Raw genomic sequence first — 48,288 nt, 5'->3', positions numbered from 1 at the left:
CGATTGGGACAGGCAGGCCTTCGAGGCCGAGCGCAAAATGGATTCTAAAAAACACCTTGCCAAATAGGAGCGTCAGGTGACGATGGCGGTGCCGACGAGCACTTTGCGCTCGGGGGCGCGGCGCAGCAGGGCGGCGTTGGCAAACGGCACGATCACGACCGTCAGGCTCTGCAAAAAGCCGGCAGTGGAGGCAGAGGTGAGGCTGGAGCCCAGGCACATGCAGGTGAGTTCGGTTGCCATAATGGCGCCGATGATGGCGGCGCGGACCATAAGGTCGCGGTTGATGCGGAACGCGCGCTTGTGGAAGAGTAACAGACAGGCCACAAAGGCGATGATACAGCGCAGCGCAACGATGCTCGTGGCGTTCATGCTGTCCATGCCGATCTTCATGAGAGGGTACGAAAAGCCCCATGCGACGGGAACGGAAAATGAGAGCGCGATTGCTTTTTTGCGATCCATGGGACTCCTTTTGTTACAGAACGGTTTCGTACAAAGGATTCTGCTCCCAGATGTGGATGTAGTAAAGCGAATGTATCTTCAGTATGATTAAGAAATGCTAAAGTAGGCGCGAAAAGCGCTGACAAAACGTTTTACGGCTGCATTGATGTGGAGGCACGATGACATCGCGGTATCAGATTGTTTGTATGGTGGTCGACCGCGGCAGTCTTAAGGGCGCGGCGGACGAGCTGGGCTATACGCAAAGTGCGGTGAGCCAGGCCGTCAAAGCGCTCGAGCGCGAGCTGGGTACCACGCTTATCGAGCGCGGAAAGCAGGGCGTTACGCTTACGCGCGATGGCAAGCAGTATCTGCCGTATCTGCGACAGATCGTAACTGCCGAGGCTGAGCTTGAGGGCAAGCGCCAGGAGCTGCTGGGGCTTTCGTCGACCGATATTCGCATTGCGACGTTTACCAACGTGAGCCGTACCGTGTTGCCGCGCGTGATTCGCGACTTTGGAGCCCTGCACCCGGGCGTGCACTTTACCCTCAAGCAGGGCGATTACACGCGCAACGCCCAGTGGGTGCACGATGGCGTGGTCGATTTTTGCTTTACGGCACGCGGGTTTACCGCGGGGCTCGAGAAGCGCGTGGTCTATCACGACGAGTTGGTGGCATTGCTGCCGGCCGCGCATCCACTGACGGCAAAGGAAAAGGTGACACTCGCCGACCTGGCGTCCGAGCCGTTTGTGCTGCTGGATGAGGGCGAACAGAGCCTGGTGCTCGATGCATTTGCTGCGCATGGCCTGTCGCCGCATGTGACGAGTGAGGTGACCGACGACTACACCATCATGGCGATGGTGGAGGAGGGCCTAGGCGTGAGCATGCTATATCGCCGTACCGTTGAGGGCATGCGAGCCGATATTCGCGTGCGGCCCATCGTGCACGCCCCCTCGCGCGACGTAGTGGCAGCCTGGCGCAGTTGGGACACCATGCCTATCGCCACGAGGCGCTTTATCGACTACATGAGCTCACATATTGTCAATTAATGACTGGCGTGGCGTTGAGTGCGGTGTTTAGCGGGCTGTCGCTTTGGCTTGGGTGGCGCGATAGGTGCGTGCCGGGTGGCAGAGCAATACCGCTACGACCATAAAGAACGCCGTGGTGCCCAGGCTGATGGGGTAGACCATCATGATGTTCGCAAAGGTGCGGAAGTGCGGGAACACGCAGAACACCCAGTAGAAGCGGATGCCGCAGACGCAGATCATGGTGATGAGGGCGGGCGTGAGCGAGATACCAAAGCCGCGCAGGTAGCCCGACATGTTTTCGTAGAACATGCTAAAGGCGTACGCCGGGAAGATCGAACATACGCGGATATAGCCGATCGAGACGATGTTGGGATCGCTGTTGAACAGCGACAAGATCTCGCGCCCCAGGCCAACAATAACGATAATCGTGGTGAGCGCGACGATACCGCCTTCGACTAGGCAGACCTTGAGCGTCTTGGTGCAACGGTCGATCTGGCGGGCACCGTGGTTTTGTCCCACAAAGGTGGTGCAAGCCTGACTAAAGCTGTTGAGCAGGTTGTAGCACACGTACTCCAGGCTCATGGCGGCGCTCGATGCCGCCATGACCTCGGTGCCCAGGCTGTTGATGGCGGACTGGATGATGATGTTGGCGACGGCAAAGACAGCGCTTTGGATGCCGGCGGGCAGGCCGATCTTAACGATGCGCTTGAGGGCGACGGGGTCGATAGCCAGGTCGCGCGGGGTGACGCGGACGACGGAGTCGGTCTTGAGCAGGCGAATAAAGAGCGTAGCGGCGCTGACGGTGTAGGCGATGGCGGTGGCGATGGCGACGCCCGCGACGCCCCAGTGGAGTACGGGGACAAAGATGAGGTCCAGGCCAATGTTGAGGACGGTGGACACGGCAAGCGCCTGCAGCGGCATGCGGGTGATGCCGACGGAGCGGAAAATCGCGGCCTCAAAGTTGTAGAGCAAAATCGAGGGCATGCTGAGCAAAAAGACACGTAGGTAGAGTGAAGCGAGCGGCATGGTCTCGGCGGGAACGTTGAGCGCGGCGAGCATGGGCTCGGCAAAGACCTCGCCCAGGGCGATGACGACAAAGCCCACGAGCGCCATTAAAATCGAGGTATGGACGGCGCGTTTGACCATGTTCTGATCGTTGCGGCCGATGGCGTTGGCGATGACCACGTTGGAGCCAAGCGACATGCCAATAAACAGGTTGAGCATAAGACTGGTAAGCGGAACATTGGAGCCGACCGCTGCCATGGCGAGGGTTCCCTGGTCGCCCGAGAAGTTACCGATGATGACCGTGGCGATGAGGTTCGACAGCTGCTCCAAGATGCTCGTGGCGGCCACGGGGAAGGCGAACAGGGGGATATTGCGCCACAGCGAGCCGGTGGTCATGTCAATGTGCTTAGATACGGTGTCAGCCATATGCTCTCAATCTCTAATATGCTCTTTCGTGCTTATTTGCGCAGATGATGATACTCCTAATGCAACCAGTCGGCACGTAGGGACGTTCCTTTTCTGCCGGCAGCTGGGGACACTCCTTATCTCTTCTAACTAGTCATTCAAGAACGTCCCCAATGACTAGGTGGGGAAGGCGTGCGACAATGGTGGGCGTTGTGTTGTTCGCGCTAAGGAGTTGCCATGTTGTTGTGTCCCGTTTGCCATGAACCGTTGGTGGACGATGGGCGTGGGGCCGCATGCGCGGGCGGACACCGGTTTGACCGTGCGCGCGAGGGTTATCTATATCTACTGCGCTCGTCCAAGAGCGGCGACTCCATGGGCGATCCCAAGTCGCAGGCGCGCAGCCGTCGTGACTTTTTGAACCGTGGATACTACGCGCCGTTGCGCGATGCGATGGTCGAGCTGGTGCGCAAGCAGGTGTCTGGGCGCGCCACGTCTGCGAACGGCCCCATGACGCTGCTCGATATTTGCTGTGGCGAGGGCTATTACACCAGTGCCATGGGCGCGGTGCCGGGCGTAGATGCTTACGGTTTTGACCTGGGCAAGGAGATGGTGCGCCTGGCCGCCAAGCGCGGCGATGCGACCTACTTCGTGGCCAACATGAAGGACATCCCCGTGGCCGATGGCGCCTTCGATATGGTGACCGAGCTCTTTGCCCCCTTTAACGAGCGCGAGTTTGCCCGCGTGCTGGCGCCGGAGGGTTCGCTCTACACCGTGGTGCCGGGTGCTCGTCACCTCTTTGGGCTCAAGGAGGTACTCTACGACACGCCGTACCTTAACGATGAGAAGCTGCCACAAACAACGGAGCTCAAGCAGGTTGGAACGCAGCGGGTGTCCGCGAATATTACGCTTCAGACCCAGGCCGATATCGAGGCGGTGTTCCAGATGACGCCGTACTACTATCGCACGCGCCCTGCCGACAAAGAGCGCCTGGCAAACCTGGACACGCTCCAAACCGATATCGACTTCATCATCGCCGAGTACCGCCACAGCTAACAACCAGCCAAAAAAGGGACAGGTTTATTTTGGTGGGTTTTATCTAGGCAAACGTAAAGGGCCGACCGCGTTGCTACGCGATCGGCCCTTTTTATTGGCGTATATACCAGAGTCGCTGAGCGATTGACACGGATGCGGTTTAGCTCAAACGGTCCATGCCCTCTTTCTTGACGCGGTTGGCGAGTACAAAGTAGATAATGCTGACGATCAGGCCGGTAAAATCGGGGATGCTTGAGCCGGTCCCACCCAAGAGGGGCAGGGAGAGAAGCAGACTGATGACCGAACATGCTAGGCAGACGATGGACCAAATCCAGACAACGCCAGCCTTGGCGGGATTATTTGCCGCGCGGATGCCAAAGACGGCGGTCACAATTTCGACGACGCCCAATACGATGACGACGATGCAAGAAACGATCATGGCACCCGTGATATCGCCTGCCGCGCTGCCCGCAAAGAGCGCTGTAGCACCCATGCCTGCGCTTAGAATGCCGACGACAAAGAAGAAGAACGATAGGATTTTGAGTAATTTGCAGGCGTTGCTCATGGCTGGTCCTTTCGATACGAGTACGCCAACCTGGCGCACCCCATGTGCTGCACATATGGTGAAGCACATTGTAGTTCAACGCGGCGATGCATGTGCCTGAAAGCGCTTTGAGCCCGCGCAGCCCAACCCCAACCTTTCAAAAAAGAAAGCTGGGCGTAAGTCAAATCGATGGCAGCGTATGCGCGGCGCTGCGATGATGGGGCCATGGTAAGAGCTGGACCGAAGGAGAAGCCATGATGTACGGAGCAGGGCAAGTGTGTGAGCCGCGGTCGTTGGGAAGGCGCATGAGTGATTCCGTGATCGCTGCCGTGTGCACGGGATTGATGGCGGTGCTTTGCATTGGGATGCTGTGGGCCATGTCGCATGTGGGACAATAGCGGACGGTGGGGTGCCGACACAAACGGCGCTCACGTATTCGTTTTGCTTGCTAAGGAGTACCCATGGGCGTAGTCGATCCCTTTTCTGTTGCTCGGGCCGCGGGGCTTGAGCTGGCCGGGAAGTCCGAGGGACTCACGCTCACCGACGGCACGATGGAGCTGCGCGCCGATTTCACCCGCATGCATCCGCGGCTCAAGCAGGGCCGTTTGCAGCAAGAGCTGCTGGTAAAGGCTGCGCGCGCAAAAGGCGTCGAGTGCCCATGGGCGATTGATGCCACGGCAGGCTTTGGCGAGGATTCGCTGCTGTTGGCGGCCGCGGGCTTTACCGTCGATCTGTATGAGCAGGATTGCGTGATCGCGGCACTCCTCAAGGATGCTTTGGATCGCGCGGCAGATGATCCGGCGCTTGCGACAGCCGTGGCGCGCATGCGCTTACATGCGGGCGAGGACAGTATTACCGGCCTTCGCCATACAGCTGAGCTGATCGGGCAGGGTGAGCTCGCGGCTCCCGACGTGGTGTATCTGGACCCCATGTTTCCCGAGCGTACTAAAAGTGCGGCGGTCAAAAAGAAGTTCCAGCTCCTACATCATCTGGAACAGCCGTGCGCCGATGAGGAGACGCTGGTCGAAGCTGCGCTTGCGGTGCATCCGCGCAAGGTGGTTATCAAGCGACCGGTGAAGGGGCCGCTGCTTGCCGGCGTTAAGCCGAGCTATCAACTTGCGGGCAAGGCAGTTCGTTACGATGTTTTAGTGCCGTCGCGCCCGTAACTTGCGTGCGATTACCGGCGCTTCGCTAGCGCCGTGCCGATGCGGCGTCTATTTCCATGGGTGCGACGTCAGGTGCCATCCACCGCAGTATTCGCATTTGTAGCAGGCCAAACCACGCCGCCCGCGGTTTTCGCAGTCGGCCATAACTGCCTCGGCCTCGGCGCGCGTGTCGTAACGGTTTTTGCGCTCGCACGACTTGTAGCGCCAAGTCTCATCGCGCTCGGCGTCCAAGGCGTCGCGACGCTCGTCCTCGCGCGCAAACAGGTCGCTCATATCGCCGCCGGTGGCAGCGCCCAAAAACTCGCTTTTGGCCTTTGACCAGGCGGCTCGCTTTTTGCTTCCCATCTGCTTCGCGCCCCTCTTCAAACGCTGGTATCATTGCTCAATCAAAGTGATACCAATAAACGTGAGGCCGCCGCGTGATGATCAGAAAAACCCTCGATACCGACATTCCCGCCGTCATGGCTATCTACGACGCTGCCCGCGCCTTTATGCGCGCGCATGGCAACGCCACGCAATGGCCCGAGGGCACGCCTTCTGCCGAGCAACTGGCTGCCGATATCGCCGCCGGTGGTAGCTATGTGTGCGAAGTCGACGGCCGCGTGGTGGCGACGTTTGCCTTTTTACCGGGCCCGGACGAGTGCTATGACGTAATTGAGGATGGTCAATGGCGCAGCGACACTCCGTACGCCGTGCTGCACCGTGTGGCATCCGATGGCGCCGTACACGGTATCGCGGCCGCGATGTTTGCCTTTGCCAAAGAGCGTGCCGATCACCTGCGTATCGACACGCATCAGGACAACCTGCCCATGCAGGGTGCGAGCCTCAAGGCCGGGTTTGAGCGCGCCGGCGTCGTGTATGTGTCGGACGGTACGCCGCGTGTTGCGTTCGACTGGCTGCGCGAGGCATAAGAGCGAGGGTTCGTGTCAGCAATGCGCGCGAACGAAAATGGCCTCGGGTGGGGCCATTTTCGTTCGCTGTGCTGTTTTGCAAGCCGGCTTTCGCAAGGCGCGAACCTACGAAAATCGCCGCACGGCAACGCGGGGCGATGAGCTCGGTCGGGGGATAGGGCCCGCTTCGCCCGCCGGCCCGTAAATTGTATCATCCAGTGTGGAACGAGGACGCCCGTTGCCGCGTGCGATGGGCTTGCAATAAGAGGAGAGCCATGTCGAAGCAGGCAGTCGTTGGAATCTTGGCGCATGTCGATGCCGGCAAGACCACGTTGGCCGAGGCCATGCTATTCAACGCGGGTCGCATTCGCAAGCGCGGCCGCGTGGACGATGGCGATTCGCATCTGGATACGAACGAGATTGAGCGCGAGCGCGGCATTACGATTTTCTCGTCGCAGGCTGTGCTCGACCATGGCGATACCCACGTCATGCTCGTGGATGCACCAGGGCATGTCGATTTTTCTGCCGAGGCGGAGCGTACATTGCGCGCACTCGACTACGCGATTTTAGTTGTGGGCGCCAACGATGGCGTACAGGGGCACACCGAAACCCTGTGGCGCCTGCTCGCGCGCTATGAGATCCCGACGTTCATCTATATCAACAAAATCGATTTGGAGAATCCCGGCCGCGATATTTTGCTGGCACAGCTTGGGCAGCGTCTTTCCGAAGGCTGCCTGGATGCCAACGAACTGCTGGCGGGCGGCTCCGTTCAGGAGGACGCTGCTGCGTTGGACGAAGCGGCTCTCGAGGAGTTTCTTGAGGCGGGTGAGCTTTCCGCCGCGACGCTGTCGCGCATGGTTGCCGAGCGCAAGCTCTTTCCTCGCTTTGCCGGATCGGCGCTCAAGGACCAAGGCGTGGACGAACTGCTGGATGGCATATGCGTGCTGATGCGCGAACAGGCATGGCACCCGGAGTTTGCCGCGCGCGTCTATCGTGTCAGCCGCGGGAATCGCGGTGAGCGCTTGGCATGGGTTAAAGTGACCGGCGGCACGCTGCATGCCAAGCAGATGATTGGCGGACGTTCCGGTGCTGAGGCATGGGAGCAAAAGATCGACCAGGTGCGCATCTATAACGGCGAGAAGTATGAGCTTGCCCAAGAAGTTGCTGCTGGCGGTATTTGTGCCGTGACGGGCCTTGCGCACGTTCGCCCAGGGGATGCCTTGGGCGCGGAGCCCGTGGGCGATGCGCCTGTCATCGCTCCGGTCCTCACCTATACGGTGCTGCCGAACGAGCACGATGTCCATACGGTGTTCCAAGCGCTGGCTGAGCTTGCCGACGAGGACCCCATGCTCGGCGTAAGCTGGAACACGCATCTTGAACAAATACATCTGCAGCTCATGGGAGCGGTGCAGCTCGAGGTCGTACAGCGCGTGCTTGCCGATCGTTTTGGCTTTACGGTCGAGTTTGAGCCCGGCGGCATTCTCTATAAGGAGACTATTTCGCAGCCGGTCGAGGGCGTGGGCCACTTTGAGCCGCTGCGCCACTATGCCGAGGTGCATCTGCGCCTGGAGCCGCTGCCAGCGGGTTCGGGCGTGCAATTTGGTACCGTGACCTCGACCGATGAGCTCGATCTTAACTGGCAGCGTTTGGCACTCACCAATGCCATGGAGCGCGACCACCTGGGCGTGCTGACCGGCTCGCCCATCACCGATGTGCGCATTACGCTCACGGGCGGCCGTGCACATGCCAAACACACCGAGGGCGGCGACTTTCGCCAGGCCACGTACCGCGCGATTCGCCAGGGTTTGATGCAGGCGCGCGAGGCCGGCGCGGCGGTGCTGTTGGAGCCGTGGTATCGCTTTGAGCTCGAGGTGCCGGGGGAGTGCGTGGGTCGGGCGCTCTCGGATGCCACGCGCATGGGTGCCGAGTACGAGCCGCCGACGATGACGGGGGACCGGGCAAAGCTTGTGGGTCGCGTGCCGGCATCTGAGGTGCAGGATTACGCGCTGGAGGTGGCTGCCTACACGAGTGGTCGTGGGCATCTGTATCTAGAGTTCGCCGGCTATGCGGCTTGCCATGATGCCGAGCGCGTCATCGAGGCGGCCGCCTATGAGCCCGAGGCCGATCTGCCCAACACGCCCGACTCGGTCTTTTGCTCTCACGGCGCCGGCTACACCGTCAAGTGGTACGACGTCCCCGCCGCAGCGCACGTAAAGGTCGATCCCGCCACCTTCCGCTCCTGGCGAGCAGCAGGCGCCGAGTTTTTCGGCCACATGTGACAAAGGGACAGCTCCTTTGTCATATGCTATTGGTATAACTCGGTATAAGTTGGTATAACTATTACCAGGGTTTGCCAATCCGAGGAGGCCGACATGAATCCAAATCCCTTTAAGCCCACGGCTGGCAAGCGGCCTCCGATACTCATCGGCCGCGAGTCGGTCATCGAAGATTTCGAGGAAGGACTCGATAACGGCGCCGGAGCACCGGGTAGGCTCATGCTCATTACGGGAAACCGCGGCTGTGGCAAGACGGTTCTCCTACGGGAGCTGCAACGTCTAGCCAATGAGCGCGGATGGGCGGTTGTCTCCGATTCCGCTTCGCTTGGCTTATGCGACCGCTTGGCCGACGCGCTTCGCTCGAATAAGCCCGTTGTGACGTCAATGGAGTTCGGTCCGTCGTTTGGCCGGATGTCGGTCGAGGCGGCGCGGGCAAAGGGCGAAACGTTGCGAGGGCTGGTCAACGAGCGCCTCAAGAAGCTCGGTCCAGGCAAGGGCATACTGTTTGCGATTGACGAGGCACAATCGGCGTCTATCGAGGAACTGGCGGCTCTTGCCGTTCTCTATCAGCAGGTGCTCGGAGATCAGGATGCTACGGGCTTGCCCGATAGCGAGCAGCGCGGCCTTGCGCTGGTGTTCGCCGGCTTACCCAGTATGGTTGACGATCTGCTCGAAGAGCCGAGCGTAACGTTTTTACGGCGTGCCCAGCAGCGTACGCTGGGGGCGATATCCTTGCCCAAGGTGCGCGATTCGTATATCCAGACGGTCAAGGACGCTGGTCTTTACGTGGACGCGGGGACGGCGGACCTTGCGGCGCGGAAGAGCATGGGGCATCCCTATATGGTTCAGCTGGCGGGATATTACATGTGGCGCTCTGCCGTCCGGCGTGGCTCGCAGGTCATCGAAAGGTGCGATGTCGAGGCTGGCCATACGGATGCCGTCTCCGAGTTCTACGAAGCGGTCGACGCGCCCCTGTATTACGGGCTGCGCAGTCCACAGCGCCTCTTTATCGAGGCCATGGCGGTTGACGAGGGCAAACCGACGCGCATGGCGGATATCATTGAGCGCTGCGATCGCACCCAGAGCTGGGCGAGTAAATATCGCGCAAGCCTGATTCGCGAGCGCGTCATCGGGGCTGCCGGATACGGTCTCGTCCGGTTTACCGTGCCCATGCTGGGCGAGTACATCCGCGATCGAGTTTTATGGCATGAGTAGGGTGATAAAGGTGACGGAACAGAAGATGAGCCCGCAGGCTATCGAGGTGCGTGGCGCGCGCGTGCACAACCTCAAAGACATCGATATCGATATTCCACTGGGAAGGCTTGTGGGCATTGCCGGCGTGTCGGGCTCGGGCAAGAGTTCGCTGGCGCTGGGGGTTCTTTATGCCGAGGGCTCGCGTCGCTATCTTGAGGCGCTCAGCACCTATACCCGCCGTCGTCTGACGCAGGCCGAACACGCCCAGGTGGACGAGGTGCTGCACGTGCCGGCGGCGCTCGCATTGCATCAGCGCCCCAGCGTGCCGGGCGTGCGCTCGACCTTTGGTACCATGACCGAGCTCAACAACAGCCTGCGTCTGCTCTTTAGCCGTTGCGCCCATCACGTGTGCCCGCATTGCGGGGCGCGTGTGGAGCCGAGCCTTAACGTAGCTGCGGGCCTGTCGCTCACGTGTCCGACATGCGGCCGCGAGTTCTACGCGCCGAGTGCCGAGGATTTGGCTTTCAATAGCGGCGGCGCATGCCCCACCTGTGGCGGCACCGGTGTCATGCGCGAGGTGGACGAGGCGAGCCTGGTGCCAGATGAGTCAAAGACCATCAACGAGGGCGCAGTCCTTCCCTGGGGCACGCTCATGTGGGATCTGATGAAGCAGGTGGCAGGTGAGATGGGCGTACGCACCGACGTGCCGTTTAGCCAACTCACACCTCAAGAGCGCGATATCGTGTTCCACGGCCCGGCGGTTAAGAAGCACATTCTCTACGTCCCCAAAAACGGTGAGGGCGCCACGCCACTCGACTTTACCTATTACAACGCCGTCTATACCGTTGAGAATGCGCTCGCCAAGGTTAAGGACGACAAGGGCCTCAAACGCGTTGCGCGCTTTTTGCGCGAGGGACCATGCCGTGACTGCGCCGGCACGCGTCTCTCCGAGGCTGCGCGCCAGCCCCAGGTGCGCGGTATCAATCTGGCTCAGGCTGCGGCCATGACGCTTGGTGATGCGATCGAGTGGGTGCGCGGGGTGCCCGCATCCTTGCCGGCCGAGATGCGGCCCATGGCGACGGATATCTGCGATTCGTTTTTGAGCACGGCTCGTCGTCTGGTCGACCTGGGTCTCGATTACCTTTCGCTCGATCGCGCCGGTGCCACGCTCTCCACGGGTGAGCGCCAGCGCGTGCTACTCGCCCGCGTGGTGCGCAACCGATCGACAGGCGTGCTCTATGTGCTGGACGAGCCCTCAATTGGCTTGCATCCTGCCAATGTCGACGGCTTGGTGGGACCTGGTGGATGACGGCAATACCGTGGTTGTTGTCGACCACGATACACGTGTGCTGGCGGAGGCTGATTATCTGGTCGAGATGGGCCCCGTTGCCGGAGCAGGCGGCGGCAACGTAATCGCCGCTGGTACGGTAGACGAGGTCGAGCAATCGCAGGACAGCCGTATCGCGCCGTTTTTGCGCGCCGAGCCCAAGCGCTTGCGTCCGCAGGTGACTGACGACGAAATGTTCGACCAGGGCCATATCCGCATGGCGACCGATACCATCCATACCGTCAAGCCGCTCGAAGTCGATATTCCGCGCGGTCGCTTGGTCGCGGTTACGGGTGTTTCGGGTTCGGGCAAGACGACGTTGGTGCTCGAGACGCTCATCCCGGCGCTTAAGGCGCAGGCAGCTGGCGAGCGCTTGCCACGCCACGTGCGCTGGATCGATGCCGAGGGCATTGCGCGTGCCAACCTGATTGACGCCACGCCCATCGGTGCCAACGTGCGCTCGACGGTGGCAACCTATGCCGACATCCATGATGAGCTGCGCCGCGCCTTCGCCCGTACGCCCGAGGCCAAGGCAGCCGGCTACAAGGCGGGCGCCTTTAGCTACAATACCGGCGCCTTGCGCTGCCCTACGTGTGATGGCACGGGCTCGATATCGCTCGACGTGCAGTTTTTGCCCGATGTCGAAATCGTCTGCCCGGCATGTCACGGCTCACGTTATGCAGACGCGGCTTCGCATATCCATCGCGAGGGCAAGGACGGGAGTCTGCTTACGTTGCCGCAGCTCATGGACATGAGTGTGGACGAGGCCATCGACGCCACGGTGGGGCTCAAGAAAGTTCAGACGCGCTTGCATACCTTGCACGACCTTGGCTTGGGCTATCTCACGCTCGGTGAGCCCACGCCGGCGCTTTCGGGCGGCGAGGCTCAGCGTCTTAAGCTTGCGAGCGAGATGGGTCGCGTGCAGGATGATGCCGTGTTTGTGTTTGACGAGCCCACGATCGGACTACATCCGCTCGATGTCCAGGTGTTGCTGAGTGTGTTCGACGGCCTTGTTGCCAAGGGCGCCACGGTTATCGTGATCGAACACGACCTCGACCTTATCCGTAACGCCGATTACGTGATCGACATGGGCCCGGGCGGTGGCGATGCAGGCGGGCAAATCGTCTGCGCCGGCACGCCAGACGACATCGCAGCCTGCTCTGCAAGCATCACTGGCCGCTACCTATAACCGAATGTGACAAAGGGACAGTTCCTTTGTCACATTGACTTCTATTTCACGCATTGAGCGGCGAGATAGTCGCGGAAGAATGGCAATTCAAAAGCGACGATTCCGCGCCCGCGTTCTCCAATGATGCCGGCATCTATCATGCGGCGTCGGTAGCGGGAGACCTGCTGCGGCGAACGCTTAAGGCGTTCGACAAGGTCAGCGGTGGTGGACTCTTCCTCGTCATCGAGCATGGCGATGAGGAATCGCTTGTCCTCTGCAGTGAGTTCTCGATAGGTTGCCGCGAGGATTCGGTCGTCCATCTCGTCGCGCGCGATTTTGATTCCCAGGTCAAAGTCGCGTGACGAGATTTCCCTCGAATCGCTTGTGAGATCCCAGGCACGATAGCCTACGAGTTGCAATAGGAAGGGAAAACCAGAGATCGAGCGAACGGCTCTATCGATTCCCTCAGCATCTGCCAGGCGATCGTTTTCCTGAATTGTGCGAATCAAGGCCTCGCGCACGTCATAGTCGGCAATGCGACCCAGATGATATTGTTGGGCGCGGCGAAGGAACGAGACCGTCTTGTGGTTCAGTAGCGTCGATACGTTGTTGGGAAGTCCCGCCATGAGCAGCGCGACGCGTTTCCCATCGGTCACAAAGTGCTGATACGTCGCTGCGAGCTGAATCATCTCGTCGAGTGTCGGGTCTACCTCGTCAACCGTGACGAGCAGACCGGTGCCCGCCTCGTTGAGCTGGTCGATGATGTCGCTCATGCGATAACGCCAGGTTGAGGCATCGTGAACGCGATTGACCTCGATGCTGCCGATCGGTGCAATTCCGAGACCGGTGACTTCGAAGTTGTTAGACGGGCCGATAAGATGGCCGGCAGCACGTTTCGCCCCGAACTCGATTTCCTCAAGCATTCCCGGGAGCGCGGTTGTCTTTACGGCAATCCAGCCGTGGGATTCTGCCCTTGTCGCAAGCGACGACATGAGAGCGGTTTTACCGGTTCCACGTGCGCCCGAGAAGATCGATGTCAATTCTGGGCGCCTGCGCTGGCTCAAGAAGGCACGGTCCAAATCCCGAATAATCTGCTGTCTGCCAGCGAGATGGGCAGGAACCTCACCAAAACTGGGGGTAAACGGGTTCTCGAGATATTTCACAAGGCTCTCCTTTCACACCGCCGTTTAACTTCATTTTACTTTAGTTAATTCTGATTAAAAGTGAGGGCTCTTTATCTAGAGCATCAATTAGGCGCGTACGCCATCGGCGCGGCACTGGAATGTGACAAAGGAACAGTTCCTTTGTCACATTCCCGGAAAGCCTGTTTGGCGCAGGGCTTCGTAGAGGACGATGGCGGCGCTGTTGGAGAGGTTGAGTGCGCTGATGCGGTAGTCGTCCGGGTTGACGAAGTTGCCGCAGATGTCTTGTTGAAGGATGGCCTCGTGGCCGTCCTCGGTATGCCCCAGCGATTCCTCGTGAGCTTCCCAAGTCTCGGCGTTATCGAGCGAGTCGCAATCGCGCAGCATCGGGATGCGCTCGCAGCGCGCGGGCGCCGCGGCGAGCAGTGACTCGGGAATGCCCGAGCTCTCGCTGCCAAAGACCAAGTAGTCGCCATCGCGGTAGGTACTCTGCGCATAGGTGCGGCGTGCCTTTTTGGTCAGCAGATGCAGGCGACCATCGGCAGGGGAGAGGCCGTTGCGCGCAAGAAAATCCTCCCAGCCAGCATAGGTCGTCACGTCCAAGTTTTGCCAGTAGCCCAGGCCGGCGCGGCGTACCGTCTTGTCGTCGAGCGAAAAGCCCAACGGCTCCACCAGATGCAGGCGGGCGCCGGTGACAACGCAGGTACGGCCGATATTGCCCGTATTGGCCGGAATCTCGGGCGCATACAGCACGATGTTGAACATGAATCTCCTTGGCTCAAAACGAAAAACCACCACGAAGGGAACAGGCACCTTCGTGGTGGTTTGGCGGTTACGCAGGCGGAAAATCCGCTTCAATACACCTAGGCGCGGTGCCAGTCGGTCAGGCAGGCGTCGAGGGCGGCGATGAGCGCGTCCTTGTCCATGTGACGGCCGATGATGCACAGGATCGTCATGCGGTCGCCCGTCTCGTCGTCCCAAATCTGCATGATTTCGGGGTTCTCGTCGATGATCTTCTGCTTCTCGCCCTCGGGCGCCGAGTCAACGAACAGGCCGTTCTCCATCAGGCGCATCTGGTGGCCGGCCTGCTCAAACATGTAGCACATGTCCGGATCGCCGGTCTGCCACAGCGGACCCTTGACGCGGATGACCTCGTCGGGCCACTCCTGCTCAACAAAATTGGTGAACTTCTGCAGGTCAAACGGCTTGCGGCGCGAGTACACAAAGGTCTCGATGTCGTACTCGAGCACCTCGGGGTCGTCGTGCTCCTCGGGATGCTCCATGGCCTCGATCCAGGCGGCGGAGTTGTAGGCGCGCATAAAGTCGAAGCGGTCAGTATCGAGCAGCTCCTCCATGGGGACCTCGCCGTTTTGGGCCTCGACGATCACGGCGTCTTTCTGCAGGCTGCGCACGATGGCCTTGAGCTCGGCGATCTGCTCAGGGCTCACGGTATCGGTCTTGTTGAGGATCAGCGTGGAGCAAAACTCGATTTGCTGGATGAGCAGGCTCTCGATGTCGTCCTCGTCGATATCCTCAGCCAGCAGGTCGCGGCCGCCGTTGAACTCGTCGTACATGCGGGCGCAGTCGACCACGGCCACGATGTTGTCGAGCGCGAGCTTGGGCTCGCCGCCCACCTTGGCCTCGTCGCAGAAGCTCGAGATGGTGTAGGCGATGGGGATAGGCTCGCAAATGCCCGAAGCCTCGATGATGATGTAGTCGAAGTTGCCCGAATCGGCGATGCCCTGCAGCTGGTTAGCAAGGTCGTCCGAAAGCGTGCAGCAGATGCAGCCGTTGGTGAGCGGGATGAGGTCGTCGGTCTCGGAAAGGCCGCCGTCGGCGATAAGGCTGGCGTCGACGTTGATCTCGCCGATATCGTTGACGATCACGGCGGCGCGGATGCCGCCGTCGTTAGCGAGGATGTGGTTGAGCAGCGTGGTCTTGCCGGCACCGAGGTATCCGGTAAGCATGATGATCTTCACGGGTTTGTTGGGCATGTGCCCTCCTTTGTTAGACATGGCTTACAGTTGAATCATATGCCAAACGCCTGCTCTTATACCCACGCGCCGGCAAATAACACAGGCTACTCCCAGGCTCCCCATACATCGGGGCAATAACCGACGGTGGCCTTTTTGCCGTTGCGCACGATGGGCTCGGCCAAGACCTGCTGGTTCTCGAGCAGCTTGTCGAAGCGCTGGCTAGGGGTGAGGTGCTGGATGAGCGCGAGCGTCTCCTCGTCCTTAGCCTTGGGGTTGAGCAGCTTGTCGATGCCGCCGACCGCCTGCATCACGCTCGTGAGCTCGCCCTTGCTCATCTCCTTTTCCTTAAGGTCGATAAACTGCACCTTAATGCGGCGCTCCTTAAAATAACGCTGAGCCTTCTTGGTATCGAAAGACTTTTTGGTGCCAAAAATTTGCACGTTCATGTATTTGTTCCGCCGTTCTACCTGATGAAGTTGGTGCGCTCGCGATCGGCTTCGGGGGCTTCGATGCCGGCGGCCTGTCCTGCCTCGATACAATGCAGGAGCCAGGCCATGTTCTTGCCGATGTTGCGCATGGTGGCCAGGCCCTCGGCGTCTTGGGCGGCCTCGCCCGGCATGGCGCCAAACACGTTGTTCCAGTACGTGGAAGCAACCACGGGCATCTGGTTGATGGTGAAGTACTTATTGAGCACGTCGAAGGTGGTCGACGTGCCGCCGCGACGGGCAACGGCGACGGCAGCGCCCGGCTTGTGTGCAAAGGCTTTGCTGCCGGCATAGAAGGCGCGATCGAGGGCCGAAAGGATGCGTCCGCTGGGGTGCGCATAGTAGACGGGCGAGCCAAAGACAAAACCATCTGCCTGCTCGGCGGCAGCGATCAGCTCGTTCACCACGTCATCGTCAAAGGTGCAGCGGCAATCGAGCTTGCCGCACTGACCACAGCCAATGCAGTCGCGAATGGGCTTGGTGCCCAGCTGAAACACCTCGGTATCAATGCCTTCGGCATTGAGTTGCTCGGCGACCTCGGCGAGTGCGCGGGCGGTGTTGCCGTTTGCCTTGGGGCTGCCATTGACCAAAAGAACCTTCATCACAAACTCCCTCTGCTGTCGGTGACTTCTGCAGAGGATTATCGCACGATGGGGGAGGCGGTGTGGGCGCGGTGCTAATCCAGTTTGGTGCCTGGCACCTGCACGGCTTTCCCGAGCAACGCTTTGAGCTCGTTCAAAATGGAAACGGGCTGACGGTCGACGCCGTCCAGATGGAGCGTGGCCACGCGAATGGGTGGCTGATATTCAAATGGGCCAAAGAGCACGGGCGAACCCAGGAACCGCTCGATTTCCTCTGCAATCGCATCGGTTTCTTCGGGATCAAAGTCGTCGAAAAGAGCCACGAACATCGGCCCCGTCGAGCGGAACATACGACCCTTACCGCGCGAGCATTCCACCAGACAGGCGGCACATTCTGCCAAAACGCGGTCGCCCGCATCAAAGCCAAAGCGGGCATTGACCTGAGCGATATCGTCGATTTTGATGGCGATCAAACCAGCCTTGCGCGCCACGCGACGCATTTCGCCAATGGCGTTGACCAGGGCGTGAATATCGCCCAAGCCGGTCACGGAATCGGTCGTATCTGCCAAGCTTCGGTTGATGATAATGCCCACATACATGCCGGGCTCGGTATCGGTGCCGTCCAAGCGGTAGCCCGTGCAGTCGCAAAGCACGTATTTTCCGGTGGCATCCATTACGCGATACTGCATGTAGTGGAAGTGCCACGTGCCGTTTATCACCATGTCGAGCTCGGCACGTACGTTGTCGCGGTCCTCGGGATGAACGCGGGCGAGCCACATGTCGAGTGAGTTAAAAGGGTGCTGGGAGGGCAGGTCAAAATCGCGCACGGCGTTAACCGACCATTGCGATTCTCCCGTATCGAGATTGAGGATAAACGGATAGCGCGTCTCGGAGCTCATGGAGATCGCTTGGAACACCCGGTCGTTGCAGGGAAGCTGATCGACGATTGGGCGTTGCGGCGCGTCATCGTCTTTCGGTTGCTGCACACGATGCATAAGCTTATAGCGATACATTTTGCGATCGGCATCCATCGTCATCTGGCGACGCGTGTCGCCAGCAAGTGGATCGACGCGCGAGCAGCCAAAGCTAAAGCTGCCGATCATGGGCGCCTTGCCACCTGAGCTCGCCTCGATCAGCCCGGCACGTACCTGCTCCAAGCGCTGCTCGAGTTCGGTCTCGTTTGCGGAGAGCGAGATAAGCACAAACTCGTCTCCACCGATACGGAACAGCATCTCATCGTGCTCCATGGTTTCGGAGAGCGTGCGGCAGATGCCCAGAATATAGCGATTGCCTTCGGCGTGGCCAAACCTATCATTGCAATGCTTGAGATGGTCGATGTCAATATAGGCGCAGGTGAAGGGATCGCCTTTGCGCCAGAGTTGCTCGACGTGACGGTCGAATCCGTTGCGGTTGCCCAAGTTGGTGAGCGGATCGATATGGGCGTTGCGCTCAAGCAGCTGGCGCTCTTGTTGCAGGATGGCATGCGTCTTTTGCAGTTGCTCACCAACGGCGCGTAGCTCAGCAGGCAGCGCGGCAACATCGAGTTCGGCGGTCGAGACGCCGTTCGCAAGTCGCTGAAGATAGGCAATAATCGGTTGCTCGCCCAGGCGATACGACTCGTTCATGATGGATAACCTCCTTGGGCGGAACAACGGTTTGTATCATATCCCCAATTCGGTTTGAATTGGGGATATAAGTTAGCTAATGGAGACAAATATCCCCTTCGACGGTGGCGTTTTGCGCGCGAGCGTATCAGTTGTTATTGCCGCCATCGAGCAATGCCTCAAAATTCTTCGCCGGCATGGGGCGGTAGTAGAGGAAGCCCTGAGCGTAGCGGGCGCCCATTTGTCGTAGCATGTTCGCCTGCTCATTTGTCTCGACGCCTTCAACCACGACGGGCAGATGGAGCGACTGCGCCATTTCGAGCATCGATGAAATGATTTGCGTGCTGCGGCCTTGATCGCGGTCGGTGGGCACAATCTGCCAAATGTGCTTGTCGAGCGTCACCATAAAGCCGCTTTCCTCGAGTGCGGGGATATGGGTGCACATGCTGTGGGCGGCTATTATTCGACAGGCGGTAGCGCGACGATGCGATGTTCGATGAAAATGCGACTGAGACGATATATGTTGACGGGTATACTTGTTCCGTTTGAATTTGTGGGGACGGAGATGGTCGTATGGCACAGTCAAATACGACGCGCACGGTGGGGCTGGCACTCGAGGGAGGCGGCTACCGCGGTATGTATACGGCGGGCGTGCTCGACGTTTGGATGGAGCACGGCTTAACTTGCGACCATATGGTGGGTGTCTCGGCGGGCGCGGCGTTTGGCTATAACTTTAAATCGCGCCAGATCGGCCGCGCCATTCGCTACAACAAGGCCTATTGTGCCGACAAGCGCTACGCAAGCGTGACCAGCTGGCTGCGAACCGGCGATATGTTCAATGCCGACTTTGCCTATCACGAGGTGCCCATCGAGCGCGACCCCATCGACTTGGAGACATATCGCGCCTGCCCCATGCGGTTTACGTGCGTGTGTACCGATATCGAGACGGGCAAGGCCGTCTATCACGATCTGCCGTATGGCGACGAGCGCGATATCGAGTGGATCCGGGCGTCGTCGGCAATTCCCGTGGCGACGCGTCCCGTTGCTATTGACGGGCATAAGTATCTGGATGGTGGCGTGGCTGATTCTATTCCCAGCGCATGGCTGTTTGCGCAGGGGTATGACCGCAATATCGTGGTACTCACGCAGCCGGCGGGCTTTGTGAAGCAGCCCAACAGCGTGATGCCCATGCTGCGGCGCGCGTTCCGTCACTATCCGGAGTTTGTCGCAGCGCTCGAGCATCGGCATGAGGTCTACAATGCCACGCTCGATGACCTGGCACGTCGCGAGGCCGCCGGCGAAATCTTTGTGGTGCGGCCGAGCGAATCGGTGAAGGTGCCGTCGCTGTGTCGCGAGCCCGATGAACTTGAGCGCATCTACCAGATTGGTCGCCGCGATGCGGAGGCGACCTTGCCGGCACTGGAGGCATATCTGGCAGGGTAGAGGCTGCTGCCGCCATCTCGGCGGAAAGCGCATCCCGGAATGGAGATCCAAACTGGGATGCGTTTTCCATTGCTGAAGTTATGGGGTCGCGGAGCAACTGCTCGGCCTATGCCTATGCCTGCTGCCAGGTGTCTACGAGCTCCTTGGCCGCGGCGTAGGGGTCATCGGCGCTGCAGACGGCACTCACCACAAAGAAGCCGTCGACGCCGGTGGTCTTGAGCTGCGGCAGGTCGGCCGTCTTGACGCCGCCGCCCACCACGATGGGCACGGGGCTTGCCGCGTGGAGTGCGGCCAGGTCCTCAAAGCTCTTGGTGATGATAGAGCCGTCGGCCGCGCGTCCGCAGTCGCGCTTGGTCTCGGTCTCGTGGAGTGGGCCGATGCCCAGGTAGTCGACTAGGCTCATGTCGGCGGTCTTGACGTACTCGAGCATCTCCTCGCAACGGGCCGAAAGGCCCACGATGGCGTCGGGACCCAAAAGTTTGCGGCAGACCTGGACGGGAATATCGCTTTGGCCCACGTGCACGCCGTCGACAGCAATACCCTGCTCGCGTGCGGCAAGCACACAGTCCAGACGGTCGTCGATCAGCAAGGCGACCTGACCGGTCTTGCCGGCCTGAGCGATTGCCTGCGCGGCGTCGCCGGTCAGCGCAATGATCTCGCGGGCGCTTGCCACCTTGGAGCGCACCTGGATGCAGGTAAAGCCGGCATCGAGTGCCTGGGCCACCACATCGCCCACGGGGCGCCCGAGCGTGTTTTCGGGGCCGAGTACCAGATAGGCCGAGATATCAAGGTTGTCGCGGATGCTCATCGTGCTTCCTCCTGCTTTTTGATCTGTGCTTCCATGCGCTCGAGTTTGCCGGTCATGGTGTCGGTAAATCCGGGTCGAATATCGGCTTTGAGCACGACTTCGGTGCGGATGCCCTTGCTCGCCAACACAAAGGTTGCGTCGCGCACGACCTGCATGACCTCGTCCCAGTCGCCCTCGATTTCGGTGAACATCGAGGTGGTGCGGTTGGGAAGGCCGCTCTCGCGAATGACGCGCACGACCTCGGCGACCTCGGCGGATAGCTCATCGCCGGTGCCGCATGGGGCGATGGCCACAGCGACGAGCGTGTTCATGCCGGCATTGGTTGCGGGCTCGGACATGGCTTATGCCTCCTCGAGCTCGAGTGGGTTATCGGCGATGTCCTGGGCGCTCGCGCGGTAGAGCTCGTCGATAAAGGCGACCTTAAAGCTCGCCGGGGCATCGGCGACGGCGGCAGCACGCGTGCCAGCGACGTTGTAGACGGCGGTACCGCAGACGGCTGCCGTAAACGGATCGGCGGCGCAGGCATACACGGCCAGCACGCCGCCCTGCGAGCAGCCGCAGCCGGTGATCTTGGACATGAGCGGGCTGCCGCCGTGGGACTTGGCCACGGTCGTGCCGTCGGTGATCAGGTCGACTTCGCCCGAGACGACTACGGCGCCACCGGTGTAGCGGGCGAGCGCCACCGCGGCATTGCGGGCGGCGTCTACCGTGTCGGTGGTATCGACACCGCGTACGCGGCTCAGATCGGCCGCCTCGCCCTCAAGACCCCATAGGCCGGCGAGCGCGATAATCTCGGAGGCGTTGCCGCGCACGATGGCGGGCTTATACTGCTTGAGCTCGCTTACCAACTGGGTGCGCAGGCTACCGATGCCCAGGCCCACCGGATCGAGCACCCAGGGCTTGTCGGCGTCGTGTGCCGCCTTCGCCGCGCGGGGAATCGTCTGCTCGTAGATGGGGAAGAGCGTGCCCATGTTGAGATAGATGGCGCCGCCGCCGGCAACGAGCGCCTCGCCCTCGTCGGGCAGATAGACCATGGCGGCCGATCCGCCCACGGCGAGCTGCGCGTTGGCGACAAAGTCGATCGTCACCGTGTTGGTGATGGAGCCTGCCATCGGATTGGTGGCGCGAATCTCCTCCACGGCCTTGACCACATTTTGCTTAAGCTGTTCCGAATCAATCACTGCACATGCCTCCTTGGCATAGAAAAGGGGCGCTGTGCATAGACAGCGCCCCTGTAAAGGCGGCATGCTCCCTACGCCAGCATTAACTGACAGGTTCAAAGGATTGGGCCCCATGCCCTCTCAGCCTTGTGGTTTGCACCGCCGGCACTCCCGCATCGAATCTGTTGTTCCCTATACTAGCGCACCGTTACAATGGTTGCGGTGAAAATGACTGGGGGACTCTATGATCAAACTTGTGCTGACCGATATGGACGATACGCTGATTCCAGCCGGGCATGACGGCGCCAGCGACTACGCCATTGAGGGTATTCATGCCATGCAGGCGGCGGGTCTGCACTTTGGGCCGGTTTCGGGTCGTCAGCCGTCCGCGATGGGCTGGATGTTCAAAAACCGTTCCGAGTGTTTTTCGACCGGTGCGTTCTGTAACGGCCAGGTGATGTTTGTCGACGGCGAAGTAGTCGCTTCGCGCGCAATCGACAACGATGCTCTGATACGTTTGGCTGACTATCTGGAGCAAGAAACCGACGATACATTTCTAAAAGTCTACAGCCTGGGTGACGACTTTTGGGATAACGATGCCTACTGCGTGACGAGCGATCCCGAGCGCGTTCGTCGCGCCATGGAGTCGGGCGGTAATGCGTGGCTCAAAGGCGAAGAGGCCCCGTGCCGTCCTGTTGTCGATGGCGCGCCGGTGTTTAAGGCGAATATCTGGAGTGCCCGTTCGCGTGAGGAGCTCGCGGAGCTACGCGAGCGCGTTGCCGTTGAGGTACCGGAACTTTCGCTTGTGTTTCCCAACAACCGAGTGCGCCTGTTCGACATCCTTCCGGATGGTTGGGACAAGGGCTGCGCTGCGCTGGAGCTGGCGCGCGCCTTGGGCCTGACGCCCGACGAGGTGGCTGTATTTGGCGATTCCGATAACGATCTGCCCATGATCGATGCCGTTCCCAACTCCGTTGCAGTCGCCAATGCCAACGAGGCCGTCACGGCTGCCGCGCGCTGGCATATCGGCGCCGCGGCAGATGATGCGGTCGCCGGGGCTTTGCATCAGATTGCCGCCTGCGCCGCGACGGGGGAGATGCCGCCGTTTATGCGCCTGCCGGGTACTGCCGACGCGAATCTCGCGAACAGCTAAGGAGACAGCCATGAAGCTCCAGCAGCTCAGATATGTCGTCAAAGTTGCCGAATGCGGCAGCATTACCGAGGCCTCGCGCCGGCTCTTTGTATCGCAGCCTTCGATTACCGCGTCGATCCGCGATCTCGAAAACGAGATGGGCGTGCATATCTTTGAGCGCACCAACAAGGGCGTCATTGTGTCCGAGGAAGGCGAGACCTTCTTGGGCTACGCGCGTCAGGTACTCGACCAGGCCGACCTGCTCGAGGGCAAGTACAAGGGCGCATCCGAGCAGGTGCCGCACTTTAGTGTGAGTTGCCAGCATTATTCCTTTGCCGTTAACGCGTTTGTTGACGTGATCCGCGAGTTCGATGCCGCGCGTTACGACTTCACCCTGCGCGAGGAGCAGACTCACGAGATTATCGAGGATGTCGCGCATATGAAAAGCGAGCTCGGCATCCTGTATCTGTCGGAGCACAATCGCGAGGTCATCGAGCGCATGCTGGTGGCCAACGAGCTCGTGTTCGAAGGACTCTTCTGCGCCGCGCCGCATGTCTTCGTGTGCGCCGACCATCCGCTGGCGGGTCGCTCGAGTGTGACGCTCGAGGACTTGGAAGACTACCCATTCCTGTCCTATGAGCAGGGCAGCTATAACTCGTTTTATTATTCTGAGGAGCTGACCTCGACCTTTGAGCGCCGCAAGAATATCCGCGTGCGCGACCGTGCGACGCTGTTCAACCTGGCTATGGGCCTTAACGGTTACACGGTGTGTTCGGGCGTGATCAGCCATGAACTTAACGGCCCCGGTATTATCTCGATTCCGCTCGATGTGGACGAATACATGGAGATTGGCATTATCACGCGCAAAAATACGACGCTCACGCGCTACGGTCGGGCCTATATCGACGCGATTCGTCAGCATATCTAGGCTGCTGTGCTCCGCACAGTTCAAGTCTCTTTATGGCAGTCCAGACTGATATAGGAAGCATCTATATCAAACTGTTATAAACGTATATTTTACGATGGCCATATGAACGCTCATACTCTGTCCCAGTAAAGCAACCAATGCAAAGGGAGATATCTATGAGCACTTCGATTCAACCGAACGCGCCGTTTCGTGCCGATATCGTCGGCAGTTTTCTTCGTCCGCAGGCTGTAAAGGACGCCCGTGCCGCCTATGTCGCGGGTAAACTCGACGCTTCCGGCCTTAAGGCCGTCGAGGACGAGGCCATCCGCGACTTAGTGGCCAAGCAGAAGGCTGCCGGCTTGCAGGTGATTACCGATGGCGAGTTCCGCCGCAGCTACTGGCACCTCGATTTTATGTGGGGACTCAACGGCATTGAGCGCCGTACCTCACGCACGGGTTATATGTTCCATGACGAGGAGACGACGGCCGACACCGCTGTGGTTACCGGTCCCATTAGCGGCGAGAACCACCCGTTCGTCGAGCATTTTAAGTTCGTCAAGGCGCTTGAGGGGGAGGGCCAGGTCGCACGCCAGACCATTCCGGCGCCGATCCAGACGTTCTCTGAGGTCACGCTCGATCGCTGCGACGGCCAGCAGGAGAGCCTGCGCGCTGTCTATAAGACCGATGAGGAACTTGCCGACGCCATTGCGGCCGCTTATCGCACGGTGATCGCCGACCTGTACGCAGCAGGCTGCCGCAACATCCAGTTTGATGACTGCACCTGGGGCATCTACTGCGATACCGATTTTGTCGCCAAAACCGGCATGAGCCCGGTTGACCTGCAAAAGGTGAGCGAGCTGGGCGTGGCGCTCAACAACGCCGCCATCGAGGGCAAGCCCGACGATCTGGTTATCAACACGCACGTGTGCCGCGGCAACTACCACTCCACCTATGCCTTTGAGGGCGGCTACGATCCCATCGCGCCGTACCTGTTCGCACATGAGAATGTCGATGCGTTCTATCTGGAGTTCGACACGCCGCGCGCCGGCGGCTTTGAGCCGCTCAAGTACGTCGCTCCCGGCAAGAAGGTCGTGCTGGGCTTGGTAACCACCAAGGCGGCTGAGCTTGAGGACGAAGACGTTATCGTCGAACGTATCCACGAGGCCGCTAAGTATGTGCCGCTCGAGAATCTGTACCTGTCGCCCCAGTGCGGCTTTGCCAGCTGCGAGATTGGCAACAAGCTGACCGAGGACGAGCAATGGGCGAAGATCGCGCTGGTCAAGCGCATTGCCGAGCGCGTTTGGAAGTAACGCTAGCGTTTGCAGGTGGCGGCGCGTGCGAGGCATTGCGTATCGCGTACAATGGTTCGGATCGTATCGTTCGGGCAGGTTATCCGATATGTCCGATCGCCCTTCCATCATGAAAGGACATCCATGCCCCAGTTCTCGACGCCCACCGTATCTGAGCTTGAGGAGACTGCTGAATAGTAGCTGCGTTCAGCCAAATTAAAAATGGCGTCCATGCGTGTGTACGCGTGGACGCCATTTTTAATGCGTCAGTATCCAGTGGATGCCGCGCGCCATGCGCAGGTCAGTTTGGGCAAAATGATTGCCGGGGTTGAGCTCCAGCGTTGTTGGGATGTCGCGCTCGATAAACAGCTCTTCCATCGCGCGCGTATCGTCGAGTACGTGCCGCATCATGCGGTTGGGCGTCTTGGTTTCCTTTTTACCGAGCGACAGATAGGCGGCGTCGGGCGTAGCCGTCATCGTGCGCTCGCGCGCGTAGTCGATAAAGCTGGGGAACCACAGCGACCCCGATGCACTCGCTGTGCGCTCAAAGACATCTGTTTGCCAAAGTGCCCACAGTGCAAAAAGACCCGCCAACGAGTAGCCGGCAACGCCGCGCCAGGCGGGCGGTTGCGGGAGCGATGATTCGGCCTGGGGGATTATCTGCTTCAACAACTCGTCAAGAAAACCAGCAGCCTGTCCGCCAAAGGGCTCGGCATCTCGTATAGTTCCGTCGCATTCCCAGGGGCTCAGCTCGCGATTCCAATCGAACCCTCCAATGGCGACAAGAGTAAAAGGCGGACAGTTGAGCTCTCGGCAGCGGTCATAAACATCACTACCGTCGCCCATGACCACGGGGAGGTAGATGACGGGCGCGCCTTCCGTATGCTCCGAATGAACGGTTATCTGCTTTTGATGCGCTTCCAAGGCAGGCTTCTCTCGGTGTAGTGATATCGACAGCCTCAATTGTCGCACGCTGGCACGGGGGCAGACGCTAAAAGAAAGGCGCGGAGCCGCTCGATGCGACTCCGCGCCTTGTTGCTTTGCTTTAGCAGGCTATGCCGTTACGCCACGAAGAAGTAGACGAGGAAGGCAAGGGCTGCGATCCACATGAGCGGCTTGATCTTGGAGGCCTCGCCCTTAAAGAGCGCGACGACCACGTAGGCGATAAAGCCCAGGCCAATGCCGGCAGAGATGGAGTAGGTGAAGGGCACGCCGGCGACAATCATGAACGCCGGGAAACCCTGAGACACGTCGGACCAGTCGATCTCGGAGGCCTCGCTCATCATGAGGTAGCCGACGTAGACCAGAGCACCGCAGGTGGCGGCGCTGGAAACGATGGTGACGATGGGGGAGAAGAACGCGGCGAGAATGAACAGTACGCCGGTGGTGACGGAGGTGAGGCCCGTGCGGCCACCGTCGGCAGCGCCAGAGGTGGACTCGACGAAGGTGGTGATGGAGGAGACGCCCATGAAACCGCCCACAGCAGCGGCGGCGGAGTCGACGATCAGGATCTCCTTGATATTCTCGACGTTGCCGTCGTCGGTGAGGAACTCGCCCTGCTTGGCCACGGCCATCGCGGTGCCCATGGTGTCGAAGAAGTCACTCATGAGCAGCGAGAACGAGATGACGAGGAGCGCGGGGTCGGTAAGGACCTTGACGATGGCGGGCACGCCGCCGGCGTCGGCGATGGGGCCACCGATGCTCGAGAAGTCGAGCGGGGCGATGATACCGGTCGGAGCCTGGGTCACACCTAGGGGGATACCGGCGATGACGGCGACGACGATGCCGATGAGCAGCGAGCCGGGGACGTTGCGGCAGGCGAGGGCGACCGTCACCAGGATGGAGATGATGCCGACGATGAAGGTGGGGGAGGTGATGTCGCCCAGACCGACGAGTGTACCGGCGCCAGCGGTGATAATGCCGGCATCGCATAGGCCAATCATGGCGATGAACAGGCCCAGACCCACCGAGATGGCGTGACGCAGGACAACCGGGATGGCGTCCATGATGGCCTCGCGCAGGCCACAAAGCACGAGCAGCAAGATGACGATACCCTCGAGGAAGATGACGCTCATGGCCACGTGCCAGTCACCGCCGCAGACGGTGGTGGTGATTCCGGCGATCATCGCGTTGACGCCTAAGCCCGACGCGCAGGCGAGCGGGCGGTTGGCGAAGATGCCCATGCAGATGGTCATGATGCCGGCGCCCAGGCAGGTGGCGCAGGCGAGCGCTCCCGCATCGATGCCAGCGCCCGAGAGCACCGCGGGGTTGACGGCGATGATGTAGGCCATCGCCAGGAATGTTGTCAGTCCAGCGCGGAGTTCGGTCCCGATTGTGGACTTGCGCTCACTGACGTGAAAAAGTTCGTCCATGCATACCCTTTCCTTGTTCGGCCCCGAGTTTAGGCCGATTGACACGAACTCAACTACTATAGCCCCTTTACGACGCTGTTGTTCCTCGCATGTTGATGTTCGGCGCTTTGTAGCAGACGGACGGTATTTTTCGCATGAAAATGTGTGGGTACCGTATACTTAAGCGGTTACAACGACCCCTATGGAGGAACGTATGATTAAAGAGCTTTGCCACGACGAGGCTATCCTGTCCCAGCGTTGCGAGGTTGCGACCGTCGAGGACGAGTCGGTTGCTCAGGACCTGATCGATACCATCAAGTCGCTCGACGATGCCGGCTGCCTTGCCGCTAACCAGATTGGCGTTACCAAGAAGGTTTGCGTCTACCTGGACGATGCCGGCGAGCCTCACGTACTCTACAACCCCCGTCTGGTGTTTGGCCTGGGCGCCAGCAAGATGGAGGAGAGCTGCCTGACGCACGAGGAGGTCACCAAGTCCACGCGCTATATCAAGTGCAAGGTCGCCTTTGATCAGATCGTCGACGGCAAGATGAAGGAGTGCCGCCGCGACTACGCGGGCTTTGAGGCACAGATGATCCAGCATATGATCGACCACTGTCTTGGAAAGTTGGTCTAAGGGGACCAAAGCACCGCACCTTGCCGCTCAATTGTCGCTCGCGTACCTTAAGTACGCTTCGCTCCTCTTTCGTGGCAATCTGCGGCACTTTGACCCCTTAGACGACCTGCGGGGTTAACTTGGTTGAGTTTATCCTGCTTAAATAGTCCGGGCGTGACATTGTTGTCATGTCCGGGCTTTTGTGTTTAGCGCCTTTTTGTTGGGAGACAATGAAATTAGCAAGAACGTAAAGCTAGGAGGCGCTATGTGTACGAGTATTCGATTTACCGATAATTCTGGCCACATGTATCTGGGCCGCAATCTCGACTGGAGCTTTGACTACGGCCAACAGGTTCGCGTGATGCCGCGCGGGTTTCACATTCCGTATTCGTTTATCGACGACGCGACAGCGGCGCACGCGGTGATCGGTATGTGCATCGATTACAAGAACTATCCCATGTTTTTCGATTGCGGTAACGATGCGGGTCTGGCTGTGGCGGGGCTCAACTTTCCCGGCTATGCCGAGTATGTCGAGGGCCCGGTTGATGGAAAGACCAATATCGCGGCCTATGAGTTTCCCCTGTGGGTGGCAGCGACGTTCTCGACGGTCGATGAGGTCGAGGCCGCGCTGCGCGACACGGTGATTGTCGCCAAATCTGCCGGAGAGGGGCTGGGCGTGTCGCTGCTCCATTGGATTATCGGCGACAGCCAGCGCAGCATCGTGGTCGAGATGATGGCTGACGGCCTGCATGTATACGACGATCCGGTCGACACCCTTGCCAATCAGCCCACCTTCCCGTGGCACATGGAAAACCTGCGCACCTATATCACGGCCACAAGCGATTATCCGCAGACGGCGACATGGCGTGGCGCCGAGCTCAAGCCCTATGGCGCGGGTGCCGGCATGCGCGGTATTCCGGGTGACTGCTATTCGCCGAGCCGTTTTGTAAAGGCGGCGTATCTCAATGCCAATTACCCGCAAAAGGAGAGCGAGACCGAAAACGTCGTTCGCATGTTCCGCTCGCTCGAGGGCGTGGTGATGATCGAGGGAGCGTCCAGGATGGGCGATGGCAAGTTCGAGAAGACTATCTACACCGGATGCTTTAGCGCGCGCACGGGCAATTATTACTACGCGATGTATGGGGATCCGTCGATTCGCTACGTGAGCCTGATGGATGCCGAGGGCGCAAGCCCCGATAGGCTCGTGGTTCCCGAGCCGCGTCGTTCGTAGCCGTTAGCTTTACTGCAATGCAAGGCGGCCCTGCGTCTCCCGTGAGATGCAGGGCCGCTGTCGTTGATTTGTGACGTCGCTAGAAGTTGGCGTCGTTGAGTTGTTCGCTCTCGAGGCCGTCGAGCAGTTGCTGTTCGGGCGTATCGGCGACGCTCTCGAGTAACTCGGTGGGGTCGACGTTCATGTTCCTACCGGCTTCGTTGCCGTTGACCAGGTCGTCCGAGAAGATATCGACTTCCATTTCCTCGGCCTCTTCGATCTGAACCTCGAGCGGCACCTGGGTGCGCACGAGCTTAACGGCCGGGCGCATGCGGGCAAACAGCGGCACGTACTCGATGATGATGGCCGAGTTCTCAAGACCGTACCAGCGTGCCGGGCTTCCGCAGGCGCGGCGGACGGCGTACTTGATGGCCATGACGCGGTGGTCGTTGCGGTTGATGTCCGTTTCGGGGGCAAGCATCTTGCGCAGCATGCAAAAACGGAAGTCGCCCACGTTGCCGCGCGTCTCGTAGATGGAGTAGGTGTGATGCTGCGGCGGCAGCTCGCCCGATGCCATCAAGTCGCCAACAATCTGGCGCAGGTAGGCATTGATGCGCTGGTTGACCTTAAAGCCCAGGTCCAAGCGCACGCGGAACAAAAAGTCCGTGCCAAAGGTCTCGACGGAATACTCGTGCGTATAGGGCTCGTCGGTAACGTGCACGTTGATGAACCAGTATGCCTTGGCGCGCTTGGGATGCTTATCCAAGATGGAATAGAGCACATCGCGGTCGAGCGTGAGCGGGTCGGGGCTGTTGGTGAGGAACACCAGATTGTCGGCGAGCACGGGGTAGGTCTCGTCGTTGCGCAGGCGGCCGAGCTGGTCAATGTACTTGGAGACGGGCAGCAGGATCGTCTGCGTGCGCTCGATGGCGGTGCCGCGGCGCCACACATACATAAGGCCGAACAGCAGTGCGGCCAGGAAGATCATGACGTAGCCGCCGTCAAAGAACATGGTGAGGCACGAAGCGAAGAAGCACAGCTCAATGGCACCAAAGAGCAGGGCGAAGACGCAGGCACCCAGCTTGTGCTTGAGGATGCCGGCGATGTAACTCGTCAAAAGCGTCGTGGTCATGAGCATGGTCACGGTAATGGCGAGGCCGTAGGCGCTCTCCATGCGCTCGGAGTTTTGGAACAGCAGCACGATGAAGATGCAGCCGACCCACATGATGTTGTTGACGAGCGGAATATAGAGCTGTCCCTTGGTGTCGCTGGGGTAGTGGATGCGCAGGTGCGGCATAAGGTTGAGACGCGTGGCCTCGGATACCAGCGAGAACGAGCCGGTGATGAGCGCCTGCGAGGCGATGATGGCCGCCACGGCCGAAAGCACGATGGCAAAGGGGCGCAGGGGCTCGGGGAGCATCATATAGAACGGGTTGACGATGTCCATCGCGAGCATCTGGGGATTGGAATTGTTGGCAAGCAGCCAAGCGCCCTGACCCAGATAGTTAAGGATGAGGGCCGCCTTTACGAACGGCCAGGATGCGTAAATGTTAGCCTTGCCCACGTGACCCATGTCCGAGTAGAGGGCCTCGGCGCCGGTCGTCGACAGGAAGACGAAGCCGAGCACCATGATGCCCGAGTGGTTGATGGGCGAGAACAGGAACATGATGCCGCGGATGGGGTTGAGCGCGCGTAGGATGGACAGGTTGCCGAGCATGTTGAACAGGCCGGCGCCCGCCAGGAACAGGAACCATAGTGTCATGAGCGGACCGAAGAGCTTGCCGATTGACGAGGTGCCGGCGCGCTGCATGGCAAACAGACCGCAGATAATGATGATGGTGATGATGATCACATTGGTCTGGCCGTCACCCAAAAGCGCATGGCCCCATTCGATGGTGCGCAGACCCTCGATGGCTGTGGTGACCGTGACGGCGGGGGTGAGGATGCCGTCGGCAAGCAGTGCCGCACCGCCGATCATGGCGGGCAGAATCAGCCATGGTGCCACTTTGCGCACCAGGCTGAACAGGGCGAAGATGCCGCCTTCGTTGTGGTTGTCGGCCTTCATGGCGATTACCACGTACTTGACCGTGGTCACGAGTGTCATGGTCCAGATGACGAGCGAAAGCGCGCCCAGGATCATGTCCTCGCTGACGGTACCGATGCCGCCGTTGTTGGCGACAATTGATTTCATGGTGTACATAGGGCTCGTGCCGATGTCGCCATAGACGACGCCGAGCGTAACGAGCAGCATGCCAGCGGAGAGGGGGATGGCGCCATGTCCGCTCTGACTACGCTGGTCTTGGAGGCTTGCCTCCAGTTTATTGTGTGCCACGAGGACTCCCTTAGACATCCGGTTATCTGTCTAGGACAAAAAACTTTATGCCGTCTTTATACATACAAGAGCAGTTTGGCACATCGGGTTATTTTAGACAATAATCCTCAGCTGGGGATTATTTATCTACGCAGGTAGCATTTCAAAGCAGGGGCTTTTAAGCACGTACTGTCTGGGCGATGCCAGCCTTGGCGTTTGCGCGTTTGCCGGCGAGTTCGCAAAAAATCGCGGCGCCGATGATAAGCGCGGCGCCCATCAGGCGGACCGGTGTTATGGCTTCACCCAAAAGGGCGGCCGAGAACACGACCGCCGAAAGCGGCTCGAGGTAGCCGACGACAGCGACGGTCTGGACGGGCAGCTTGGCGACGGCGCTAAAGTAGAGCAGGCAACCGATGCCGGTGTTGACGACGCCGAGCATAGCGACGGCGCGCCAATCAATACTGGCGGCGATACCGGCGGACAGGAATGAGGGAGCGCCCTGCGTGATGAGCGTGAGGACCAGTGCGGTAACAAAGGCGGCGCACACCTGGAGCGTGGAGTTCTCGAGGCCCTCGATGTGCGGCGCACCCTTGCTAGCGATGACCATCAATGCATAGCAGAAGGCCGAGGCGATTCCACAGACGATGCCCGCAATGGGCATATTGCCGCCTAGACCTTGCGCTGCAATGAGAAAAGCACCGCAGGCGACGGCGACAAAGCCGGCGATTTTGCCGCCGGTCAGCTTTTCGCCAAAGATGAGCGGGGAGAGCGCCATGACAATGATAGGGCCACAGTAGTACAGTAGCGAGGACACGCCGACGCCGATCGTCTGGTAGGCACGGAACAGAAAAATCCAGCTGGCACCCAGCGCGGCTCCCGACAGAAGGAGTGCTGCGGCTTCGCGGGGACGAGATGGCGCCTGCAGTTTATGGCGTTGGGTGATGGCAAGGATAGTGACAAGCGAGAGGGCGCCCAAAAACGTGCGCAGTAGCACGATATCGGAGCTCGGCAGCGCGATGGCAGCGGCGATGATGCCGTTGGAGCCAAACAATAGCAATGCTGCTAAGTACGTAAACAGTCCGTTGTCCATGCGCTTCCGTCCCCTCTATATTCGAGCATGTTCACTATGGGTGAACTGGCAATAGAAGAAAAGCGAATATAATGCATGGATAACATGACAAAAATTCATGTAAAGGTGGAGGCGTGTCGTGGAAACGAATATTCAAAAGATGCAGGTGCTGCTGGAGACGGTGCGCGCCGGAAGCTTTACGCGTGCTGCCGAGCGCCTGAGCTATTCACAGTCGGGCGTGAGCCGTATGGTGGCCGATCTTGAGGCCGATTGGGGCTTTAAGGTGCTCGACCGCAGTCGCGAGGGCGTAGTGCTTTCTGCCGACGGGCGGCAGGTCATGCCGGCTGTCGAGGCGCTCTGCGAGGAATTCACTCGCTTGCAGCGACGGGTGGATGAGATGCGCGGGCTCATGCGCGGCAAAATCTGCATCGGTACGTTTTCGAGTGTGGCGACCCACGTGCTGCCGCCGGTGATTGCGCGCTTTCGCGCCGATCATCCGGATGTCGATTACGAGCTGCTGATGGGTGATTACTCCGAGATTGAGCAATGGGTGGCGGAAGGCCGCTGCGACCTGGGCTTTATCCCGCGTGAGCCACGAGAAAACGGCATGGCATCGCGGTCTTTGGTGCGCGACGAGTTGATGGCGGTGGTGCCGGCAGATTCTTTGCTTGCCACGGCGGAGGTCGTTTCTCTTGCCGATTTAGCCAACGAGCAGTTTATTCTGCTAGAACGCGGCACCGATGACGAGATTACGCCGCTGTTCCGTCGGGCGGGACTGGCGGTGTGCTCCACGCTGTCGACCTGGGATGACTATGCGATTATGGCCATGGTCGAGGACGGCCTGGGCGTGAGCATTCTTCCCGCGCTCATCTTGCGCCGCTGTCAGTTCGATGTTGCCGTGCGTTCGCTCGAGGGACATCCCCATCGGCAGATCAATGCGATATATCGCACGGCTGACGTTTCGCTTGCCGCCGCTCGATTCCTTGAATACCTCTAAACGCGTACACGCCATTGTCCGCTTTGGGCAAATCTCGGAGTCCGGTACATTTTCTTATGAAATTGAACTTTCGAATGAGGTGCCGCGCTATACTGCTTGCTAAATTGAACCTTGGTTCAATTCGTGTTCTATAAATTGAACTTTGCCAGCAAGGAGGTTCTAGTGGCCCAAGAGACGTTTAGCGATCGCCTGCGACAGGCTATGTCCGATCGCGACGTTCGCCAGTCGGACGTGATCCGCGCATCGGAGATGCTCGGCAAAAAACTCGGCAAGAGTCAGATGAGCCAATATGTGAGCGGCAAGACGATCCCGCGGCGCGATGTGGCTGAGCTGCTCGCCCGTATTATGGAGGTCGATGTTACCTGGCTGCTTGCCGGCGACGCCGATCAAGGCGAGGCATCATCACCCCGCAACGATTCCAAGCCCGAACCCCATCCCTCAGCTCAAATTGCAAGGAGCACCACCATGCGTACTTTTTCTAAATCCACCAAGCTCGATAACGTCCTGTATGACGTGCGCGGCCCCGTCGTCGACGAGGCCGCCCGTATGGAGGACGAGGGCGAGCGCATCCTCAAGCTCAATATCGGCAACCCGGCGCCCTTCGGTTTCCGCACGCCCGATGAGGTCATCAAGGACATGCGCCAGCAGCTGCCCGACTGCGAAGGCTATTCCAACTCGCGTGGCCTGTTCTCCGCGCGCAAGGCGATCATGCAGTATTCGCAGATCAAAGGCCTGCCCAACGTTCAGATGGAGCATATCTACACGGGCAACGGCGTGTCCGAGCTCATTCAGCTTTCGATGAACGCGCTGCTCGACAATGGCGACGAGATTCTGATCCCCAGCCCCGACTATCCGCTCTGGACGGCGTGCGCAACCCTTGCTGGCGGTCATCCCGTACATTATCTGTGTGATGAGCAGGCGGATTGGTATCCCGACCTGGAGGATATGGAGTCCAAGATTACGAGCGCGACCAAAGCCCTCGTCATCATCAACCCCAACAACCCCACGGGTTCTGTCTATCCGCGCGAGGTGCTCGAGGGCATCGTCGAGATTGCACGCAGGCATCAGCTGATGATCTTTGCCGATGAGATCTACGACCGCCTGTGCATGGACGGCTACGAGCACGTCTCGATTGCCTCGCTCGCTCCCGACCTGCCCTGCGTTACCTTTAGCGGCCTTTCCAAGTCGCACATGATCGCGGGCTATCGTATTGGCTGGATGGTGCTTTCGGGCAACCAGCGCTGCATGAGCGACTTCATCATGGGCATCAACATGCTCTCCAACATGCGCCTGTGCTCCAACGTGCCGGCTCAGTCGATCGTTCAGACGGCACTCGGTGGCCATCAGTCCGTTAACGACTACATCCGTCCCGGCGGCCGTGTCTACGAGCAGCGCAACTTTGTGTATGAGGCACTCAGCAAGATTGACGGCATCTCGGTGGTTAAGCCGCGTGCGGCGTTCTACATCTTCCCCAAGATGGATGTGAAGAAGTTCAACATCACCGATGACGAGCAATTCGCCCTTGACCTGCTGCACGAGAAGAAGATCCTGATTACGCGCGGCGGCGGCTTCAACTGGGCTGAGCCCGACCACTTCCGCATCGTGTACCTGCCGCGCATGGAAGTACTCAAAGAGTCCCTCGAAGACCTCGCCGATTTCTTCGATCACTACCGCCAGGCGTAACGGCAAAGGTAGACTGTAATGAAACGGTCGGCCCGCAACGGATGCGGGCCGACCGTTTTCTGTCTAAGCCCGTGCTGTTAGCGCTTGTCTCGTTGAGCGGGCGAGGTTCGCATGTGAGCGGTAAGTTCTATTCCAAAATGGAATATAGTGGGCTTAAGCTGGAATTGATGTCCGGGTACCTGCTTTTCTAGAATGTTTTCAACAAGATGAAAGGCGGTTCCAACCAATGATTATCGATGCAAATTCCTACTGGTTCGACGAGCACATCTTTCATGACGAGACGCTCTGCGAACAGTTTTTGGCCGAGGTGCCCCGCGCCTATGACACCGAAGGCTATCTGACCATGAATTCCGCCGGCAAACGACAGATCGTGATCGAGATGCCCGCCGGTTCTCCGGGTCTTAACTACATTGAGGGCGACTACACCCTCGAGAAGCGCTTGGCCGATATGGATGAGGCGGGGGTCGACAAGGCGATCCTCAAGCTCCCCGGTTGTCACGAGTGGATGTCGCTCGAGATGTGCCGGCGTTTCAACGACGGTATGGCTGCTGACGCGAAGGCGTCAAGTGGCCGTCTGATTCCGCTTGTCGCTGTGCCGCCCTTTGGCACCAAAGCGAATTTGGAGGAGCTCGATCGCAGGCTCGACGATGGTTTTGCGGGTGTGCAGCTCTGCGCTCACTACGGCAAGCGCTATCTCGACGACCAGGTCTTCTCGAGCTTTTTCGAGCACCTGAACGAACGCCATGTCACCGTTTACGTGCACCATGTTCCCGTGCCGGTCGAGAACGAATCGCTTCTCGCGTACGACAACCTTCGCCGCTCTTATGGCCGCTGCGTCGACCAAACTACGGCGATCGGCCGAGAGATCTTTGGCGATTTCTTTGAGCGCTACCCCAATATCAAGATGGTCCACTCCATGCTCGGCGGCGCATACTTTGCGTTCAAGGAGATGCTGCTGCCTCATGGTCCCAAGCGCCCTGATGCTTCTGGCCGTTTTCAGGTCGATACCGAGACCGTTTCCAGGCGCCTCGAGAACAACATCTATTTCGACATGTCCCATGCTCAGCCCTGGGGCGAAACGCTTCTTGCCTGTGCGGTTGAAGTCCTTGGTGCAGACCATATTGTCTTTGGTACGAGTTATCCCGTTAAACGCGAGTGGCTAACAGAGGGTGTCGCCTGCGTCCGCGCCACAGATTTAAGTGATACGGACAAGGACCTTATGCTTGGCGGCACGGCACAGCGCTTGTACGGCATCGAGTGAGCGACAGATAAAGGAGGGCGTTCGCCATGGATAAGGGAGAGATGAAGGCCGGAGCCGCCCGGGTGGCCATTAACTTAGAGGACGTATTGCCGTTCGACGGTTTCGACGCACTCCGTCATGAAATCTTTGCCCGTGCCTTCGTGGTCGAAGGGATGGGGCGGCGCGCTTGCATCCTTTCACTTGAGGTTACCTCGGTCGCTCCGGCCCTACTCGTCGATCTGCGTGAGGTTGTCAAGGATGTCTCCAATTGCGACGGCGCCTTTTCTTGGGTGGTCCCGACCCACACGTTTTCTGCGCCTCACGTGCGCACCCCTGGGCATCTGGCCGACACCGATGCCCGCGATCGAAATGAGCGCTATCGTGCCGCGCTCATCGCCGCGACACGCGCGGCCGTTGGGCAGGCGGTTGCGGGCATTCGCTCTGTCACGCTCGCCTCGGCGGAGGGCTACTGTCCTGTGAACGTTAACCGCGACATTGAGACACCGGCCGGCTGGTGGCTGGGAGTAGACCCCAAGGGGTTTGCCGACCACGCGATGCCCGTACTTGTCGCGAGGGATGCCGAGGGCGGGCTCGTTGCCATGCTTGCGACGGCTGATGTCCAGTCTTCCGTGCTCGACGGATCGCACGATTCTCAGGGGAAGCGCTTGGTGAGCGGGGACCTCTTTGGCTTTGCCGCCATGGCTCTCGAGCGCGAATTGGGCGGAGTCGTGTTGCTGCTACCCGGTGCCGCGGGGGATCAGAGTCCGGCGGAGCGCGCCGTAACCGTTGCGTTCGATTCGACCGGGGCGAAGCAAACGTTAGATGCTCACGAGAGTGGATATCGCATGCTGCATCGACAGGGTCGCGCTATGAGCGATGCGTTGATTGAGGCCGTCCGTGCGGCGCGTGAGGACGATGCCATCGGCGTCGATGCTCGCACGGTCGACGTCCTTTTGCCCGCCCAGACGCGCGCCGACTTCTGCTCATTGGCCCCGCATCGAACTTATGAGTTTCATGCGGCAGGCGAACAGCGTACGAGGGTCTATTTACTTCGGCTGGGAAATGTCGAGTTCGTTGGTATCCAGCCCGAGGTTTCGAGCTCGTTTGGCGCCGCCGTGCGCGCCGCCCGATTCTGCCCCGTGCTCTTTGCCACGCTTGTCAACGGAGGGCAAAAGTATCTGCCGGCCCCCGATGCGTACGAGAAAATCACCTATGAGGCCATGAACTCCGGCTTCGCCGCCGGTTCCCATGAGCGCCTCCTTCAAACCATCCTTGCCGCTTTAAACGCGGCATGACAAAAAGGAGAACTTGCATGAATATCGGACATGCACGCCGCAAGATTACCCCGCAAGGCGACATCTATCTAATCGGATATCGTAACCTCTCCAACCGTCTGGAGCCTGCGACAGGCGTCCATGACGACGTCTTCGCCAACGCGATTCTTTTCCAACAGGACGACCGCGAAGTTTTTCTCTTCAACGCCGATGTTCTCGAGTTTGAGGAGGGCATGGCCGAGGAGGTTAAGACGATGCTCGCCGAGCGCTACGGAATCGACCGTGACTGCGTTCTGCTCTCCGCGACGCACGACCATACTTCAATCGTCGCTTACCACCGCAGCTGGTGGACGGGAAAATTCGACGAGAACTACTACCGCTGGTTCCTCGATACCATTTGCCAATGCTCTGAGGAGTGCCGCGCCAACGCACAGCCCGCGATTTGTCGCTTGGGCAAGCAGGTCATCACCGGTTTCTACGACAACCGCATCATCCCAGGTGAACTCGCCGACAATGAGGTCATTGTCGTATCGTTCTTCGATACCGAAGGCAAGCCATTTGCGGGCTTTGTGAACTGGGCGGTGCATTCCGCTTGCGTCGGACCCGACTGCACGGAGCTCACGAGCGAACTCGCCGGTCTTACCGGCAAAAAGCTCGCTCAGAGTCTTGGTTACTATCCGGCCATGGTCGTCGGTGCTGCTGGCGACTGTAGCGACCGCAATTTTCGCCAGGGACGCGGCATTCCCGAGGTCGAGCGCGTTTCGACCGGTCTTGCCGAGGCGATTTCCCAGATCAAGCTCGATCGCGAGGTCGTTCTCGACCGCATCGAGCCTCAGACGTTCTATCGCACCGTTGCCCATGACGACTTTTCGCTCACGCTTAAGTGTGTCGTCATCAGTTTGGGCGGCCTGCATCTCTTTGTGTTCCCGAGTGAGCTCGGCAGCGACTTGGGTATTCGCATGAAGCGCGAATGCCCGGTCGAGGGAATAGTTTGCGGTTACACCAACGGCTATTTTGAGTATTTCCTTCCGGCACGCGAGTACGGCCTCTCCTTTGAGACCGAGCGTACTCAGATTCCCCAGGGCGAACCGGAACGTCTGTGTGACAAGTTCTGCCAGACGACGAGACTTCTCGGCGCAGCAGATTCGCGTCTGTAGACCTGATTGCGTGACATGGGCCAATGAGGCTCGCTGCCATGTGATCGGCATCTTCCATCTTCTCTGCCGTTTCCCATCCCGGGCGTACGTGCGTCCGCGGATTTCAAAGGGGGAAGCGGGTTCCTTGCCCTCCCACGTCGACTACGGAGGCATGAAATCGATGCTATACCCCGCTCAGAAAAAGGAGAATTCCATGAAATACCAGAAGCTTTGCGATGAAATCATCACAAAGGTCGGTGGTCGAGACAATGTGTTAGACGTGAGCCACTGCATTACGCGTCTCCGCTTCCACCTCAAGGATGAATCGCTCGCCCAGACCAATGAGCTTAAGGCGACGAAGGGCGTCGTTGACGTCATCCAGGCCGGCGGACAGTATCAGGTCGTGATTGGTGCCACTGTCGAGGCCGTCTACAACGACCTTGTTCAGATTGGCGGGTTCGACTCCAAACCCGCACTCGATATCGATGAAGGCGACGACGTCAAAAAGGGCGATCCATTCTCGCGTCTGCTGGCCATCATCTCCGAGATTCTGCAACCGGTTCTTGGCGTGCTTATGGCCGGTGGCTTTATCAAGTCGATGCTCGCGCTCTGCACGGTTGCCGGTTGGCTTGCCAAGGACAGCAATACGTATGTGACGCTCTCGGCAATCGGAGATTCGGTCTTCTATTACTTTCCGCTAATCATTGGCTGGACGTCGGCCAAGAAGTTCGGACTTAAGCCCGTTATGGGAATGGCGCTCGGTGGTATCCTTGTCTACCCGACGCTCGTTGCCCTTATGGGCGGAGATCCGCTCTACACGCTCGGCGCCGGCACGGTCTTCGAGTCCAATGTCTACGGTGATATTTTTGGCATCCCGCTGATCATGCAGAATTACTCATCGACGATTCTGCCTGCGATCTTTATCGTCTGGATTGCCTCCAAGGTGCACAAGGCCCTTTCTAACGCGCTGCCCGCGCTTGTGAGCTCGTTCTTCTCCAACATCCTGACGCTCCTCATTTGCGGCATCCTTGGCCTGCTTGTGGTCGGTCCGGTCATGACGGTCCTCTCCAACATCGTTGCCCAGATCATCTTGATGCTCATCAACTTCCAGCCCGCCATCGCCGGCTTTGTCATCGGCACGTTCTGGAGCCTGCTCGTCATGTTCGGCCTGCACTGGGGTATCATCCCGCTGTGGTTTCTCGATGTCGCAACCTACGGCTATGACCTCATTAACCCGCTCGTGTATGCAGGCGGTTGTGCCATCGCCGGTGCTGTGCTTGGCATGGTCATCCGAACCAAGGACTCCGAGGAAAATGCTGCCGTCAACATTCCCGCCCTTGTCTCTTCGATTTTCGGTGTCAACGCGCCTGCGCTTTACGCCATCTTGCTGCCGCGTAAGCGTCTTATGTGGTCAACCTTTATTTCCGCTGGTGTAGGCGGCGCCATTGCCGGCCTCATGGGTGCCAAACTCTATGCCTTCGGTGCCTCCGGCCCGCTCGGTTTCCCGAGCTTTATTAACCCTGCCGGCATCGACACGGGCTTTATCGGCCTTGTCATCTCCGGTGTGGTCGCTTTCGTTTTGGCTCTTGTCGCCGCTATGGCGATCGGTACCAGGAAGGACGAGGGCGGTAAGGCGCTCAACATCTCGGTGGACTAGTCTGTCTGCGCACTTTAACTAAATATGCCTCGGACGGCGACGTGCCGCCCGAGGCATATTTGTGTTTTGTGCCGTTGTCAGCGTGTTTGCGGACACAAGTCTGCGGTTGTGGAGCAGCGGGGATTATGACGGTCGTGCCGCGGTGGAAGACGCACGGTCGCCCTGCAGGAGCTGACGGTAGGGGAGGAAGCCGATGAACGAGACGACCGCCTGCGAGTGCGCGGCGTTCCGCTTGAGGTAGAGCCTGACCTCGGAGGTCGTCGCGGGCTCAAGCGGCACCAGGGCTACCTTTCCGCTGGCAAGCGATTCCGCCGGCTTGCGCATGAGGAATGAGACGCCGGCGCCGCGTGCGACAAGAGAGATGATGTTCTCGGCTCGTTTGCCGGTGAACGTAACGCGTGGGCCAAATCCAGCTTCGCGACAAAGGGAAAGGACGAGCTCGCTTACGAACGAGCCTTGGGGAAGCATGAGGAAATTCTCGTCGATAAGGTCGTCTATCTCGACGGTGTCACGTTCGGCGAGCGGATGGTCGAGCGGAAGGACGGCCACGAGCCGGTCAGTCGTAAAGGGAATCTTTTTGAACTCCGGCTCGATGGCGCCACTGTCACGGATGAAGGCCAGGTCAATGTCCTCGTGCAGGAGCATGCGCTTGAGTGTGTCGCCCTCGCCTTCGATGAGCTCGACAGAATATGAGGGGTTCGCCTGCTGAAAATCGATGACGGCGTCCGTGATCCCATAAGGGGCCATAATGGGGATAGAACCTACGGTGAGGTGCTCGAGCGGCTCACCTGCACCTATTTGAATGGCGGCAAGATAGCGATGCTGAAGCGTCGCAATTTTTTGAGCATAGGGGAGAAGCGCTTCACCTTGCGCGGTGAGTGTTACGTGGCGCTTGCTTCGATCGATGAGCTTGCAGCCGAGTTCGTGCTCCATTGCCATGATGTGCTTGGAGAGGGTTGATTGCGACATGAAAAGCAGTTCCGCCGCATCAAGAAACGTGCGTGACTGCGCTAAGATGGCGAATTCGCCAAAGCGGATGATGTCCATAGGGAGGCCTCCGGTACCCTCATTTTGGCAGGTGGCCTAAACCACGACGCCATTGCAGTGGTCGATTTCGTGCTGGATGATCTCGGCGGTGTAGCCCGAGAAGTTTTTGATGCGGTGAACGAAGTTCTCGTCCAAATACTCAACCTTAATGCGGCGATAGCGGGTACAGGGACGCTCGCCGATCAGCGAGAGGCATCCTTCGCTCGTCTGATAGGCATTGACCTGCTCAAGAATTTGAGGGTTGTACATCAGGAGTGTCCTGTTGCCGTCCTTTACGCAGATGATGCGTTTGCGCACGCCGATCATGTTGGCGGCGAGGCCCACGCACTCGCGCTCATGCTCGTGGAGTGTATCCAGGAGATCCTGCCCGGTTGCGACATCGTCGGGTCCCGCGTCTTCGGAAGGCAGACGCAAAAAGAACTCGGATTTCATGATGGGCTTAATCATGGCGGGCTCCTCATGTCTTATGCTTTCGTGGACTTTTAATAATAGCGCGGAAGGAAAGCTGTGCGTCCGCGTTACAATCTTTCGATATTGGACCATGTTGCCAGATTCGTCGTGTACGGCGTCTGGCGTAAGTCTAGGGCTCATTTTTCGCCCTGGACCGTTCCTCTGGGGCGATGCGACTGTCGTTCCAAGAGGAAGGAAATGCATGGGGAGCAAATCTCAGCAACAAGTTCAAGTAACGCCATCGGCTACTGCGGCGATTCTCGTCGTTATGTATATTGCGGCCTTTGTTGCCGCGTTTAACGAGAACATCATTAACGTGGCGTTGCACGACATTATGGCGGCCTTTTCGGTGAGTGCCACCACGGCGCAGTGGCTCGTCTCGGGCTACATGATTGTGACGTCGATCTTTACGGCCATCATGGCCTTCCTGTCCGGCCGTTTCTCGACGCGCAAGCTGTTGTTTTTCGCATGCGGATGTATGGTCGCCGGCGAAGTCCTGTGTCTGATCGCTCCGTCGTTTAGCGTTTTGCTGCCAAGTCGTATTTTACAGGCTGCGGGATCGGGCATCTTGTTTCCGCTCATGATGAACGTGGTGCTGTCTTGCGCCCCGCGCGAGAAGCTCGGTCTGTATCTGAGCCTGGGTGGTGCCTGCATTACGCTAGGGCCGGCGTTTGGACCCGTGATCAGCGGTCTTATGTGCACGTTGTTTGGCTGGAGGGCGGTATTCGTAGTGCCGCTGGTGGGCGGCGTTGTGGTCGCTGCGGCGGGCGTAAAGCTTGTTCAGAATGTCGGAGAGCGCTCGAACACCACGCTTGATATTCTGTCGGTTGTTTTGCTCGCCGCCGGCATTACGGCATTTGTGTATTCCGTAGGCGAGTTCTCGACCAATCTGATTGCCGGTATCGTGGCGCTTTTCGCCGCCATTGTGCTGCTCGGCCTGTTTGCGGCCCGTCAGCTCAAGCTCGAGCATCCGGTGCTTAACGTGCGTCCCATGGCGAGCGTTCGTTTTTGGCCCGCGTGCCTGCTTGTGGTGGTGTCGATGATGACGACGTTCTCGATGAGCGTTTTGTTGCCGCTCTATTTTGAGGGCGCATACGGCATGACCGCACTTATTGCGGGCTTGCTCATTTTGCCGGCAATTGCCTGCAACGCCGTGACCTCGATTGTGGGCGGACGCGTGATGGACGCCCGTGGCGCATGGCCGCTGCTGCCGGTCGGCTTTGCCCTGATTGCCGTGGGACAGATTGCAATCTCGATGACGGCGGCAAGCATGAACATCGGCGTTGTCGTGGCGCTGACCGTTGTGGTGTATGCCGGAGTCGGCCTGGTGCTGAGTCCCTCGCAGACGGCCGGCTTGGAGACGCTGCCTGCCGCTGAGCATCCTCACGGAACGGCATTGCTCAACACGTGGAACATGATTGCCGCATCGTTTGGCCCGTCGCTGTTTATCGGCCTGCTCTCGAGTTCTGCCGCGACCGCCGGCGCCGCTGGCGCTGCGTCTGACGTTGCCCAGGCGATTGGATTTGCAGCTGCCGTGCGTGTGGCGGCTGTAATTGCCGTGGTCGGGTTCGCGACGTCGCTGGTGTACGCTCGTCGCGAGTCGCACATGTCGCATTAATGTGTGCACATAGATTCTGCAGCTAGATTGGATGGCGACACCATAAACTAATGGACGTTTTGCCGAGAGGCATGAATGTTTAAAGCGCAAAGAGTGCGCGACGGGCCCCGCGAATGGGGCGATGATGCCCGAGAGGGCCAAGAAGGAGTCTCATGTCCGAGAACGAAGAGATCATGAACGAGACCGAGAACGAGACCGTGGCTGCCGAGGTCGAGGCAGTCGAGACCGTGGAGACCGAAGCTGCCGAGGTTGAGGTTGCTGACGAGGTTTCCGCCGAGGAGGAGGCCGAGGTTGTCGAGGCCGCCGTTGATTACGATGACGAAGAGCTGATGGACAAGATGCAGAAGGCCGCCCGTCTGCTGCGTAGCCGTCGCTTTGCTATTTCCAAGGAGGAGGAGGCCAAGGCCGAGCGCATGGCGAACATCGAGCGCGCCATCAAGCTCCTTGACCTCAAGCCCAAGATGGAGCAGAAGGAAATGTCCGACCTGCTGGGCATGCGCCTTCGTGAGCTCGATGGCCTGATGGCCGAGGCCGAGGCTGCCGATCTGGTCGGCCGCATCGACGACGCCGAGGGCGATATGCGCAAGATTGTTGTCTTCGCCGCCGAGGATGCCGCTGAGGGCCTGGTCGAGCTTGCCAACAAGAAGGAGAAGCTCCTGCCCGAGCTTTCTTACGAGGAGGCCACCGAGCTGATGGCCGCTCTCGATAAGGTTATCGCTCCGCTCGTCGCCATGGGCCTGGACGAGGATCGCGGTCCTCGCGGCGGCCGTGACGACCGTGGTGGCCGTGGCGGCGACCGTGGCGGCCGCGGCGGCTTTGGCGATCGTGGTGGCCGTGGTGGCGACCGCGGCGGTCGCGGTGGCGACCGTGGCGGCCGTGGCGGCTTTGGTGACCGTGGCGGCGACCGTGGCGGTCGCGGCGGCTTTGGTGGCAACCGTGGTGGCTATGGCGACCGCGGCGGCAACCGTGGCGGCTTCGGCGGCAACCGTGGTAACGACCGCGGCGGTCGCGGTGGCGACCGTGGCGGCCGCAACGGTGGCGGCTTCCGCGGTAACCGTTTTTAGTTACGGCGTTTTACCAAACGCCGTAACGGGCCGGCGCTGCGCGGGCCGCATTTGGACAATCTGACGTTCAACTTCAAGGGCGCGACCAGAAGGTCAGCGCCCTTTCGTTTCACGTCACCTTGTCTCAAATGCGGCCCGCTCGCTGACTCATGCTCAACCTATGGCGTCATCTCGCCCCAAAAGGGCCTCCCTCGCTCTGGCGGGTTTTCGCTGTCGGTACCAAAACATCGGTGTTGTCGAAGTAGTCATTGGGGACGTTCTTAAATGACTACATAGCATGAGAGTGGATAATCTCCCGGTTTGAGCCTGCATCCAAGCTTAAAGTGGGAGATTATCCACTCTCATTTCGTTTGTTGATTTCGATGCCTACATTTGTAGGAACAGTTCGTGGAGGCGGGTGTCTTCGTCGAGTTCGGGGTGGAAGGTTACGCCGAGCTGGTTGTCTTGGCGGGCGGCGACGATGCGGCCATCGACTTCGGCCAGGGCCTCGGCATCGCCGTGCACCTCAACGATGCGGGGCGCGCGGATAAACGTCAGCGGCACTTCACCGTCGATGCCGGCTACCTGCCCCTTGGTTCGAAAGCTGCCGAGCTGCCTGCCGTAGGCATTGCGCTCGACGAGCACATCCATGGTTGCCAGGCGCGGCGTCCCCTTATCGTCGTGGGCGGCAAGGTCGCGCGCCAGCAGAATCAAGCCGGCGCAGGTGCCCAGGACAGGCATGCCTTCAGCGATACGGGCACGAAGCTCCTCGAGCATGCCGAGCTCGGCAAGCAGCTTCCCTTGAACGGTGGACTCGCCGCCGGGAAGTACCAGACGGTCAAAGTCCTGCTTCAAATCAGCCGCCTGCCTCAGCTCAATACAGTGTGCGCCAAGCCCGGATAGTCTTGCCTCGTGCTCGGCAAAAGCGCCTTGGACCGCCAGCACGGCGACCGTTTGGTCTGCATAATCGCTCATGTGCGATCCTTTCTGCCGGACTAGCGTCCGCGCTCCTCCATGATGATTTCGATCTCGTCGGCGTTGATGCCCACCATGGCCTCGCCCAGGTCCTCCGAAAGCTCGGCGATGAGCTTGGCATCGGTGAAGTTTGCCACGGCCTTGACGATGGCGGCGGCGCGCTTGGCGGGGTCGCCGCTCTTAAAGATGCCCGAGCCGACAAAGACGCCCTCGGCGCCCAGTTGCATCATCAGCGCGGCGTCGGCAGGGGTCGCTACGCCGCCGGCGGCAAAGTTCACAACGGGAAGCTTGCCCGTGGCATGGACCTCGCGCACCAGCTCGACCGGAACCTGCAGTTGCTTGGCTGCCTCAAAGAGCTCATCATCGCGCAGGGCAACAACGTCACGGATCTGCTTTTGGATCTTGCGCATGTGACGCACGGCCTGAACGACGTCGCCCGTACCCGGCTCACCCTTGGTGCGAATCATCGTGGCGCCTTCGGCAACACGGCGCAGCGCCTCGCCCAGATCACGGGCGCCGCAGACAAACGGCACGTCAAACTGGGTCTTGTCGATGTGATAGACGTCATCGGCAGGGGAGAGAACCTCGGACTCATCGATGTAGTCGATCTCGATGGCCTGCAGGACCTGCGCCTCGACAATGTGGCCGATGCGGCACTTGGCCATAACAGGGATGGAGACGGCCTCCTGGATGCCCTTGATCATCTTGGGGTCACTCATGCGCGATACGCCGCCGGCGGCGCGGATGTCGGCCGGGATGCGCTCGAGAGCCATGACGGCGCAGGCGCCCGCCTCCTCGGCGATGCGTGCCTGCTCGGGCGTGGTGACGTCCATGATGACGCCACCCTTGAGCATCTGCGCGAGCTCGCGATTGAGTTTGACGCGATCGGCCTTGCTGGTCTGTTCTGCCATGGTTGCTCCCTTGGTTGGCATGTGCATTGCTTGACGGAACATCCTATCGGGGAGCTGGGTATGGCAAAATACTCAGTTTTCGAGATAATAATAAGGTCAGCTTAATACCAGATTGAACAGCTCGATAAGGTCAGGTGGCAAACTCATGCTTGACTACAATTTGGAAAAACGTGGCGAGGCATCGCTTTATGAGTATGTTTACCAGCAAATTCGAGATGATATTGTTGCTGGACGTATTGCGGCGGGGGAGCATCTTCCGTCTAAGCGCGCCTTTGCCAGTCATCTGGGAATCAGTGTCATTACCATCGAGAATGCATATAGCCAGTTACTCGCCGAGGGCTATATTTGCTCAATGCCGCGTCGTGGCTACTACGCTTGCGAGCTTCCGGATGCACCGGTTTTGGCTTCGGCTGCGGAGGGCATCGACCGAGATGCCGCCTCTGCTGGTCCCAGCGCGCATGATGTCAACGGACAGGTTGAGCTGTTCGATGCACTTTCTCCTTCCGCTTTGGAGGCGGCGCGGCTTTGGCAAAGCGCACTGCGGGCGACGCTGACATCCGAAGACGAGCGCGAGATCTTTTCGCCCGCACCGGCACAGGGCACCGTTCGGCTACGATGCGCAATTGCTCATCATCTGCGCGGGACGAGGGGTATGAATGTCGACCCCAATAACATTGTTATCGGCGCGGGCGCTCAGCTGCTCGATACCATGTTGGTTCAGTTGCTTGGCGCTGACAAGGTGTATGCCGTTGAGGACCCGGGCTATTTACGTCTGACGCGCATTTATCAGGCTATGGGCTGCAAAGTTCGACATATCCCGTTGGATGATGAGGGGGTGGACTTGAGCGCTCTGCAGAAAACCGGGACCGATGTACTTCACCTGATGCCGTCTCACCAATATCCAACCGGCCTTGTGACGAGCATTGCGCGTCGCTATGCGCTTCTGAGCTGGGCCGCCGAGCGACCAGGTCGGTATCTCATCGAAGATGACTTTGATTGTGAGTTTCGCCTTGCCGGGAAGCCGATTCCCGCGCTCGCGTCGATCGATGCCGCCCAGTCGGTTATATACACCAACACGTTTTCGAAGAGCCTTTCATCGGCGTTGCGTTTGGCGTACATGGTGTTGCCCGATGAGTTAATGGAGCGGTTTAGGCGCAACCTTGGTTTCTATGCCTCGTCGGTGAGCTCTGTTGACCAGGTCGCTTTGGCGCGTTTGCTGGAATCTGGTGATTACGAGCGACATGTGAACCGCGTGCGCGTTCGTGCTCGCGAGGCGCGTGATGGCCTGACCTCGCTTGTACGGAAAGCGTTTCCGGCAGGGGAGGTCTCGATCGAACACGCAGACGCGGGCCTTTACTGCACTGTGGTTGCGGAGTGCGAAGCGGGCGGAAGCTCTTTTGCGCAGGCCCTCACGCGCTCGAGTATCCCTTTTGTCGATATCAGTGACTGTTATTGGTGTGCCGATGGCGCATCTGTCCCTAAAAACTCAACTCAAATTCTTGTCCAGTATGACGATTTGAGTCCAAAAATGCTTAATACCTTGGAATTGCAGCTAATGGGGGGGGTGCTCTGCAACCTAAGTGAGTAGACTTTTAGCACTTTGGCGACCAGGCAGTTTTGTAACAAGTTATCTACCTGCACTGATAATTGTTCTCGGGGGAAGCGGGCACTGCGGGGCGCGGCGACAGCGCGCGATTTCCGCGTCG

At 59.4% G+C, this 48,288-nt stretch carries 45 protein-coding genes and 1 riboswitch; of the genes, 23 read left to right on the top strand and 22 right to left on the bottom strand.

Features of this window, described 5'->3' with window-relative positions; genetic code table 11:
* Window positions 1–72: 72 nt before the first annotated feature.
* Entirely contained in the window at window positions 73–459 is a 387-nt protein-coding gene (locus AB5767_RS07300; protein WP_368131832.1) for an EamA family transporter, read from the bottom strand.
* Window positions 460–617: 158 nt separating this feature from the next.
* Here AB5767_RS07300 and AB5767_RS07295 point away from each other — a divergent pair, with 158 nt between their 5' ends.
* Complete coding sequence (locus AB5767_RS07295) at window positions 618–1,484, top strand: LysR family transcriptional regulator (protein WP_070097540.1); 867 nt, start codon at window positions 618–620, stop codon at window positions 1,482–1,484.
* A 27-nt stretch (window positions 1,485–1,511) separates the two neighbouring features.
* Here AB5767_RS07295 and AB5767_RS07290 read toward each other — a convergent pair whose 3' ends face one another.
* A complete protein-coding gene (locus AB5767_RS07290; protein WP_217107643.1) occupies window positions 1,512–2,894 on the bottom strand; it encodes an MATE family efflux transporter in 1,383 nt (460 codons plus the stop codon).
* Between the two features lie 216 nt (window positions 2,895–3,110).
* Here AB5767_RS07290 and AB5767_RS07285 point away from each other — a divergent pair, with 216 nt between their 5' ends.
* On the top strand, window positions 3,111–3,926 hold the full coding sequence (locus tag AB5767_RS07285) for a putative RNA methyltransferase (RefSeq protein ID WP_368131833.1): 816 nt from the start codon (window positions 3,111–3,113) through the stop codon (window positions 3,924–3,926).
* 139 nt (window positions 3,927–4,065) lie between these two features.
* Here the strand turns inward: AB5767_RS07285 and AB5767_RS07280 are convergent, their stop codons facing one another.
* The gene (locus tag AB5767_RS07280) at window positions 4,066–4,470 is read right to left on the bottom strand and encodes a hypothetical protein (RefSeq protein ID WP_055310004.1); all 405 of its coding nucleotides are present in this window, start codon (window positions 4,468–4,470) and stop codon (window positions 4,066–4,068) included.
* A gap of 440 nt (window positions 4,471–4,910) precedes the next feature.
* On the opposite strand from AB5767_RS07280, the gene AB5767_RS07275 reads away from it, so the two are divergent.
* On the top strand, window positions 4,911–5,615 hold the full coding sequence (locus tag AB5767_RS07275; protein WP_368131834.1) for a class I SAM-dependent methyltransferase: 705 nt from the start codon (window positions 4,911–4,913) through the stop codon (window positions 5,613–5,615).
* A gap of 48 nt (window positions 5,616–5,663) precedes the next feature.
* Here AB5767_RS07275 and AB5767_RS07270 read toward each other — a convergent pair whose 3' ends face one another.
* The gene (locus tag AB5767_RS07270) at window positions 5,664–5,960 is read right to left on the bottom strand and encodes a hypothetical protein (protein WP_368131835.1); all 297 of its coding nucleotides are present in this window, start codon (window positions 5,958–5,960) and stop codon (window positions 5,664–5,666) included.
* 77 nt (window positions 5,961–6,037) lie between these two features.
* On the opposite strand from AB5767_RS07270, the gene AB5767_RS07265 reads away from it, so the two are divergent.
* From AB5767_RS07265 to AB5767_RS07245, 5 genes are all read left to right on the top strand, one after another.
* Window positions 6,038–6,526 (top strand): GNAT family N-acetyltransferase, encoded by a 489-nt coding sequence (locus tag AB5767_RS07265; protein ID WP_368131836.1) that lies wholly within the window; start codon window positions 6,038–6,040, stop codon window positions 6,524–6,526.
* Window positions 6,527–6,780: 254 nt separating this feature from the next.
* Entirely contained in the window at window positions 6,781–8,784 is a 2,004-nt protein-coding gene (locus tag AB5767_RS07260) for a GTP-binding protein (RefSeq protein ID WP_368131837.1), read from the top strand.
* A 93-nt stretch (window positions 8,785–8,877) separates the two neighbouring features.
* The gene (locus AB5767_RS07255; protein WP_368131838.1) at window positions 8,878–9,996 is read left to right on the top strand and encodes a DUF8462 domain-containing protein; all 1,119 of its coding nucleotides are present in this window, start codon (window positions 8,878–8,880) and stop codon (window positions 9,994–9,996) included.
* A 10-nt stretch (window positions 9,997–10,006) separates the two neighbouring features.
* Window positions 10,007–11,284, top strand: a complete 1,278-nt coding sequence (locus AB5767_RS07250; RefSeq protein ID WP_368131839.1) for an excinuclease ABC subunit UvrA — start codon at window positions 10,007–10,009, stop codon at window positions 11,282–11,284.
* Window positions 11,235–12,491, top strand: a complete 1,257-nt coding sequence (locus AB5767_RS07245) for an excinuclease ABC subunit UvrA (protein WP_368137017.1) — start codon at window positions 11,235–11,237, stop codon at window positions 12,489–12,491. Before AB5767_RS07250 ends, AB5767_RS07245 begins: the two co-directional genes overlap by 50 nt.
* Window positions 12,492–12,532: 41 nt before the next feature.
* On the opposite strand, the gene AB5767_RS07240 is transcribed toward AB5767_RS07245, so the two are convergent.
* The 7 genes from AB5767_RS07240 to AB5767_RS07210 all read right to left on the bottom strand — a co-directional run bounded on the left by AB5767_RS07240 (window position 12,533) and on the right by AB5767_RS07210 (window position 18,664).
* Window positions 12,533–13,633: a DUF8462 domain-containing protein gene (locus AB5767_RS07240; RefSeq protein ID WP_368131841.1), complete on the bottom strand. Its 1,101-nt coding sequence runs from the start codon at window positions 13,631–13,633 to the stop codon at window positions 12,533–12,535.
* Window positions 13,634–13,777: 144 nt separating this feature from the next.
* Complete coding sequence (locus tag AB5767_RS07235; RefSeq protein ID WP_368131842.1) at window positions 13,778–14,377, bottom strand: tRNA (cytidine(34)-2'-O)-methyltransferase; 600 nt, start codon at window positions 14,375–14,377, stop codon at window positions 13,778–13,780.
* Between the two features lie 98 nt (window positions 14,378–14,475).
* The gene (locus tag AB5767_RS07230; RefSeq protein WP_368131843.1) at window positions 14,476–15,606 is read right to left on the bottom strand and encodes a GTP-binding protein; all 1,131 of its coding nucleotides are present in this window, start codon (window positions 15,604–15,606) and stop codon (window positions 14,476–14,478) included.
* Between the two features lie 86 nt (window positions 15,607–15,692).
* Window positions 15,693–16,034, bottom strand: coding sequence for an arsenate reductase family protein (locus tag AB5767_RS07225; protein WP_055252194.1), 342 nt, complete (start codon window positions 16,032–16,034; stop codon window positions 15,693–15,695).
* Window positions 16,035–16,051: 17 nt separating this feature from the next.
* Window positions 16,052–16,675 carry a flavodoxin family protein gene (locus AB5767_RS07220; protein ID WP_195544244.1) on the bottom strand — a complete coding sequence of 208 codons (624 nt, stop codon included), beginning with the start codon at window positions 16,673–16,675 and terminating at the stop codon, window positions 16,052–16,054.
* 74 nt (window positions 16,676–16,749) lie between these two features.
* A complete protein-coding gene (locus AB5767_RS07215) occupies window positions 16,750–18,279 on the bottom strand; it encodes a diguanylate cyclase domain-containing protein (RefSeq protein ID WP_368131844.1) in 1,530 nt (509 codons plus the stop codon).
* A gap of 127 nt (window positions 18,280–18,406) precedes the next feature.
* Window positions 18,407–18,664, bottom strand: a complete 258-nt coding sequence (locus AB5767_RS07210) for an EAL domain-containing protein (RefSeq protein WP_368131845.1) — start codon at window positions 18,662–18,664, stop codon at window positions 18,407–18,409.
* Between the two features lie 167 nt (window positions 18,665–18,831).
* On the opposite strand from AB5767_RS07210, the gene AB5767_RS07205 reads away from it, so the two are divergent.
* A complete protein-coding gene (locus tag AB5767_RS07205; protein WP_368131846.1) occupies window positions 18,832–19,701 on the top strand; it encodes a patatin-like phospholipase family protein in 870 nt (289 codons plus the stop codon).
* Between the two features lie 112 nt (window positions 19,702–19,813).
* Here AB5767_RS07205 and AB5767_RS07200 read toward each other — a convergent pair whose 3' ends face one another.
* Genes AB5767_RS07200 through thiM form a run of 3 tightly spaced genes read right to left on the bottom strand, consistent with a single transcriptional unit; the run spans window position 19,814 to window position 21,690 of the window.
* Window positions 19,814–20,509 (bottom strand): thiamine phosphate synthase, encoded by a 696-nt coding sequence (locus AB5767_RS07200; protein WP_368131847.1) that lies wholly within the window; start codon window positions 20,507–20,509, stop codon window positions 19,814–19,816.
* Window positions 20,506–20,847 (bottom strand): thiamine-binding protein, encoded by a 342-nt coding sequence (locus AB5767_RS07195; RefSeq protein ID WP_225093307.1) that lies wholly within the window; start codon window positions 20,845–20,847, stop codon window positions 20,506–20,508. The genes AB5767_RS07200 and AB5767_RS07195 overlap by 4 nt, the downstream gene beginning before the upstream one ends.
* A gap of 3 nt (window positions 20,848–20,850) precedes the next feature.
* Window positions 20,851–21,690, bottom strand: a complete 840-nt coding sequence (gene thiM, locus AB5767_RS07190; RefSeq protein WP_368131848.1) for a hydroxyethylthiazole kinase — start codon at window positions 21,688–21,690, stop codon at window positions 20,851–20,853.
* Between the two features lie 51 nt (window positions 21,691–21,741).
* Window positions 21,742–21,852, bottom strand: a riboswitch (TPP riboswitch).
* A 61-nt stretch (window positions 21,853–21,913) separates the two neighbouring features.
* Between thiM and AB5767_RS07185 the strand changes: the two genes are divergently transcribed.
* The 3 genes from AB5767_RS07185 to AB5767_RS07175 all read left to right on the top strand — a co-directional run bounded on the left by AB5767_RS07185 (window position 21,914) and on the right by AB5767_RS07175 (window position 25,018).
* The gene (locus tag AB5767_RS07185; protein ID WP_368131849.1) at window positions 21,914–22,822 is read left to right on the top strand and encodes an HAD-IIB family hydrolase; all 909 of its coding nucleotides are present in this window, start codon (window positions 21,914–21,916) and stop codon (window positions 22,820–22,822) included.
* Between the two features lie 10 nt (window positions 22,823–22,832).
* Entirely contained in the window at window positions 22,833–23,729 is an 897-nt protein-coding gene (locus tag AB5767_RS07180) for a LysR family transcriptional regulator (protein ID WP_368131850.1), read from the top strand.
* A 155-nt stretch (window positions 23,730–23,884) separates the two neighbouring features.
* Window positions 23,885–25,018 carry a 5-methyltetrahydropteroyltriglutamate--homocysteine S-methyltransferase gene (locus tag AB5767_RS07175; protein ID WP_368131851.1) on the top strand — a complete coding sequence of 378 codons (1,134 nt, stop codon included), beginning with the start codon at window positions 23,885–23,887 and terminating at the stop codon, window positions 25,016–25,018.
* Window positions 25,019–25,255: 237 nt separating this feature from the next.
* Here AB5767_RS07175 and AB5767_RS07170 read toward each other — a convergent pair whose 3' ends face one another.
* Window positions 25,256–25,921 (bottom strand): alpha/beta hydrolase, encoded by a 666-nt coding sequence (locus tag AB5767_RS07170; protein ID WP_368131852.1) that lies wholly within the window; start codon window positions 25,919–25,921, stop codon window positions 25,256–25,258.
* A gap of 137 nt (window positions 25,922–26,058) precedes the next feature.
* Entirely contained in the window at window positions 26,059–27,369 is a 1,311-nt protein-coding gene (locus AB5767_RS07165) for an NCS2 family permease (protein ID WP_368131853.1), read from the bottom strand.
* 193 nt (window positions 27,370–27,562) lie between these two features.
* On the opposite strand from AB5767_RS07165, the gene AB5767_RS07160 reads away from it, so the two are divergent.
* Window positions 27,563–27,982 carry a peptide deformylase gene (locus AB5767_RS07160; protein WP_035137017.1) on the top strand — a complete coding sequence of 140 codons (420 nt, stop codon included), beginning with the start codon at window positions 27,563–27,565 and terminating at the stop codon, window positions 27,980–27,982.
* A 244-nt stretch (window positions 27,983–28,226) separates the two neighbouring features.
* On the top strand, window positions 28,227–29,192 hold the full coding sequence (gene bsh, locus AB5767_RS07155) for a choloylglycine hydrolase (protein ID WP_368131854.1): 966 nt from the start codon (window positions 28,227–28,229) through the stop codon (window positions 29,190–29,192).
* Between the two features lie 79 nt (window positions 29,193–29,271).
* On the opposite strand, the gene AB5767_RS07150 is transcribed toward bsh, so the two are convergent.
* On the bottom strand, window positions 29,272–31,521 hold the full coding sequence (locus AB5767_RS07150) for a KUP/HAK/KT family potassium transporter (protein ID WP_368131855.1): 2,250 nt from the start codon (window positions 31,519–31,521) through the stop codon (window positions 29,272–29,274).
* Between the two features lie 139 nt (window positions 31,522–31,660).
* Window positions 31,661–32,572: a DMT family transporter gene (locus AB5767_RS07145; RefSeq protein WP_368131856.1), complete on the bottom strand. Its 912-nt coding sequence runs from the start codon at window positions 32,570–32,572 to the stop codon at window positions 31,661–31,663.
* A gap of 118 nt (window positions 32,573–32,690) precedes the next feature.
* Here AB5767_RS07145 and AB5767_RS07140 point away from each other — a divergent pair, with 118 nt between their 5' ends.
* The 6 genes from AB5767_RS07140 (at window position 32,691) to AB5767_RS07115 (ending at window position 40,538) form a co-directional block, all read left to right on the top strand.
* On the top strand, window positions 32,691–33,548 hold the full coding sequence (locus AB5767_RS07140) for a LysR family transcriptional regulator (protein WP_368131857.1): 858 nt from the start codon (window positions 32,691–32,693) through the stop codon (window positions 33,546–33,548).
* A gap of 201 nt (window positions 33,549–33,749) precedes the next feature.
* Window positions 33,750–35,231 (top strand): aminotransferase class I/II-fold pyridoxal phosphate-dependent enzyme, encoded by a 1,482-nt coding sequence (locus tag AB5767_RS07135; RefSeq protein ID WP_276571269.1) that lies wholly within the window; start codon window positions 33,750–33,752, stop codon window positions 35,229–35,231.
* A gap of 226 nt (window positions 35,232–35,457) precedes the next feature.
* The gene (locus tag AB5767_RS07130) at window positions 35,458–36,492 is read left to right on the top strand and encodes an amidohydrolase family protein (protein ID WP_368131858.1); all 1,035 of its coding nucleotides are present in this window, start codon (window positions 35,458–35,460) and stop codon (window positions 36,490–36,492) included.
* A 26-nt stretch (window positions 36,493–36,518) separates the two neighbouring features.
* The gene (locus tag AB5767_RS07125) at window positions 36,519–37,766 is read left to right on the top strand and encodes a hypothetical protein (protein WP_368131859.1); all 1,248 of its coding nucleotides are present in this window, start codon (window positions 36,519–36,521) and stop codon (window positions 37,764–37,766) included.
* A 17-nt stretch (window positions 37,767–37,783) separates the two neighbouring features.
* The gene (locus AB5767_RS07120; RefSeq protein WP_368131860.1) at window positions 37,784–38,902 is read left to right on the top strand and encodes a neutral/alkaline non-lysosomal ceramidase N-terminal domain-containing protein; all 1,119 of its coding nucleotides are present in this window, start codon (window positions 37,784–37,786) and stop codon (window positions 38,900–38,902) included.
* A 193-nt stretch (window positions 38,903–39,095) separates the two neighbouring features.
* On the top strand, window positions 39,096–40,538 hold the full coding sequence (locus tag AB5767_RS07115) for a PTS transporter subunit EIIC (RefSeq protein WP_368131861.1): 1,443 nt from the start codon (window positions 39,096–39,098) through the stop codon (window positions 40,536–40,538).
* 123 nt (window positions 40,539–40,661) lie between these two features.
* Here the strand turns inward: AB5767_RS07115 and AB5767_RS07110 are convergent, their stop codons facing one another.
* Window positions 40,662–41,585, bottom strand: a complete 924-nt coding sequence (locus tag AB5767_RS07110) for a LysR family transcriptional regulator (RefSeq protein ID WP_368131862.1) — start codon at window positions 41,583–41,585, stop codon at window positions 40,662–40,664.
* 36 nt (window positions 41,586–41,621) lie between these two features.
* Window positions 41,622–42,032 carry a peptide deformylase gene (locus AB5767_RS07105; protein WP_349088420.1) on the bottom strand — a complete coding sequence of 137 codons (411 nt, stop codon included), beginning with the start codon at window positions 42,030–42,032 and terminating at the stop codon, window positions 41,622–41,624.
* 205 nt (window positions 42,033–42,237) lie between these two features.
* Between AB5767_RS07105 and AB5767_RS07100 the strand changes: the two genes are divergently transcribed.
* Together AB5767_RS07100 and AB5767_RS07095 are read left to right on the top strand one after the other, a co-directional pair.
* Window positions 42,238–43,653 carry an MFS transporter gene (locus AB5767_RS07100; RefSeq protein ID WP_368131863.1) on the top strand — a complete coding sequence of 472 codons (1,416 nt, stop codon included), beginning with the start codon at window positions 42,238–42,240 and terminating at the stop codon, window positions 43,651–43,653.
* Between the two features lie 152 nt (window positions 43,654–43,805).
* Entirely contained in the window at window positions 43,806–44,717 is a 912-nt protein-coding gene (locus tag AB5767_RS07095; protein ID WP_368131864.1) for a hypothetical protein, read from the top strand.
* A 366-nt stretch (window positions 44,718–45,083) separates the two neighbouring features.
* Here AB5767_RS07095 and pdxT read toward each other — a convergent pair whose 3' ends face one another.
* Window positions 45,084–45,671: a pyridoxal 5'-phosphate synthase glutaminase subunit PdxT gene (gene pdxT, locus AB5767_RS07090; protein ID WP_195445975.1), complete on the bottom strand. Its 588-nt coding sequence runs from the start codon at window positions 45,669–45,671 to the stop codon at window positions 45,084–45,086.
* Window positions 45,672–45,691: 20 nt separating this feature from the next.
* Window positions 45,692–46,582, bottom strand: a complete 891-nt coding sequence (gene pdxS / locus AB5767_RS07085) for a pyridoxal 5'-phosphate synthase lyase subunit PdxS (protein WP_022094325.1) — start codon at window positions 46,580–46,582, stop codon at window positions 45,692–45,694.
* A 145-nt stretch (window positions 46,583–46,727) separates the two neighbouring features.
* Between pdxS and pdxR the strand changes: the two genes are divergently transcribed.
* Window positions 46,728–48,170 carry a MocR-like pyridoxine biosynthesis transcription factor PdxR gene (gene pdxR / locus AB5767_RS07080; protein ID WP_368131865.1) on the top strand — a complete coding sequence of 481 codons (1,443 nt, stop codon included), beginning with the start codon at window positions 46,728–46,730 and terminating at the stop codon, window positions 48,168–48,170.
* The last annotated feature ends 118 nt before the right edge of the window (window positions 48,171–48,288 follow it).

The organism is Collinsella aerofaciens (assembly GCF_040926265.1).
Lineage (GTDB): Bacteria > Actinomycetota > Coriobacteriia > Coriobacteriales > Coriobacteriaceae > Collinsella > Collinsella aerofaciens_BB.
Note: the sequence above shows the minus strand (reverse complement) of the source record. Positions and strands in the feature narration are given on the sequence as shown.

Bases quoted from the DNA above. Each gene is read 5' to 3' on its own strand.
- AB5767_RS07300 (WP_368131832.1), bottom strand. From the start codon at position 459: ATGGATCGCAAAAAAGCAATCGCGCTCTCATTTTCCGTTCCCGTCGCA.
- AB5767_RS07295 (WP_070097540.1), top strand. From the start codon at position 618: ATGACATCGCGGTATCAGATTGTTTGTATGGTGGTCGACCGCGGCAGT.
- AB5767_RS07290 (WP_217107643.1), bottom strand. From the start codon at position 2,894: ATGGCTGACACCGTATCTAAGCACATTGACATGACCACCGGCTCGCTG.
- AB5767_RS07285 (WP_368131833.1), top strand. From the start codon at position 3,111: ATGTTGTTGTGTCCCGTTTGCCATGAACCGTTGGTGGACGATGGGCGT.
- AB5767_RS07280 (WP_055310004.1), bottom strand. From the start codon at position 4,470: ATGAGCAACGCCTGCAAATTACTCAAAATCCTATCGTTCTTCTTCTTT.
- AB5767_RS07275 (WP_368131834.1), top strand. From the start codon at position 4,911: ATGGGCGTAGTCGATCCCTTTTCTGTTGCTCGGGCCGCGGGGCTTGAG.
- AB5767_RS07270 (WP_368131835.1), bottom strand. From the start codon at position 5,960: ATGGGAAGCAAAAAGCGAGCCGCCTGGTCAAAGGCCAAAAGCGAGTTT.
- AB5767_RS07265 (WP_368131836.1), top strand. From the start codon at position 6,038: ATGATCAGAAAAACCCTCGATACCGACATTCCCGCCGTCATGGCTATC.
- AB5767_RS07260 (WP_368131837.1), top strand. From the start codon at position 6,781: ATGTCGAAGCAGGCAGTCGTTGGAATCTTGGCGCATGTCGATGCCGGC.
- AB5767_RS07255 (WP_368131838.1), top strand. From the start codon at position 8,878: ATGAATCCAAATCCCTTTAAGCCCACGGCTGGCAAGCGGCCTCCGATA.
- AB5767_RS07235 (WP_368131842.1), bottom strand. From the start codon at position 14,377: ATGTTCAACATCGTGCTGTATGCGCCCGAGATTCCGGCCAATACGGGC.
- AB5767_RS07230 (WP_368131843.1), bottom strand. From the start codon at position 15,606: ATGCCCAACAAACCCGTGAAGATCATCATGCTTACCGGATACCTCGGT.
- AB5767_RS07225 (WP_055252194.1), bottom strand. From the start codon at position 16,034: ATGAACGTGCAAATTTTTGGCACCAAAAAGTCTTTCGATACCAAGAAG.
- AB5767_RS07220 (WP_195544244.1), bottom strand. From the start codon at position 16,675: ATGAAGGTTCTTTTGGTCAATGGCAGCCCCAAGGCAAACGGCAACACC.
- AB5767_RS07215 (WP_368131844.1), bottom strand. From the start codon at position 18,279: ATGAACGAGTCGTATCGCCTGGGCGAGCAACCGATTATTGCCTATCTT.
- AB5767_RS07210 (WP_368131845.1), bottom strand. From the start codon at position 18,664: ATGGTGACGCTCGACAAGCACATTTGGCAGATTGTGCCCACCGACCGC.
- AB5767_RS07205 (WP_368131846.1), top strand. From the start codon at position 18,832: ATGGCACAGTCAAATACGACGCGCACGGTGGGGCTGGCACTCGAGGGA.
- AB5767_RS07200 (WP_368131847.1), bottom strand. From the start codon at position 20,509: ATGAGCATCCGCGACAACCTTGATATCTCGGCCTATCTGGTACTCGGC.
- AB5767_RS07195 (WP_225093307.1), bottom strand. From the start codon at position 20,847: ATGTCCGAGCCCGCAACCAATGCCGGCATGAACACGCTCGTCGCTGTG.
- AB5767_RS07185 (WP_368131849.1), top strand. From the start codon at position 21,914: ATGATCAAACTTGTGCTGACCGATATGGACGATACGCTGATTCCAGCC.
- AB5767_RS07180 (WP_368131850.1), top strand. From the start codon at position 22,833: ATGAAGCTCCAGCAGCTCAGATATGTCGTCAAAGTTGCCGAATGCGGC.
- AB5767_RS07175 (WP_368131851.1), top strand. From the start codon at position 23,885: ATGAGCACTTCGATTCAACCGAACGCGCCGTTTCGTGCCGATATCGTC.
- AB5767_RS07165 (WP_368131853.1), bottom strand. From the start codon at position 27,369: ATGGACGAACTTTTTCACGTCAGTGAGCGCAAGTCCACAATCGGGACC.
- AB5767_RS07160 (WP_035137017.1), top strand. From the start codon at position 27,563: ATGATTAAAGAGCTTTGCCACGACGAGGCTATCCTGTCCCAGCGTTGC.
- bsh (WP_368131854.1), top strand. From the start codon at position 28,227: ATGTGTACGAGTATTCGATTTACCGATAATTCTGGCCACATGTATCTG.
- AB5767_RS07150 (WP_368131855.1), bottom strand. From the start codon at position 31,521: ATGTCTAAGGGAGTCCTCGTGGCACACAATAAACTGGAGGCAAGCCTC.
- AB5767_RS07145 (WP_368131856.1), bottom strand. From the start codon at position 32,572: ATGGACAACGGACTGTTTACGTACTTAGCAGCATTGCTATTGTTTGGC.
- AB5767_RS07135 (WP_276571269.1), top strand. From the start codon at position 33,750: ATGTCCGATCGCGACGTTCGCCAGTCGGACGTGATCCGCGCATCGGAG.
- AB5767_RS07130 (WP_368131858.1), top strand. From the start codon at position 35,458: ATGATTATCGATGCAAATTCCTACTGGTTCGACGAGCACATCTTTCAT.
- AB5767_RS07125 (WP_368131859.1), top strand. From the start codon at position 36,519: ATGGATAAGGGAGAGATGAAGGCCGGAGCCGCCCGGGTGGCCATTAAC.
- AB5767_RS07120 (WP_368131860.1), top strand. From the start codon at position 37,784: ATGAATATCGGACATGCACGCCGCAAGATTACCCCGCAAGGCGACATC.
- AB5767_RS07115 (WP_368131861.1), top strand. From the start codon at position 39,096: ATGAAATACCAGAAGCTTTGCGATGAAATCATCACAAAGGTCGGTGGT.
- AB5767_RS07110 (WP_368131862.1), bottom strand. From the start codon at position 41,585: ATGGACATCATCCGCTTTGGCGAATTCGCCATCTTAGCGCAGTCACGC.
- AB5767_RS07105 (WP_349088420.1), bottom strand. From the start codon at position 42,032: ATGATTAAGCCCATCATGAAATCCGAGTTCTTTTTGCGTCTGCCTTCC.
- AB5767_RS07100 (WP_368131863.1), top strand. From the start codon at position 42,238: ATGGGGAGCAAATCTCAGCAACAAGTTCAAGTAACGCCATCGGCTACT.
- AB5767_RS07095 (WP_368131864.1), top strand. From the start codon at position 43,806: ATGTCCGAGAACGAAGAGATCATGAACGAGACCGAGAACGAGACCGTG.
- pdxT (WP_195445975.1), bottom strand. From the start codon at position 45,671: ATGAGCGATTATGCAGACCAAACGGTCGCCGTGCTGGCGGTCCAAGGC.
- pdxS (WP_022094325.1), bottom strand. From the start codon at position 46,582: ATGGCAGAACAGACCAGCAAGGCCGATCGCGTCAAACTCAATCGCGAG.
- pdxR (WP_368131865.1), top strand. From the start codon at position 46,728: ATGCTTGACTACAATTTGGAAAAACGTGGCGAGGCATCGCTTTATGAG.